Source organism: Prevotellamassilia timonensis (assembly GCF_900106785.1).
Lineage (GTDB): Bacteria > Bacteroidota > Bacteroidia > Bacteroidales > Bacteroidaceae > Alloprevotella > Alloprevotella timonensis.
The window spans coordinates 749,157-806,827 of the sequence record NZ_LT629845.1 but is presented as its reverse complement, the minus strand read 5'-3'; the positions used below and the strand labels follow the sequence as shown (position 1 = coordinate 806,827).

The following is a 57,671-nucleotide window of genomic DNA, read 5'->3' as shown; positions in this document are numbered from 1 at the left end:
AATTTGAGCAGTGTCTACACGCAAGTCATCAACCAATACATGCGCTATTGCATGCACGTTATGCGCAATTTGGGCGGTGTATATTACGATTACAAAACAGTGGACGAGGCAGGTAGCATGTACACCGACGAGCCACGTGCCAAGCAAGAACGTGCATTCAAATTCCTGTGCGACAATGTGATTGCAGCCCCGCAATGGCTTATCGACCAACCATACATCAGCCGCATTTTACCCAGTCCTCAGGACTACCTCAACCGTATAGGCACACGTATAGTTAGCAACATGTCGTCGGCAGGCACACTGCGCAGACTTACATCTACGTATCCTGTTTCAGATTATCTGCCCGCACTTGTCAATCAATTATTTGCCACAGCCGAGCCTTCGGCCTATTTGCGTGCATTACAGAATGAGACGGTAGAAAATTTGATTGCATATTTACGCACATACCCAACTGGCGATGTCACATCAACTGTTTATCAGCAGCTTACCAAACTCCAGCGTAAACTTGATGCAAATAAAGCCAACGCGCATTACCAGTCTTTAGCACACAAAATAGCGTGTGCTTTGGTAGTGAAATAACTCAAGTTCCGGATTTGGACGAGTACGGCCTGAAAGGTAGGGTGTTCAAAATCGGCATCAAAAGCGCGACTGTTTTTGAGGCATTTTAAGTTGCCCGAAACGCGCTGTAAAAAAACGCAAGCACTAATGGGGGCGACGCGTCTCGCGTCGGGATAATTAAAAGGAAAGACTCACTAAATAATAGCTGAATCTTTTCCCGACGCGGGACGCGTCGCCCCCATTAGTGCTTGCGTTTGGTGCTTGAGTCCGTTCGCATGTTTACTTTTCACCGAACAGTTCCTTTTGCCAGAATGGCAAACAAGTTGAGATAATAACAAAGATGATATTTGAACTTTGTTATATAGAAGCCATGACAACGAATAGAATTTCCTAAAACGGTCTCGCTTTTGATGCCTATTTTGAACACCCTACCTGAAAGGGCAAAAGCTTGAAATAAATTCGGGAATGCTTTTGCCCTTTTAGGGCGACAGCCTCAACAGCACTTAGCCCAGGGCATTGCCCTGGGCTAAGTGCTGTTGGCCTTTCAGGCCGTGCGAACCTAAATCCGAAACTTCAGTGAAATAACGAATACGTACGTATTCTTCGAACTCAACTTTCGTATATAGCAAGTGCGGGGCGAATAATGGCGGCGATCGTCCGTTGTCAAACGAAAAGATGATGCACTTGTGGGAGTGATGAGAGTACAAACCCAAGCCCAGGTCATGCCACATCGAACGTAGTAAGCGTTTACTTCGAACGAAGTAAACACGTTGAACGTACGAAGTAAGCACGTTGAACGAACGTAGTAAGACAACTCAAGCCCATGGCAAACGAAGCGACACCCTGGGTCTCCCCGTGTTAGAGCAGACCGTGCGAATCTAAATCCGAAACTTCAGTAAAGTGCATGACGTACAACTCAAATCACAAAGAATTCAGGCATTTTATTACAAGCTTTATTGAAATTCACGGGAGTTTTAATAAAAAAGAGTATCTTTACACCGTATTATCCATCAATTCATTAAATTACATTTGCCATACGTGAACATCACACAAGTCATTGTGAGCGAAGATGGTTACGATGTTTGCCCCGGCAATGAGCTTATGGGCAGTTCTAATAAATAGAAATACAATACATATTATGATTACAGGTGAAATTAAGAACCAGATAGACCAGATATGGGACACCTTCTTTGTGGCAGGTGTCACCAACCCTATCACCGTTCTTGAACAGATGACCTATATCTTCTTCATGAAGATGCTGGACGACAAGCAACTTCAAGAGGAAGACAATGCCCGCGATTTCGACTCCGAAGTAAAGAATCCGACATTCCCCGCCGGACAGATGTGGCTGAATCCTGATACCAATCAAGAAGTGCCTTACGAAAGCATGCGTTGGTCGGTGTTTCGCAATACAGGTTCTGAGAACATGTATAACATGATTCGTCAGAACGTATTCGAGTTCATCAAGCATATCGGTACAGGCGAAGAGAGTGCTTACAGTCGATACATGAAAACAGCCATCTTTTTGGTGCCAAACGCTCGCACGCTAACCAAGATTGTGGACGGTGTGGACGCGTTGGACATGAACAATCGCGACACCATGGGCGATGTGTATGAGTACATTCTTGGCAAGATGGCAGCTTCTGGCACCAACGGCCAGTTTCGCACACCCCGCCATATCATACGTATGATAGTTGAAATGATGGAGCCAACCCCACAAGATTACATCTGCGACCCAGCCATGGGAAGCGCTGGTTTCCTTGTCGAGGCTGTGAAATACATCAAAAAGCACTACGAAACGGCATTCTATGCAGCCGAGGAAGTTCACCATATCAAAACATCTATGATCAATGGCTATGACACCGACCAAACGATGCTCCGCATTGGTGCCATGAACCTGATGCTTCATGATGTGACGGCACCTGAGCTGGCCTGGAAAGATTCTCTTTCTGAGCAGAATGAGGATCAAGGTTGTTACAGTCTGATTATGGCCAATCCACCCTTTGCTGGCAGTCTCGACAAGGGCAATGTTAACAAGAAGATTTTGGCTTATGCCAATACCACCAAAACCGAACTGCTCTTCTTGGCTCAGTTCGTTCGCTCGCTCGAGTTAGGGGGCCGTTGTGCCAGCATTGTGCCCGATGGCGTGTTGTTTGGCACATCAAAAGCCCACGTTGCCATTCGCAAGGAGATTGTAGAAAAGCAACAACTCCGTGCCGTTATCTCTATGCCGAGTGGCGTATTCAAGCCTTATGCCGGTGTGTCTACCGCAGTCCTCATTTTTACCAAAACAAACTGCGGCGGAACCGACAAGGTGTGGTTCTACGACATGAAAGCCGATGGATTCTCGCTCGACGACAAGCGCTCACCCATTGCCGACAATGATATTCCCGATGTAGTTGCCCGTTTCAAAAATCTTGAGGCAGAGGCCAGCCGCACCCGCAAGGAGCAAAGTTTCTTTGTGCCTGTAGAGGAAATCATTGCCAACGACTACGACCTCTCTATCAATAAATATAAGGAGGTGGAGCGTGAGAAGGTGGAGTACGAACCAGTAAAAGACATTCTCGCACGCTTGCAGCAAACCGAGGGCGAATATGTCAAAGGCTTTGAGGAACTGAAGGGAATGTTGGTGGAATAAATATGGACATTAAGAAGCATAAATCCAGCCATTGGTTTCGTGCTATAGAACGACTAACACAATTATTCATGATGCAACATGAAGTAAATAATAAGGAAGAAAGAGTATGAGAGAAGGGTGGGAATATAAGAAGTTAGGAGAGGTTTGTAATATCCTTAATGGATATGCTTTCAAGAGTTCTAAATATACGAATTCTGGTACAAGAATTATTAGAATTACAAATGTACAGAAAGGATATGTTATAGACAATGATCCTAAATATTATTCAGATGATGACATTAAGAATTTGACGCAATATTCATTGCGTGAAGGAGATTTAGTTATGTCTCTGACAGGAAATGTCGGAAGAGTAGGCATGTTACAAAAGAGCATGCTCCCTGCAGCATTAAATCAACGTGTAGCATGCATAAGAACAAAATCTGATGAGATAAGCCTAAATTACCTTTTTCATCTATTTAATTCTGATGTTTTCGAGAGAGCTGCAATTCGGTCTGCTCGTGGTATTGCACAGCTGAATATGAGTACAGAATGGTTAAAAGAACATACCATCCCCCTCCCTCCCAAGTCCACCCAGCTTGCGATAGTTTCCGAACTTGACAAAATTAAAGAGTTGATTCGTCTGAAGAAAGAGCAACTGAAAGATTTCGATAACCTCGCCCAAAGCATCTTCTATGAGATGTTCGGAGACCCTGTGGAGAATGATAAGGGGTGGGAAGTAATGAAGTTAAAGGAAATTGTATCAGATGATTGCTCTATATCCTATGGTATTGTACAACCTGGTGATGGTTTAGAAAATGGTGTGCCAGTAGTTCGTCCTGTTGACATGACTGAAACTTTTATATCCCGTCAAGGACTAAAAAACACGACCAAAGAGATATCTGATTCGTATAAGCGAACAATATTAAAGGGTGATGAAATATTAATGTGCGTACGAGGAACCACAGGATTAGTTGCTATGGCTTCTCCCGAATTGAAAGGTTGCAATGTTACTCGAGGCATTACACCTATTGAATGCGGTCCGTCTTGCAACAAATGGTTTATATATTATCAAATATCAAATCCATCTATACAACAGCATATTGCAGAATATACAAGGGGAATTACACTAAAACAGATAAACATGAAAGACGTAAGAGAAATACCTCTTTGTCTCCCTCCCCTCCCTCTCCAACACCTCTTTGCCCAGTGCATAGAGCAGATAGAACATCAGAAGGCTGAGGTTCAGAAAGCTATTATAGACCTTGAAACCCTCCTTGCAGCTCGTATGCAGTATTGGTTTGAATAAATACATTCAAGCTCTGATAGACACAAGAGAGAATGAAGATATTCAGATATTTCAAGTGTAGGCATCTGAAATGGGATATCGACCAATTTGTCAAGTAAATGACAGAGGGAAAGGTCGATAAAACTGATTTTGCAGAGGAAATGGTCGATAAAGCAAGCATTAGCTAAGAAATTGGCAGATATTTTAACTTTTGCAGATGAAAGGCAAGAGATCACCACAGAGGCCATCACCAAGCAATTCAACCTAACTCAAACTACCGCCAAACGTTACCTACGCCAACTTACAGAGTTCGGCTATATTGAAGTACAAGGTGGCAACAAAAACCGAACGTACAAAAAGAAATAACGATATATGGCTAAGAATTTCGATTATATCCTGCTTTTGGCAGAGGAAGTGCCAGGCTTCAAACGCTTGCACGAATACTGCGATATGGCTGAATCTTTGCAGACGACATTCCCTGAGGCTTCAGCCAATAGTTCGCGCAAAGCTTTGGAATGGCTTGTGAAGAATATGTTGAGGATAAATGACGTACAGATTGCTGATCGTGAAACCCTCAACGACATGCTTCATAAGCCAGAGACTTATGCCTTTATCAATCGCGACTACAGACTGAGTGACGACATACGCCTGGTTCAAAAAATTGGTAACTCTGCCAGTCATGATGGTGGTGAACCCGTAAAACGTGTAAAAGCATTCCGTTGCCTGCGTGCGCTTTATAATGTTGTGGCAGGATTTATGTACCGTTGGGGAGCCATGAGTAGTATCCCGGCTTTTGATGCAACACTCATTCCTGACAGGATAACAGGGCCTGTGCTGACAACAGCTCCAAGTCCGCAAGTAGAAATGGACGTGGTGAATAGTGCATCAAAGGAGAACATAGAACACCCACAATCTCCCAACATACCAAAGGAAAGCCTTGCAAGCGAAGCCATTACACGCAAATATTTTATCGACTATATGCTCATCGAAGCAGGGTGGGATATACTTGAAGTGAAAGGCGATGTGCAGGGCGGAATGGCTTGCATAGAAGTTGAAGTGGAAGGAATGCCTACCACATCAGGAAAAGGCTATGCCGACTATGTGCTGTTCAGCCGTGGCGGTAAACCTTTGGCTGTTATCGAAGCAAAGGCCACCACTCACGAGGTGGGTGAAGGGCGCCGGCAAGCCATGCTATATGCCGATGCCCTGGAGCGGAAGTATGGCGTAAGACCTGTCATCTATTATACGAATGGGTTTAATACCCAGGTGATTGATGGCCTGGGCTATACGGACAGGCCGGTTTGTTCTTTCCATTCAATGGACGACCTTGAACGTCTGATTCAGAAGAGAAAACGTGCAAAGATTTGTGACCTCCGCATCAATGAGAATATCACCAACCGCCCTTATCAGCAAACAGCTATCAAGAGTATTATAGAATGGTTGAACCAGCAACATCGTCGTGGCCTTCTCGTCCTTGCCACAGGTACAGGAAAGACCCGCGTCAGCATCTCACTCTGCGACATATTGATGTGCAACGACTGGGCGAAAAATGTGCTGTTCCTGGCTGACCGCACGGCTCTTGTCAACCAAGCACACAAAAACTACAAAGCATTGTTGCCCGATGTGCCGATGTCGGTATTGAACGAGGATAAGGAGCCTTACATGCAGGCACGTATCATGTTCTCTACCTATCAGACCATGATAAACTATATAGATAAGGACGAGAAGAAGTTCACCATTGGCAGATTCGACCTTATTATTATAGACGAGGCGCACCGCAGTGTGTTTGGTCGCTATGGTGCGATATTCAACTATTTCGACTCTTTGCTTATAGGGCTTACTGCCACCCCGCGCGACGAGATAGACCGTAGCACTTACGACCTGCTGCAACTGGATAATGGTACGCCAAATTATAGCTATGATTATGAGGAGGCCGTAGCCGACGGGTATCTCGTACCTTACAAAACGCTACAGTTTCATTCCAAAATTATGGAGACCGGCATCAAATGGGACGACCTGTCTAAAGACCAGCAAGACAAACTTGAAGAAGTTTGGGATTACGAGAAGGCTTTGGCCGGCATGGGCGATGGTGAAGACTATCATCGTGACATAGAGTCAAAGGAAATCTTCAACTATCTTTTTAACAATAATACCATCGACAAGGTGCTTCAAGAGCTGATGGAAAAGGGACTGAAAGTGCAGAGTGGGGAAGAAGTGGGCAAGACCATTATCTTTGCCATGAACCATATGCACGCTGAGCAGATAGTGAAGAGATTTCGCGAGCTTTATCCTGAAAAGGGAGTACAATACTGCCAGCTGATTGACAACTATGTGAAATATGCCGGGGACTTGATTCTTGATTTCGAAGAGCCTGAGAAAATGCCACAGATTGTTGTCAGCGTGGATATGCTCGACACGGGTGTGGACGTGCCGTCTGTCCTCAATCTCGTATTCTTTAAGCGCGTAAAATCCAAGATTAAGTTCATGCAGATGATAGGTCGTGGCACCCGACTCTGCCCTGGACTCTTTGGCAACAAGGATAAGGAAGAGTTCTACATCTTCGATTGGTGTAATAACTTTGAGTATTTCTCGGTACACACAGAAGGGGCAGATCCGGTAACGGTCAAATCCTTAACCGAAAGACTCTTTTCTCTGCGGCTTGACATAGCCTTTGCATTGCAGTCGGCAGAACACCAGGAAAAAGAAGCAGACAAGAGATTACACGATGAATTGAAGGAGATGCTTCATAAACAAGTAGATAGTCTCAGTGTGGCAAGAATAGATGTGAGGGAAAAGATTGCCCAAGTTGAGCCATATCGCAGCATGGACGCCTGGGTATGTCTGAGCGATGTTGATGTGGCCAAACTTAAGGGCATTGCCTCACTATTGCCTCGTCCTAACGAAAACGAGGCTGCTAAGAAGTTCGATATACTGATGCTTCACTTGCAGCTGGAAAAGGTTGATAGTACCGTCAATGCAGATAAGTGCAGAACGGGCGTAATTGCCATAGCTCGAATGTTGGAGGCTAAAGCTTCGATACCTGTTGTAAAGGAGCGTATCGACACCATTCGTGAAGTACAGACAGTTCGATTTTGGGAAACAAGTACGATTGACCGATTAGAACGTGTACGCAAGGAATTGCGCGAGTTGGTCCATATCCTTGAAGAGGGGCGTGGCGACCGCAAATTCATTATCGACATTGAAGACACCACAACGGCTGATGATGAAGCTGCAAGAGTTGCATTAAAGGCGACCTACAAACAACGTGTGATAGAATATCTGGCATGCCATAATGATAATGAAGCCTTGAACAAGATTCAGAACTTCGAACAATTGTCACCTGCTGACATAGAAGAACTTCAACGCATCTTTTGGGAGGAACTTGGCACACGTGAGGAATATAACAGAATCACAGTAGGGAAACGCTACAATAACAATGTAGCTGCTTTTATCCGTGTTATTAAAGGTATCGACCGCAAGAAGGCTTTAGAGAAGTATGCTCAATTCATTAAGGGGGCAAATCTGACTTCGGAGCAAGAGCAATACTTGAAGAATATTCTCGACTATATTAGCGTGAATGGTGACATTCTGCTAAGTGACTTCACAGAATATCCATTGAAGCGTTATCCTTGGCGCAATGTTTTTGGCAACCAGTTTGTTTGCCTTAAAGATTTCATAAAGGAGATACATAATGTGATTTCGATTACAGCATAAGCTAAGAGTAAATTACTGTCCGGTAAAACGTAACCACGCGAAAGAATTCAAGCATCAAACGCTATCACCAAACGCTACCACTAATGGGGGCGACGCGTCCCGCGTTCGGGCAATTAAGGCAAAGGCTCATACACTAAATAAAGGCTCACAGACAGCACTAATTACACGCCTGTCTGTGAGCCTTTGCCTTAATGCCCGACGCGAGTCGAGGCTGCTGAAAAAACCGAAGCGGGACGCGTCGCCCCCATTAGTGCTTGCGCTTTTTGCAGCGTGTTTCTGACAACTTATTTACCGGAGAGTTATTAAAAAAAATATTGCTGTCCTGTGAAACCACTCTGATATTATACTCACGGATCGCACCGATTGCACGGATTCTTTCGCTCATGCAACGTGCTTTAGCACCACGGAGATGACGGATTTTACGGATTTTGTGAGCATTGCATGCTCACTTCGCTATTGGCCCGTAACGTACCCGTGGCGAAATATGTTAGCACAGATCATGTAGTAAGGGACCTGGTCGTAGCAACGAGCTAATGGCGAAGTGAGCATGCAATGCTCACAAAATCCGTCAAATCCGTCATCTCCGTGGTGCTAAAGCACGTCGCGTGAGCGAAAGAATCCGTGCAATCGGTGCAATCCGTGAGTGCTATAGTAATATATTGCTTTCTGGTAAAACTCCAAAGCATAAACAGCCTGTCACGGACAACGTGGTCGCTGTCATATTTCGTGATTCGCTTTTATGCTAATAAAAGCTCTGCGGCTATGTACAGTTAACTATAGGGGCTTACTTTTTGAATAAAGAGCATGAAGTCCTATTTATAAAGGGTTTAAGACGAAAAAAGTTGCGTTTCGGCGTTTTTATCTGACAGTTCCCTTTGCCAGAATGGCAAACAAGTTGAGATAATAACAAAGATGATATTTGAACTTTGTTATATAGAAGCAATAAAAAAGAAAAGTCTTAATACACAAATAGCTAAATAAGAACCATGCAAAAGTCTGTGCAGTTTCCTCTCACAGCACTTTTTACGTAAAATGTCTACACTCTGCACCTTTGTATGAAATATTGTTGATAGTCAAAGAGTTACGTAGTGTAGACAACCCCAATTTTTATATGCACTACCATCTACACTATCTACACTATCTACACTACCATCTACACTCTGTCTGCACTATCTACACACTTACTGCACTTACTGCACTGTATCGTATGCACAGGTGTGGAACGTGTTACGCCAACAGGTTTTGACGGCATAGGGAGAGCGTAAAAATTGTCGGAGTAATTGAATTTCCGCCCTCCCTATACTCTGAAAACGCTAAACCTATGCTGTAAGTGCACTTTGCCGCCAGTGACAGCGTGCAGACGGTTGTGCATACAGAAAACGGCGTTGTCTACACGCTTTTATCCGTTGACTATCAGGACTTTACAGTAGAAAAGTGTAGAGTGCAGACAAAACACGTTTGGCAATGTGTAGATAGTGTGCAGATGTTGCAGGGAAGGTCGGAATACAGCTAATAATTAGAAGTAATTGGCAGGGGCATATCAAAATTTTGCGGTTGATAGTCGGTTAAGTCTTAAATGTCAAAGCAAAAATTTTTGTGAAATACTTTTTTATATGTAATTTTGCGCAAAATCTATTTATTCGTTTAATGAAAACTTTGTACAAAATTAAGAAAGGCTTAGACCTTAAATTAAAAGGTGAAGCCACAGCCAAGCTTTCAGCAGCTGCTCTAAGTAGCGAGTATGCGGTAATGCCTGCAGATTTTCCAGGCATTGTACCACGTACTGTTGTAAAAGAGGGCGACAATGTGCTGGCAGGGCAGGCCCTGTTTGTAGACAAAGCTACAGAACGTGTCCAGTTCGTATCACCTGTTAGTGGTACAGTGGTGGGCGTTGAGCGTGGCGAGCGTCGCAAATTGCTGCGTTTCCGTATTAAAGCCAATGAAACACAAGAGTTTAAGGACTTTGGAGTAAAGGATTTATCTAAGCTTACAGGCGATGAAGTAAAAGAACTGATGCTTGAAAGTGGTCTGTTCGCATTTATGCGCCAGCGTCCTTATGATGTGGTTGCCAATCCGAATGAAGCTCCGAAAGCCATTTTCGTTTCTGCATTCAACAAAATGCCCTTGGCAGCAGACTTTGGCGTTGTAGTGAAAGGTTTCGAACAGGATTTCAAACTTGGTATTCGCGCCTTGGCTAAGATAGCCAAAGTACATCTGGGCATCTGTCCTGAGCAGATAAATTCGGAGATTTTGCCTATTGAGGAGGCAGAAGTAAGCGTTTTTGATGGTCCCAACCCTTCGGGCAATGTGGGCGTGCAGATAAACCACGTGTCGCCAGTCAATAAGGGTGAGGTTGTTTGGACACTTGGAGCCGAGATGGCACTCGTGTTGGGTCGTTTGATCCGTACCGGCAAGTTGTCTCTTACAAGACGTATTGCGGTGGCAGGCTCATGTGTAAAGGAACCTCATTATGTAGAAACCATAATTGGCGCTCCATTGGCTGATATACTGAAGGGTCAAATTGATAATGTGGAGCATACACGCATTATCAACGGAAATCCGTTTGTCGGCTATAAATCTGCAATTACTGATTCCCTTGGAGCATTCAGCACAGAGGTGTGTGTAATACCCGAGGGCGATGATGTAAACGAAGCATTCGGCTGGATTGCACCCCGTCTTAATGATTTCTCAACAAGTCATAGCTATTTCTCGTGGCTCTTTGGCAAAAAGAAATCATACGACCTGGATTGCCGTGTCAAGGGTGGTGAACGCCACATGATTATGAGTGCAGAGTATGAACGTGTGTTCCCTATGGACATTTATCCAAGCTATTTGATTAAGGCTATTCTCACAGGTGATATAGACCGCCAGGAAGCTTTGGGTATCTATGAGGTGGCTCCAGAGGATTTCGCTGTGGCGGAATTTATTGATTCATCAAAGCTCGAACTGCAGCGAATTGTACGTGAAGGCTTGGATATACTGAGAAAAGAAAACGCATAAAAGACAATGATAAAGCAAATATTTGATAAATTACGCCCGACCTTTGAGGAGGGTGGCAAACTGAAGGCTTTCCGTTCAGTTTTTGAAGGAATGGAGACTTTCATGCTCGTGCCAAATACGACGTCAAAGGTGGGTGTCAGCGTACACGATGCCATTGACTCAAAGCGAATAATGTCTTTCGTCGTTATAGCGCTTTTGCCGGCACTGTTGTTCGGTATGTACAATATTGGATACCAAAATGCGCTTGCTGCCGGCAAACTGGCTGAAACTTCGGCTATATCGATGTTTCTGTATGGTTTACTGCTGGTATTGCCCAAAATTGTCGTATCTTATGTTGTAGGACTTGGCATTGAGTTTGCGGTAGCGCAGTGGAAGCATGAGGAAATACAAGAAGGTTACCTCGTGACAGGTATTTTGATACCACTTATTGTGCCCGTAAATTGCCCATTGTGGATGTTGGCTTTGGCTGTTGCCTTCTCGGTTATTTTCTGCAAGGAAATATTTGGTGGCACTGGCATGAATATCTTTAACCCTGCTTTAGTAGCACGCGCATTCTTGTTCTTCTCATACCCAACGAGCATGAGTGGTGACAAGGTTTGGGTAGCGAACGAACAAGTATGTGGCTTGGGATATGTGCTCCCCGATGGAACAACGATGGCAACGCCTCTTGGAGAGGTGGCTTCGGGTAGTATGCCTACGGCAAGTTTGAGTGACACTATACTTGGTTTAATACCTGGTTCAATTGGTGAAACATCAGTGATTGCCATAGCAATAGGTGCGATTATCTTACTTTTTACTCAAATCGCTTCGTGGCGCACAATGGTCAGTGTATTTGTAGGTGGCGCCTTAGTGGCCGTGCTTTTCAATATGCTTGGCTTGTCGGCTAATGCAGCAGCGAATATGCCTTGGTTTGAACATCTGACAACAGGTGGTTTCTGCTTTGGTGCTGTATTTATGGCAACAGACCCCGTTACGAGTGCACGCACCGAAAAGGGTAAATATATTTATGGTTTCCTGATTGGTGCCTTGGCCATATTGATTAGAGTACTCAATCCGGGTTATCCCGAAGGCATGATGCTGGCCATATTGTTTATGAATATGTTTGCACCGCTGATTGACTATTGTTTTGTGCAAAGCAATATCAACAAACGTATTAAACGAGCTGGTAAGTAGTTGAATTAGGTAATAAGCAAGGAATGATGCGTTGAAGCACGTCCATTCTTGCCGATAACCATTAAATGACACAAAATGAATACAAATAAAAATTCATATACTATCGTCTATGCAACGGTAATGGTTGTTATTGTTGCATTCTTGCTCGCGTTTGTTTCGTCTGCCTTAAAGCCAACGCAGGACAAGAACGTGGCCTTGGACAAAAAAAAGCAAATACTTGCTGCTTTGAATGTGCGAGGATTGAATGATGCGCAGGACATTGAAAGCAAGTACAATGAATGCGTGATGTCTGACATGATTGTAAAGGCTGACGGCTCTGTTGTGGCAGAAGGCAAAAGCAAGGAAAACGATGGTTTCAAAGTTGAGAACAAGAACATAAGCGCTAATTGCTTGCCCGTCTATATCTGCAAGGTTAATGGCGAAACAAAGTATGTGGTTCCTATGACAGGCCGCGGTCTTTGGGGTGGCCTTTGGGGCTATATGGCCATTAACGCAGATCTGCAAACCGTATATGGTGCTTATTTCTCTCATGAGAGTGAAACTGCCGGACTTGGTGCCTTGATTGCGGAAGAAAAATTCCAAGATCAGTTCAAAGGTAAGCAACTCTTTGCAAATTCTAACGACAGCGAAATAGCTTTGACTGTAGTGAAAAATGGCAAGGTTGAACCTGAGAAGAAGAATTATCAAGTAGATGGTATCACAGGTGCTACACTGACATCGAATGGTGTGGCAAACATGATACACGATGGCTTGCAGCAGTATATAGGCTACTTCTCAAAAACTAAGAAATAAGTAAAAGCAGTTGAGTTACTGCGATATGGTATTGAACTATCGAAAATATGTAATCGCAGTTGTTTGGCTTTAATAATAAACCTCTAAACTCTTTTTCTAATATGAGTTTATTTTCAAAAGAAAACAGAGATGCCTTGACAGGGCCTCTTAACTTGAACAACCCTGTGGCTGTACAAGTATTGGGTATCTGTTCGGCTTTGGCTGTAACCTCTCAGTTAGAACCCGCTATTGTGATGGGTCTTTCGGTGACAGTAATTACGGCTTTTTCGAATGTTATAATTTCGCTTTTGCGTAAGACCATACCCAATCGTATACGTATCATTGTACAATTGGTGGTGGTGGCTGCCCTTGTGACGCTCGTGTCGCAGGTGTTGAAGGCGTATGCCTACGATGTAAGTGTACAGCTTTCTGTATATGTAGGTCTTATCATTACAAACTGTATTTTGATGGGACGCCTCGAAGCCTTTGCCATGATGAATGGTCCGTGGGAATCTTTCCTGGACGGTATAGGCAATGGATTGGGTTATGCCTGGGTGCTTGTGGCAGTGGGATTTGTACGCGAACTTCTTGGCAATGGAACCTTGCTCGGTTTGCGTGTGATACCCGAATGTATCTATGCGTCTAATGGCGGTTTCTATGTGAACAATGGTATGATGACAATGCCCGCCATGGCACTCATATTGTTGGGTTGCTTGATTTGGGCCTTGCGAGCAATCAATAAGGAGGCTTGATACATACCCTGATAGGGATATACGGCTCGTGATATAATTCGGTTTATGTGAGTGACCCGTATGTCCGTGTTCTAACATCATATAATATAATTCTAATAATGGAACATCTATTAAGTCTGTTTGTCCGCTCCATTTTCGTGGACAATATGATATTTGCATTCTTTTTGGGTATGTGCTCTTATTTGGCAGTATCTAAGAATGTCAAGACAGCCTTGGGACTTGGCGTGGCCGTAACGTTTGTGCTTTTAATCACCGTGCCTGTTGATTACTTGTTGCAAACAAAGGTGCTCGGCCCTGATTGTCTTATTCAAGGCGTTGACTTGTCTTTCCTTTCTTTTATTTTGTTCATTGCAGTGATTGCTGGTATCGTGCAGTTGGTTGAAATGGTTGTAGAACGCTTTTCGCCATCACTCTACGCTGCGCTTGGTATATTCTTGCCACTCATTGCTGTAAACTGCGCCATCATGGGTGCCAGCCTTTTCATGCAGCAACGCATAGGCATGGAACCTGGTAGCACTCAATATATAGGTAATGTGGTAGATGCTTTAGTCTATGCATTGGGTTCTGGTATTGGTTGGCTGTTGGCTATTGTGGCATTGGCTGCAATTCGTGAGAAGATGGCTTATACCAATGTGCCGAAGCCTTTGCAGGGACTTGGCATCACGTTTATCACCGTTGGTTTGATGGCCATGGCGTTTATGTGTTTCTCAGGTTTGAACATTTAATCACAACAAGAATTGACAATGGATTTGAATTTAATTTTATCAAGTATTGGGGTATTCTTGGTGATTATACTCCTTTTGGTGGTCATTTTGCTCGTCGCTAAGAAATACCTTTCGCCCAGTGGCAAAGTGACTGTTACCATCAATGGCAAAGATAAGGTAGAGGTAGAACAAGGTAGCAGCCTTCTCACTACGCTCTCTGAAAACGGCATCTACTTGCCCTCGGCATGTGGTGGCAAAGGCAGTTGCGGACAGTGCAAGTGCCAAGTAGTTGAAGGCGGTGGCGAAATATTGGATTCTGAAAAAGGACACTTTACTCGCAAACAAGTGAAGGAGCATTGGCGCCTCGGTTGCCAGTGCAAAGTGAAAGGTGATCTCGAAATCAAGGTGCCCGACAGCGTGCTTGGCGTAAAAGAGTATGAGTGTACTGTTATCTCAAACAAGAACGTTGCAACCTTTATCAAGGAGTTCAAAGTTCAGTTGCCACAAGGTGCACACATGGACTTCTTACCAGGTTCTTATGCTCAGATAAAAATCCCTGCATTCAGCATGGACTATGATAAGGATATAGATAAGAGCCTTATTGGCGAGGAATACCTTCCCGCATGGAAGAAGTTCGGATTGTTCCCCTTGAAATGTGTCAATACTGAACCGACAGTGCGTGCATATTCGATGGCAAACTATCCTGCAGAGGGAGATGTGTTTATGCTCACCGTGCGTATTGCAACACCGCCCTTTAAGGCTGATAGAAGTGGGTTTATGGATGTAAATCCTGGTATCGCTTCTTCTTATATTTTCACGCTCAAGCCTGGCGATAAAGTTATTATGAGTGGTCCTTATGGTGACTTCCACCCACATTTCGACTCAAAAAAGGAAATGATATGGGTAGGCGGTGGCGCAGGTATGGCTCCGCTTCGTGCACAGATAATGCACATGACTCGTACGCTTCATTGCACAGACCGTGAAATGCATTATTTCTATGGTGCTCGTGCTTTGAACGAGGTGTTCTACTTGCAGGATTTCTTGCAATTGGAAAAGGATTTCCCAAATTTCCATTTCCATCTTGCGCTCGACAGACCAGACCCCGCAGCCGATGCTGCAGGCGTAAAGTACACGGCTGGATTTGTACACCAGGTGATGTATAATACCTATCTGAAGGATCATGACGCTCCCGAGGATATTGAATATTACATGTGCGGCCCCGGACCGATGTCGAAAGCTGTAGTAGGAATGCTTGATAGCTTAGGCGTAGAGCCCGAAAGCATCATGTATGATAATTTTGGCGGATAAAATTGGTTCAGACCAAGGTCATATTTTGATTGTGACCTTGGTCTGAATTGTTTTGGGGGAGATGCTGGCAGATTTGTGGGGGAATGTAAACATGATTATATAAACTGTTTTTTGAATACCTACTTAATAGCCGAAATGCGGCAGTTAATCGTGGGTATTTCTTTGCTATCAGCAAAAAAAAATGTACTTTTGCCCGAAAATATAAATTTATAGCACAAAGCAATGAATATATCATACAAGTGGCTTAAAGAATACGTCGATTTCGACCTTAATCCGCAAGAGGTAGCTGATGCGCTAACAAGTGAAGGACTTGAAGTTGATGGTGTAGAAGAAATTCAAGCTATTAAAGGAGGCTTGGAAGGTCTTGTCGTAGCACACGTTTTGACATGTGAGCCGCACCCAAATAGTGACCACATGCATGTGTGCCAGGTGGATCTGGGCACAGGTGAACCTGTACAAATTGTGTGCGGTGCTCCGAATGTGGCTGCTGGACAGAAGGTTATCGCAGCAACGCTCGGTACAAAATTATACGATGGCGATCAATGCTTTACTATAAAGAAGTCGAAGTTGAGAGGTGTTGAGAGCTATGGCATGTTGTGTGCAGAGGACGAAATCGGGGTAGGTGAGAGCCATGATGGCATCATCGTATTGCCCGAGGATGCTGTGACTGGCATGAAAGCTGCTCAGTATTACAACTTGGAGAGTGATTGGGTAATTGAGGTTGACATAACCCCCAATCGCGCTGATGCTTGCTCACACTATGGTGTAGCCCGCGATTTGTATGCGTGGCTTATTCGTAACGGTTATAAGACGTCTCTACATCGCATGGACGTGTCGGGCTTTAAGGTAGACAACAATGACTTGAATATCGATATTGATGTCCAAAATACTGAAGCATGTCCGCGCTATTGTGCAGTTACTATCAAGGGCTGCGAGGTGAAGGAAAGTCCTGAATGGCTTAAAGAAAAATTAAACACAATAGGATTGCGTCCCATCAACAATATTGTTGACATTACGAATTACGTAATGATGGCTTATGGACAGCCGTTGCATTGCTTTGATGCAGACATGATAGACGGAAATAAAATTGTGGTTAAGGCAATGCCTGATGGTACAAAATTCCAAACGCTTGATGGCGTGGAGCACACATTGACAGACCGTGATTTGGCTATTTGTAATGCAAAAGAACCGATGTGTATCGCTGGTGTGATGGGCGGACGTGGTTCTGGCACCTATGATACAACAAAGGACGTGCTGTTAGAAAGTGCATATTTCCACCCAACATGGATAAGAAAAAGCGCTCGCCGTCACGGCTTAAGTACAGATGCCTCTTTCCGTTTTGAACGTGGCGTGGACCCCGACGGCCAGATATATGCACTTAAAGTTGCAGCTATGCTGGTTAAGGAATTGGCCGGCGGTACTATAAGCATGGATATCAAAGATGTGGAAGCCGAAGGCTTGGTGAAGAAATTTGAAGTAAAGCTTGACTACAAGTATGTTCACGATTTGATTGGCAAGACGATTCCTGTTGAGGTGATAAAGGAAATTGTTACTTCGCTTGATATGAAGATCGTTGGCGAAACTGAGGACAGCATATCACTTGAGATTCCAGCCTATCGTGTTGATGTACAACGCCCTTGCGATGTGGTGGAGGATATCTTGCGTATTTATGGTTACAACAATGTTGAAATTCCTACCTCTGTAAAGTCGAGCCTGACAATTAAGGGGGATGTGGATCGTTCAAATAAATTAGAGAATATAATAGCTGAGCAACTTGTTGGACAAGGCTTCCGCGAAATACTGAATAATTCTCTTACAAAGGAAAGCTATTATGACGGACTTGAAACATATGCACCTGCCGAATTGGTACGGGTGTTAAATCCGTTGAGTAGCGACTTGAACGTGATGCGTCAGACTTTGTTGTTTGGTGGCTTGGAGAGCATCGCACACAACGTTAATCGTAAGAGCAAAAATCTGCGTTTCTTTGAAACTGGTAACTGCTATTACTATAATTCAAAAAAACACACTGCAGACCATTCGCTTAATGCATATAGCCAGGCTCATTTCATCGGTCTATGGCTCACCGGGAATCATATAGAAGGTTCGTGGGCTCATGCAAACGAAGCTACTTCTGTTTACCAGTTGAAGGCCTATGTGATGAACATCTTGGTACGACTGGGTTATGAACTTGGTGGTATGCGCATTGGACAGGGTTCTAATGATATCTTTGCTAAGAGCTTGTCTGTTTCTGATAGGAATGGCAAGGTCCTGGTAGAGTTGGGACTTGTGGCAAAAGCTATTACATCACGCTTTGATATAGACCAAGAGGTTTATTACGCTGAAATAAATTGGTCTATGTTGACGAATAAACTGCAGAAGAATACCGTGTCTTTCAAGGAAATCAGCAAATATCCGGCTGTAAGCCGAGATTTGGCCCTTTTGATTGATAAAAATGTGGAGTTTGCACAGATTGAGCAAATAGCTCGCAACTCTGAAAAGAAATTATTGAAGAAGGTTGAGCTCTTTGATGTTTACGAAGGCGATAACTTGCCTGAAGGTAAAAAAAGCTATGCGGTGAACTTCGTATTGCAGGACGAAACGAAGACAATGAATGACAAACAGACGGATGCCATTATGAAAAAAATTGTCGCTAACCTTGAGAAGCAGCTGGGCGCTGTACTTCGTTAGTAGTTTTTCCTGACGAGCACATTATTCATTGATTTTCAAACCAAACTAAATATAATAACACATGGGAAGAGCTTTTGAATACAGAAAAGCTACGAAATTGAAGCGTTGGGGCCACATGGCACGTACATTTACGAAATTGGGAAAACAGATAGCTGTTGCTGTAAAGGCAGGCGGTCCTGAACCCGAAAATAATCCGACACTTCGTGCAATCATCGCAACATGCAAGCGTGAAAATATGCCCAAAGATAATATTGAGCGTGCAATAAAGAATGCTTGCGGTAAGGATCAAAGCGATTACAAGACTATGACTTATGAGGGCTACGGCCCCCATGGAGTAGCCATTTTTGTTGATACTCTGACCGATAATGCTACTCGCACCGTTGGCGACGTTCGCTCGGTATTTAACAAGTTTAACGGCAACCTTGGTACAATGGGTTCGCTTGCTTATCTCTTTGACCATAAGGCTGTATTCACCATTCGTAAGAAGGAAGGCGTTGATATGGACGAACTCATTCTCGACCTTATAGATTATGGTGTGGAGGACGAATTTGACGAGGACAGTGAAGAAAATAGCGTTACCATATATGGTGATCCTAAATGTTTCGCTCAGATTCAAAAGCATCTCGAGGAAAATGGTTTCGAAGTGCTTGCTGCAGAGTTTACATATATTCCAAACGATGTGAAGGACGTTACTCCCGAAGAACGTGAAAGCATTGATAAAATGGTTGAGCGTCTTGAAGACTTTGACGACGTACAAACTGTTTACACTAATATGAAGCCTGCTGAGGATTGATACGGTGTATCTTCCCTTGGATAGAATAACGCACAAAATACGGGTAAAAAGTTTGTAGCGAGACAAACAACTGGAGAATTTTCCTTCGTTTGCTACAAACTGTTTACCCGTATTTTTAATTTGATTCAAATGAAACAAATGGATTTTCAACCTCAGGGTACTTGCTCCAAGTTGATACATATAGAACTTACTGATGACGATCGTGTTTCTGATGTGTCATTTGTAGGAGGGTGCCCGGGAAATTTGAAGGGCATTAGTGCTTTGATTAAGGGTATGCACAAAGATGATGTTATTTCACGTCTTTGCGGCATAAAATGTGGCAACAAGTCTACATCATGCCCGGATCAGTTAGCCTGTGCTCTTAAACAAATGAATTAAGTTTTTTGTGTAGGCACGCTGTTAAGTAATAAAACATTTTGAATGCGATCAGGCCTCGGAGGACTTAGTAGATATGACGATAAGATGCTGTTCTTTATTGTCTATTTACTTCGTATTCGGCTGGTCCGATTTCAGTATGATATACAGTGTGTCCGTCTGTTTTAGATATATAGATAAAGCCAAAGGTGACCTTTGCCGCCTTTATGTCTTTGTAATCAGCGCTGCTTTTCAGACGCTGCAAAAGCATTTGATGGAGTAGGGGAGCATTGCTGCTGTAAAACGGCTCATTCGTTCCGTTAAGTGAAATAATATGACGTATATATCCTTCGATTTGAATCGTACGTTAAACTGTCAAGAGTTGTTCCACTTTCTACCTCAATGGGACATCTGTTAGTAGTAAATTCTTTTGCTTTTCTCTCTAATTCCTTATCAAAACCATCTTTACATGATATTAGTATTGTTGGCAAGAGAAGCAGCAAATATCGTACAAAATAATTAGTCATTTATAATATGCTTGTTATTTACACAAAGTTCAAACCTTTGTGCAAAGGTAACAAGATATATCGTTTAACTGCAAGATAAAATGGTAAAAGTTCATATTACGCCAGAAGAGGCTGATTTGCGTGTTGATCGCGCAGTACAGCTTTTCAAAGAAGGATATAATTGTTCACAAAGCGTAGTTGGAGCATTTGCTGATCTCTACGGATTTACGCAGGAACAGGCTTTGCTCATGTCGGCATCATTTGGAGGTGGCATTGGTCGTATGCGACAAACTTGTGGTGCAGCTTGTGGTATGTTTGTTTTGGCAGGTTTACAAAGTGGTACAACCATCGGCTCTGACCGTGAAGGTAAAAGCCGCAATTACGCAATGGTACAAAAACTTGCTGAATCTTTTAAGCAAATAAACGGTAGTATCATTTGCGCGGAACTTCTCGGACTTAAACCAAATGCTGAAATCACAGCACAAGCCTCTGAACGCACAGATTCTTATTACAAAAAGAGACCATGCTCTGAAATGGTCAGAACCGCGGCCCGGCTCTTTGCCAATGCTATATCGCAGGATTGACATCACTCTCTCGTTTTGAAAAGAATGTATGTTATGTTTAATAGCGAATTACCGATCAACGTATAACACCCCCTATTCTGTAATTTATGATTGACAGGGCTACTATTCAGCGAGTAATGGACGCCACAGATATTGTAGATGTGGTGAAGGAATTTGTGACCTTACGCAAATCTGGTGCAAATTACAAAGGTTTATGTCCATTTCACAACGAACGTACACCTTCCTTTAGCGTATCACCAGCTAAGCAACTGTGCAAATGCTTCTCATGTGGAAAAGGCGGCAATGCTGTTCACTTCTTGATGGAACTGGAGCAGATGACCTATCCAGAGGCAATAAAATGGTTAGGACGCAAATATGGTATCGAAGTCAAAGAGAAAGAGTTGACCGATACAGAGCGAATTGAACAGAGCGAACGTGAAAGTATGTTCGCTCTAAATGAGTGGGCCAACAATTATTTTCAAAATATATTGCATGATAACGTTGATGGCGTTGCAATCGGCATGGCATACTTCCGTTCGCGTGGTTTTCGAGATGATATAATTAGAAAATTCAATCTTGGATATTCGTTAGAACAACGTGACGCTTTTGCTAACGCTGCCATGGCACATGGTTTTAGTAAAGAATACTTGCTTAAAACGGGATTGTGTTATCAAACAGAAGATGGACACTTGTTCGATCGATATCATGGTCGCGTCATTTTTCCTGTGCACACTGTTTCCGGGCGTGTTGTGGCTTTTGGCGGCAGAGTCCTGAATACTGAAAAGCACAAGAACGTTGGTAAATATGTCAATTCTCCAGAGAGCGAGATATATAGCAAAAGCCATGAGCTATATGGACTTTACCAAGCAAAACAAGCTATCGTGAAACATGGTAGATGTTTCTTGGTAGAAGGATACACGGACGTTATATCCATGCATCAATCTGGAGTGGAAAATGTTGTCGCTTCGTCTGGTACATCGTTAACAGAGGGACAAATACGTCTGTTACATCGTTTTACTGAAAACATAACGGTACTTTACGATGGTGACGCTGCAGGTATTAAGGCAAGTTTGCGTGGTATAGATATGTTACTTGCCGAGGGCCTGAATATCAAGGTTCTTTTGTTGCCAGATGGCGATGACCCGGACAGTTTTGCACGCAAACACCGGGCTGAGGATTTTCAAAACTACATTGATCAGCACCAAGTAGATTTCATTAAATTCAAAACAAACCTTCTCTTGAAAGGTGCGGAAGGAGACCCTATCAAACGTGCCGAATTGATAACAGATGTGGTTCATAGTATCTCTGTTATTCCCAATGAGGTCGTGCGTCAGATGTATATCAAGGAAAGTGCTGTTTCCCTGTCAGTTAATGAAGAACTGATTGTTAATGAAATAAACAAGCAGCACCGCAAACAGGTATCATCAGACTATTCGGGTGATGAAAACAAACAACAGCCTGATGGTTCTGACGAACATGGTACTCCGTCTCATGCGAATAACACAGTTAAAGGTAATGCTGAAGAGGAGATGTTGGCGTCTTTGGTCGTGAAATTCGGGAATATGTATATTGATGCGCTTAGAACTGAAAGCAGTGCAAACTCTGAAGGTCAAGTTACTGTTGCTGCGTTTATTGAAGACAGCCTCAAGTCAGACGGGCTAACTCTTACTACTCCTCTACTCAACCAAATATTGACCGAGGCATTGAGGTTGTCAGCCAACAAGGAGTGGGAATCCCTACCCTATTTCCTTAATCACCCCGATCCACGAATTAGTAAATTTGCTGCAATGGTGGGCCAAGATGATTTTATTTTGAGTAGCCGGCAACGTGAGCAATATGTCGAAGATAAGTATAAACTCGATGATATTGTACCACGCATACTACACGACTACAAGCATGCAGTGATAAAAGGTCAATTGCAACAAATACTAATACAACTGCGCAATCCCCAGTTACAGACTGACACCTTAAAGGCCGAATCCTTAATGAAGGAGTATATGCAATTAAGCCAGATTGAGCGTAAATTGGCAAAAGTATTAGGCGATCGTGTAGTACTGAAATAAATAAGTAACTCAATGGTAACTATCAGCGAAATCTTCATTGCAAGCTTGACAAAACATAGATTATTAGCTAACCATTTATGAGCAATAGCACAGAAAATACAATAACGTGCATTTTTTTAACTAAGCACTTAGCCATTTATAAAAAAATGCTTACCTTTGCTCATATAATAACGAACAAAGAATGGCGCTGATTGACCCTCAATGCGCTATAACAAGAAAATAAAAAATGGGCATATTACAAGACAGATTAGCAAAATACACCTTGCCACAACAATACAAAGCAAAGGGTGTATATCCTTATTTCCGTGCAATTGAAGGTAAACAAGGTACCGAGGTTGAGATGGGTGGACATCACGTGTTGATGTTTGGCTCAAATGCGTATACCGGACTGCCCGGTGACGAACGCATTATTGAGGCAGGTATTAAGGCCATGGAAAAATATGGTTCAGGTTGTGCTGGTTCGCGTTTCCTTAATGGTACGTTGTACCTGCATTTGCAACTCGAAAAAGAACTGGCCGAATTTGTAGGTAAGGACGATGCTTTATGCTTCTCTACGGGATTTACTGTAAATTCTGGTGTTATTCCCGCTCTTACAGGACGTGAGGATTACATCATCTGCGACGATCGCGATCATGCCTCTATTGTGGACGGCTGTCGTTTATCGTTCTCAAAGCGTCTGAAATATAAGCACAATGATATGGCTGATTTGGAGCGTCAATTACAAAAATGTGCTCCCGAGTCTGTCAAACTGATTGTAGTAGATGGTGTGTTCTCTATGGAAGGAGATTTGGCCAATCTGCCTGAAATCGTAAAACTTAAGCATAAGTACAATGCCACTATCATGGTAGATGAAGCACATGGTATTGGAGTATTCGGTCATCAGGGACGTGGTGTGTGCGACTATTTTGGCTTGACCGACGAGGTAGACTTGATCATGGGCACATTTAGTAAGTCTCTTGCTTCAATCGGTGGATTTATTGCTGCAGACGAAAGTATCATAAATTGGTTACGCCATAATGCGCGTACATACATTTTCTCTGCTTCAAATACGCCTGCTGCTACAGCTTGTGCGCTTGAAGCTTTGCATATCATTCAGAATGAACCTGAACGTATTGAAGCTCTGTGGGATGTAACCCGTTACGCATTGAAACGATTTAAGGAAGAGGGCTTCGAAATAGGCGACACAGAATCACCTATCATTCCGCTGTATGTGCGTGATACAGAAAAGACTTTTGTTGCAACAGCGCGTGCCTTTGATGAAGGTGTGTTCATTAATCCAGTGATTCCACCAGCATGCGCCCCTCAAGACACGCTCGTGCGTGTAGCTTTAATGGCCACTCATACAAAAGAACAAGTAGATCGTGCTGTAGCCGCCTTGCGCAAGGTGTTCTGCGAGTTAGGCATAATTAAATAACGCATTTCTATAACAATACAATAAAGGATTTGACAATATTATAAGCTGCATTGTAAGATTCGAAGAGAATCTTTCAATGCAGCTTATGTCTTATTTGGAGTTCACAGAATAGCATCAAAGGTAAGCATCCCATGCAAGTCGTATTGAAAAGGCTCCTATAAAGTCTGAATTTTACAGACAAAAAGTACTTATGTTTTGTCTGAACGAAAATAACATCTACCATCTCTATACTCAAGGCATAGATATGCGAAAGAGCGTAGAAGGATTTTGCGGCACTATTCGTACGTATCAGTATAGTCCTACTAATGAAGTCTATGTTCTTGCGAATATGGTCTGGGTATTATACCAAGGAGTACAATAAGTAGGACGGTCCATCAAGCTATAGACAAGCTCTACCCAATTTATTATGCCCAAATAAGAAAAATAGGAGATAAGTACTTGATAGCACTTATCTCCTACTCGATTGCTCAAAAGAACGAATAAATTAAGCTTCAGCAGGTGCTTCTGTAGCTTCCTCTGCGGGAGCGTTTTCAGCTTCTGCAGCAGCCTTTGCGGCAGCTTCGGCTTCTGCTTTAGCAGCAGCTTCAGCAGCCTTCTTTTCAGCTACCTTCTCTGCTATCTTTTCGTTAACCTTCTTTTCAGCTTCGAGACGAGCTTCAGCAGCAGCTTTCTTGTCAGCAGCCTTCTTGTCAGCAGCGGCAGTTGCCTTTGCGTCCTTAGCTTGCTTCCAAGCATCAAATTTAGCCTTTGCTGCAGCTTCATCAAATGCGCCCTTGCGTACACCACCATTAAGGTGTTTCATGAGCATCACACCTTCATTAGAAAGGATGTTGCGTACGGTGTCAGTAGGCTGTGCACCATTTTCTACCCAATACAAGGCGCGTTCAAAATTCAAATCTACTGTTGCAGGATTGGTGTTGGGATTGTATGTACCAATCTTTTCAGTAAACTTACCATCACGTGGTGCTCTTACGTCAGCGATTACAATGCTGTAAAAAGCGTAGCTCTTACGGCCATGACGCTGCAAACGGATTCTTGTTGCCATTTGTTTTTTATTTTTATAGGTTTGAATTATGCCATTATCTCGTAACGGCGCTGCAAAGTTACTATTTTCCTTTTGATTTACAAAGCATTCTCATACAAGTTGTAATTTTAATTGAAGTGGCTTTGTTTATAAATTCGTGTAAGAAATGCAATTCTATTGCAGTAGAATGTGCTGAGAATCGCAGAAGTTCGGAGTGGCAAGGAAAATTTCTCCTATTTCGTTCATATTCCATTTGTTTATGACAAACTTAATTCTCTGCTAAAATAAATAGCCCTTCCTTAATGCGACTTACCAATCCTTTACTATACAGAGGCGTTTCAAATCATACATAGAACCATTGTATATATTCAAATCTACATTTCCTTTTATTCCGTCAATGTGTCCGCAATCTGTGTGTTGCCAAAAACGCCATTTGCCGCTATATGTTAATGAGTGTACGTAATAGTGTGCAATCCAGTATGGATATCTGTCAAACTCTTTTGTATTTAGGTAGTCTTTCTTGAATTTGTAATTTGTGTAGATTATAGGGGGAACGCCATATTCCTTTTCCACCACCCTTAACCAAGTGAGTGAAGCTTTTCGTAATTTTTCTACAGAAAGATTGCCTTTCTCCTCGATATCAAGCACAGGGGGAAGGTCACCCTCTTCAAGATGAACCTGTTTAAGAAAGTATTTAGCTTGTACAGTGGCTGACACATTAGGTTTGAAATAATGATATGCACCGCGTAAGAAACCATTGTCTCTTGCTTGATAGAAATTGTCGTTGAAATTTTTATCAAGATGATTTTCACCTTCTGTCGCTTTGATAAATATAAAGCTTATAGTTTCTCCGTTTACAGTCGCATTTTTAACCTTATGCCAATCTATGTCACCTTGATGATGACTTATATCTATACCATGAATAGAGAAACCCTCTGGATACATTTCATTGCCATTCAGAGCTTGCCATTTTAGGCTGTATGGTACTACAAAATAGATGTACACAAAATAGCAGAAAATGCCAACTAAGCAGATAATAGAAAGTCTGATGAAAAGAATTCGCGCCTTTTGGTTGATATTGCGAAATGCTGATATCGCCTTCTCCTTCAAAGAGGTATGTCTCTTGCTGCGAGAATATGTGCGACGGCTTCGTGTTGGTTTGTATGCACCTCCCCTACTCTTCTTGCAATTTACTCTCACTGTTTTTCTATTTGAAGGATTCTTTAGGACCATATTAAAAAGTAAAAAGAGGATAAACGATATACAATGTATTAAAGAATATACTTCACCACGATTGCTATCGTTTATCCTCGCTCTATATCAACTCTTCATTATTTGAAGAGCATGTTATTATTTACCCTGTTCTAATTTCAGAGTAGCAGTGCATTGGTCACAAACTTCAGATGGACCCCAGTACTGAATAGGACCAGGATAAACGAAGCAAGTTTTTTCAGCCCATTCTGCACGATGCTCAGCAAACTTCTTGAAAGGAGCACCATCCAAACGAACCAAAGCCTTTTTGATAACGGGCTTCATCTTGCCGTTACGGCGTTCCATATTCATCATCATAGTAATAGGCACACCGCCGGCTACCCATTGTTCTGCAGGTGCAGTAGTGTTCTTTACAATAGCCATATAGCCAGTCTTGCCATTAGCAACGAGCTGTGCTGCGCTTGTACCGAGTGCATAGCAATAGTCTGCATCGTAGTTTGAAGGTGCTGCGCAACGACCCTCGTAACCAAAGAAGTGGTGCTGTGCAGAGAATTTGCCTACAAACTTACCTTCCTTCTTCCATGCAGCAAGTTTGTTGCCAACCATTTCAGAGAGGAGCTTCTCGGTTTCAATGAGCGAGACTTGTACGTTTCCGTGAGGGTCACGTTCCATTGTAAGCTGCTTGGCAACGCCTTCGGGAAGGCTATCGTAGATAGCAGCATTCTCCTTTGACAATTTGCCAAGAATCCAGGCGCGTTGTTCAGCTGCTGCTACAGTTGCAGCTTCCGGTGTAGCCAAAAGGTCATTCAATTCAGCAATAAGCTTTTTCATTGCAGGAATGAATTCAATCAAACCTTCCGGAATCAATACAGTACCAAAGTTGTTACCATTAGCTGCACGTTTTGCAACAATCTCAGCAATATATGTTACGATGTCATCAAGAGTTTGGTTCTTTGCTTCAACCTCTTCGCTGATGATACATACATTAGGCTGGCACTGAAGGGCGCATTCCAATGCGATATGGCTGGCTGAGCGACCCATCAACTTGATAAAGTGCCAATATTTACGTGCTGAATTGGCATCACGCTGAATGTTACCTATAACCTCTGCGTAAGTCTTGCATGCAGTATCAAAACCGAATGAAGTTTCGATCTGGTCATTTTTCAAGTCGCCATCAATAGTCTTAGGGCAACCGATAACTTGTACGCCGCAGTTATGAGCAGCATAGTACTCAGCCAACACGCATGCGTTAGTATTCGAATCATCACCACCGATAATCACGACAGCTTTGATGCCTAACTCGCGAATAATTTTCAAGCCACTTTCAAACTGATCTTCTTCCTCAAGTTTAGTACGGCCAGAACCAATCATGTCGAAACCACCAGTATTGCGGTAATCGTCTATGATGGCATCAGTAAGTTCGATGTACTTGTGGTCAACCAAACCGCCAGGTCCCATCAAAAAGCCGTAAAGCTTGTTTGCGGGGTTCTGCTTCTTGAGTTCATCATACAGACCGCAAATCACATTGTGACCGCCAGGAGCCTGACCACCCGAAAGGATGATGCCAATATTCATTGGAGCATACTCTTTCTTTTCGTTTGTGGGAACAAACTCTACCAAAGGCATACCATATGTGTTAGGGAACAATTTCTTGATTTCCTCTTGATCACCTACACTTTGAGTGGGTTCACCTTCTTTGATACTTACATTGCCACGCAAGCCTGCGGGCAGCTTGGGCTGGTAAGCAGCACGTGCAATTTGTAATGCGCTTTTTTCCATGAAAATTGAAGTTAATATTCGTCTTTTAAGTTGGTTCGTATTATTAAGTGATATTCCGTGTATTGTCAGCACAGGCCAACTACATGAAAAATCCCGAAATATTTCCTTTGCAAAGTTAGTTATTTTTTGTGTTACGCTACATTTTCAGATTGTTTATTTTGCGTTACAGCTAAACTTTGCATGCCATGATGGTGTTCAAAATGTCAGATATTATTATAATGGACAATCACCCATTAACAAATACCTCAACAATTTGTGAACCGCCATCGGGTACTATAAAATGTTCTAAGGCAGGACGCAGGTCGTCAAAATTTTGAACGCCAGTATAACCTATATGGAATGTTTGTGCAATTCCTGCAGCCGTATAAGTCTGTTGTCCAGCAGCTATAAATTTGTCGCGTGCCGGTGACTTCTCTAATCCCTTCAACTGGTCAAAGATACCGCCATGATTATTATTGAGCAACAATATTCGCAGATTTGACGGTAGTGACACGTTCCATAAGGCATTCGCATCATAGAAGAAACTTAAATCGCCTATTATGACAATGCTAAGTCCCCACATCTTCATCGCATATCCAACAGCCGCAGACAATGAGCCCTCAATGCCGTTAACGCCACGGTTGCAAAGGATTGGTTGCACACCCGACTTGAAATAATTGCCAGCTATTCTTACTGATGAGCTGTTGGCCAAATGCAATGTATAATCACAAGCGAGTGTTTGCATTTTCATATACAAATGCCTAATGACACAATTCATTGTCAAATGCTCCTCATCTGCCAATAATCCCTCTTCTAATATCTTTGCGGTATCGGCAAGCCTGCGTTCAGCTTTGGCAACACCCTCATGCTTTCGGGGAAGTTTCATTGATAGTTGTGCCAAGGCTGGCTGAACAGCTGATTGAATTTTGTATTGCAAATGGCAGAAAGTGTCTATCAAACCTTGTCCCTCGTCTATTCGTATTACACGACATGAGGTATTGCGTAACAGACTTTTGAATGATTTGTGGATAAAGTTTCCTCCAATTTGCACCACCAAATCAGGTTCTAATGCATCAGCTTGCGTCGAAAGATAGTCAAAAGCATTCATCAAATAATTGCCTGGCACATCTGATATAATTTCAGGCAATACAAGCATCTGCTCGTTTACAACGATATCAGCAACTTCCTTACGAATGTCGCCCTTTTCATATTGGCCAATTAAGAGCACTGGCAATTTAGCATTCGCTATAATGTCAACAATGTTTTGTGGTATTGGAGTGCTACTTGTAGGGCAAGTTACGCTAATTACGCGTTCATTGGGCAACTGCACCGTATTAAAGCTAAACATAGGCTCTTCTATTGCCACGTTAATATGTGCAGGTCCGCCCTCACCATGATATAGGCTATTAAGGGCCTCATTGATATGCAAATTATTAACCCAGCAGTCACCTTCGCTTCGTGGCGGATTGATTTGTGCCGTTCTACAATAAGGTTCCAAAGCACCAGTTTGCTGCAGAGTCTGACCGTCATATTGGCCAATCCACTGTAGTGGTCTATCTGCCGAAATAACAAGTAACGGCAAGTGTCGGTAGTACGCCTCGGCAACAGCCGGCACACAATTAAGCAATGCTGTGCCTGATGTGACACACACTATTGTTGGTTCTTGAGTAGCCAAAGACATTCCCAGGGCAACAAATGCTGCACTGCGTTCGTCTGTAACAGGGTGTATGCTTACTTTGCCTTGTCGATGTATTTCATACAAATTATGAACAATCGTCGCATTACGCGACCCAGGACACACCACGGCATTGCGTATATTGTAAGCTACGAGTAGTGCTGTTAATTGGTTTACTTGTGTTGTGTCGCAATACATTTTTATTTTAATTTCGTTTTATCAGCTGCCTCATGGTCGCCATTTTCCTAACAGTTTCTTCCCATTCTTCGTTTTCCTTACTTTCAGGCATGATGCCACCGCCAGCATAAAGGGTCGCCATGTTTGCATTTAATTGCATGCAGCGCAATGATACATACAGCATGGTCTGCTCTTCCAGCAAATATGGTCCGCTAAATCCCGCATAATAAAACCGGGAAGTGGGTTCTATTTCTAATATGGCCGACTTTGATTTTTCGCGTGGCAGTCCACACACCGCAGGAGTTGGGTGTAAAGTCTGTAGCACCTGGCACAGATTAACATTGTCCTTCAATGTAAAAGTAATGTCATTACACAAATGCTGTATATTACCACTGCGTAACGAATATGTAGGCGAAATATCCATATCCTCTGTTACTGGCTTGAGTGTAGTTGCAATAAAATCCTTAACAAGCACTTGTTCCTCTTTGTTCTTGTTGTCCCATAAAGCGTCTTTGTTGTCGTTCCATGGCAGTGTTCCAGCCAAAGCTACAGTATGCCATACAGAATTTGTACGCTCAAGTAATGGCTCTGGCGTTGCTACAAGCCATGTACCTGAAACTGGGGTGTGCCAAAGCGCAACAAAATTGTTAGGTCGAAGAGTACAAGCTCTCAAAAATAATTTTTCAGCATCAAGGTTTGACGACAACTTACAGTTTAATCTGCGCGATAGTACAAGCTTCTTAATAGCCTTATTATCAAACATCTCAGATACAGATTTGAAAGCTTTACTGTATGCCCTTCTTTCTTCTAATGCGTCATCTACAAAGCCAATATCGCTAACATCTGCAGTTGGCTCTATCTCACTTACACTCGTTGCATCAGGTTCTATAAACAATATAGGACATTCTTCTGAACAAACGAAAGGTGCAATTAAATAGCCTCCTGTCGTTGGTATATCTTCAAGTGTTTGAAAAGTCCTTGGCTTGCTGAATTGTTCAATACGCGTAAATACGTTTTCGTGAGGACATTTGAATAGTGCAAAAGCCTGGGGCGTCATGTTATTTATTGCCATCACGTTCATGCAACTTTGCTTCATTCCAGATGGCGTCCATTTCCTCTAAGCTCATATCTGTAAGATTACGTCCTTGTTTCATAGTGTGAGCTTCAAGATAATTAAAGCGTCTAATAAATTTCTGATTGGTGCGCTCCAGTGCATTGTCCGGATTTATCTTGTACAATCTTGCAGCATTGATAAGGCTGAACATCACATCACCAAATTCGGCTTCAGCCTTGTCTTTATCCATGTGTTCTACTTCCGTCTCAAATTCTCCTATTTCCTCTTTCACCTTATCCCAAACTTGAGACTTCTCTTCCCAATCAAAACCCACATTGCGCGCTTTATCTTGTATTCGATACGCTTTTATTAGCGAAGGCAATGCTTCTGGCACACCAGCCAATACGCTTTTGTTGCCATCTTTTTCCTTCTGTTTCAGCATTTCCCATTGCTCGCTTACTTGCTGTGCTGTATCTATGTGATTGTTGTCCTGTCCTTTTGGTGGAAACACATGGGGGTGACGGAATATAAGTTTGTCGCATAATTCACGACAAACGTCGGCTATGTCAAAATCACGTGTTTCCGAACCAATCTTTGCATAAAAGCATACATGCAAAAGCACGTCTCCCAATTCCTTACAAATATTCTTCGTGTCGTGCTTCATCAGCGCATCGCACAATTCGTATGTCTCTTCTATGGTGTTTGGCCGTAAACTCTCGTTTGTTTGTTTGCGGTCCCACGGGCATTTCACACGTAGTTCGTCAAGTACATCAAGCAAACGGCCGAAAGCCTGCATTTGTTCCTCTCGCGTATGTGAGCCTCTATTATTATTTTTATTAGCTGTTTCCATAAACTAAATTTTTGTATGAGTAAGTGCACATCTTCAGTTGAGATGTCAAACCATATTGGCTAAACTAAGATTTATATAAACAAATTTTGAAAACCTGCGTAATAGGTAAAAGACATGGCAATTTAGGGTCGCCCACTTTTTTTGACCACAAAATTACACTTTTATTGCCGATTTGCGTAATTTTGCGATATGGAAAAGTTCGACGTACACATATTAGGTTGCGGCAGTGCCATGCCCACATTGAAGCATTGGCCGTCGGCTCAGGTGGTAAACATACGCGAAAAGCTATTTTTAATTGATTGCGGTGAGGGTGCACAAGTGCAATTTAGGCAAGCGCGTCAAAAGTTTTCGCGTTTGTCACACATCTTTATATCCCATTTGCACGGCGATCACATCTTTGGTCTGATAGGATTGCTGTCAACCTTGTCTTTGGCTGGTCGAACGTTACCCATGCACATATATGCCCATGCCGAGTTAGAAGAACTCATGCGTCCTCAGCTCAATTCCTTTTGCAAGGGCATAGCCTTTGATGTCATTTTCCATCCACTGCCAACAGTCGACCAATCGATCTTGATTTATGAGGATCGCTCTGTAATGGTCTACACCATTCCCTTGCGGCATCGAGTGCCGTGTTGTGGCTTTTTGTTCAAGGAGCGCCCTCCCTTGCCTCACATTCGTCGCGACATGATCGATTATTTGGATATTCCGTATTACGCCATAAATTCCATAAAACAAGGAGCAGATTGGACTATGCCAGATGGACACGTTGTACCTAACGAGCAGTTAGTCTTTCCCGCAGACAAGGGACGGACGTATGCATATTGCTCCGATACATGCTATCGTCCGCAAAATGTGCCTATTCTTCGCGGAGTTGACGTCCTTTATCATGAAGCAACTTTCGGACAAGACAATTTGGCGAGAGCTATTGAAACTTTACATTCAACTGCATTACAAGCTGCGCAAATAGCAAAGGCTGCAAGTGTCGGCAAATTAGTTATTGGACATTTTTCCTCACGTTATGATGATGAGAACGTATTGCTAAACGAGGCGAAGTCCGTCTTTCAAGAAACATATTTGGCCAAGGAAGGTTTGACAATAACATTGTAATTCTGCAATTATTTAACCCGTTAGCACAAAAACGGCGCACCCGACAAACCCTGTGGAGGGCTGTGCAGATGCTAACCCAAAAACTGAGTTGCCAAACGATACATGATTGCCCAAAAGTAGTACCTTTGCACTATGAATCAGAATGGCAATAAAAATATGTATGAGGGCCTCGCCTCATATTTCCTCCCCGAAGGAGTTCTTAAATATTTCGAGGTGACAGACTTTGCAACACAGCGTACTCTGGACAAGGATGTTCTTTACACAACAGAGCTTCACATCTATCTGGATGAGCGCGACAATCGCACACCAGACATGAAGGATTCCGTGAGCAATGGTTTTGGGGAAGAATCATGTTTACTTGACTATCCAGCCCGAGACAAGAAGGCGGTACTTCACATACGAAGAAGGCGTTGGACAATGCCGGATGGCACAACAAGAAGTGTTGACCTTGACAAGGAGTTTGAACTGAAGCATAAGGGCACTCGATACGCGAAGGACTTCGCGCTTTTTTTAAAGAGGGCGAATGGACTCTGAGACGATAACCGCTCGTCAGATTGGTTATACGTACATGATTAACAGCTCCACGTTTGCCAAAAGATACAAGGACGCCCTGAGTAACTTCGAGACGTGGGAGCAGAAGGATCACGCATCCAAGTGGATTCTTATTCCGCAAAACGTAGGTAAGGAGCAAGGCATAGACGAGACCTCCCTCCAGGGCGAACTGTACACTATCGTTCACAACAAGGATGCCCATGGTCGCAAGGGTGCAATCATAGCAGTAGTCAAGGGAACGAATCCTGCTGACGTACTGAAGGTTCTCATGCAACTACCTGCAGATAAGCGTGAAATGGTTGAGAATATCACGATGGATCTCTCAGATTGCATGCGTGTCATAGCCCGAGAGGCATTCCCTAAAGCCACAGTCATACGTGACTGCTTCCATGTCGTAAAACGCGGTGGAGAGGGCTGCGAAGAGATACGCCTGCGCCTGAAACGAAAAGCCGTAAAGGAGGCGAACAGACAGAAGGCAGAGTTTCGCAAATACCTCGAAAATCTGGCAGCGCAGAGAAAGGCTTACCGCGAGCGAATGAGGAAAAGGCATGGGAAGAACTGGAAGAAGAGCAAGCGCGGAAGAAAGCCTATGAGGCTGAACACTCGCTTTGAACCCAAAAGGCTTGAAAATGGCGAGACTCTTGTAGAGGCACAGACACGATGTCGCAAGCAATTGTCCATGAGCCGAGAGAAGTGGAGCGCAACGCAGAAAAAGCGTGCGAAGATACTTTTCGCACTCTACCCAAAACTTGAAGAAGCATACAATCTGATCAACTCCCTTAGAGCCATATTCAGAAACAAGAAACTCACAAAGGAGACTGCCAAACAGAATTTCAAGGGGTGGTATGAGAAAGTGGCTTCCTGCACTCTGCGTGAAATCAAGTCCGTACGCGATACCATCAGATTCTATGAGGATGAAATCCTGAACTACTTTGACGGACGTAAGACTAACGCTTCAGCTGAATCGTTGAACTCAAAGATCAAATGCTTTCGTGCACAAGTAAAAGGAGTCATAGACATACCATTCTTCATGTATCGTTTAGCAACAGTTTTGGGTTAGCATCTGCACGGCCTACTCCACAGGGTTTGTCGGGTGCGCCANNNCGGCGCACCCGACAAACCCTGTGGAGGGCTGTGCAGATGCTAACCCAAAAACTGAGTTGCCAAACGATACATGATTGCCCAAAAGTAGTACCTTTGCACTATGAATCAGAATGGCAATAAAAATATGTATGAGGGCCTCGCCTCATATTTCCTCCCCGAAGGAGTTCTTAAATATTTCGAGGTGACAGACTTTGCAACACAGCGTACTCTGGACAAGGATGTTCTTTACACAACAGAGCTTCACATCTATCTGGATGAGCGCGACAATCGCACACCAGACATGAAGGATTCCGTGAGCAATGGTTTTGGGGAAGAATCATGTTTACTTGACTATCCAGCCCGAGACAAGAAGGCGGTACTTCACATACGAAGAAGGCGTTGGACAATGCCGGATGGCACAACAAGAAGTGTTGACCTTGACAAGGAGTTTGAACTGAAGCATAAGGGCACTCGATACGCGAAGGACTTCGCGCTTTTTTTAAAGAGGGCGAATGGACTCTGAGACGATAACCGCTCGTCAGATTGGTTATACGTACATGATTAACAGCTCCACGTTTGCCAAAAGATACAAGGACGCCCTGAGTAACTTCGAGACGTGGGAGCAGAAGGATCACGCATCCAAGTGGATTCTTATTCCGCAAAACGTAGGTAAGGAGCAAGGCATAGACGAGACCTCCCTCCAGGGCGAACTGTACACTATCGTTCACAACAAGGATGCCCATGGTCGCAAGGGTGCAATCATAGCAGTAGTCAAGGGAACGAATCCTGCTGACGTACTGAAGGTTCTCATGCAACTACCTGCAGATAAGCGTGAAATGGTTGAGAATATCACGATGGATCTCTCAGATTGCATGCGTGTCATAGCCCGAGAGGCATTCCCTAAAGCCACAGTCATACGTGACTGCTTCCATGTCGTAAAACGCGGTGGAGAGGGCTGCGAAGAGATACGCCTGCGCCTGAAACGAAAAGCCGTAAAGGAGGCGAACAGACAGAAGGCAGAGTTTCGCAAATACCTCGAAAATCTGGCAGCGCAGAGAAAGGCTTACCGCGAGCGAATGAGGAAAAGGCATGGGAAGAACTGGAAGAAGAGCAAGCGCGGAAGAAAGCCTATGAGGCTGAACACTCGCTTTGAACCCAAAAGGCTTGAAAATGGCGAGACTCTTGTAGAGGCACAGACACGATGTCGCAAGCAATTGTCCATGAGCCGAGAGAAGTGGAGCGCAACGCAGAAAAAGCGTGCGAAGATACTTTTCGCACTCTACCCAAAACTTGAAGAAGCATACAATCTGATCAACTCCCTTAGAGCCATATTCAGAAACAAGAAACTCACAAAGGAGACTGCCAAACAGAATTTCAAGGGGTGGTATGAGAAAGTGGCTTCCTGCACTCTGCGTGAAATCAAGTCCGTACGCGATACCATCAGATTCTATGAGGATGAAATCCTGAACTACTTTGACGGACGTAAGACTAACGCTTCAGCTGAATCGTTGAACTCAAAGATCAAATGCTTTCGTGCACAAGTAAAAGGAGTCATAGACATACCATTCTTCATGTATCGTTTAGCAACAGTTTTGGGTTAGCATCTGCACGGCCTACTCCACAGGGTTTGTCGGGTGCGCCACAAAAATGCGTGCTAACGGGTTTTACTTTCAATTATACTGCAAGTAAACATGCGTAATGAGTCATAAGCAAACTTCAGAAAACGGTTGAATATGCTCAAACGCAGACCTTTCAGAATAGACTAAAAACAATCACACTCCTGTTGCAATGCCTCAATTTGCGGTGTGATATGTGACGCGTAAACAGTCACTTCTATGTTTGAGGCGCAAGCGTATTGTTTCAAGCATCTGACTCCGTATTTTATAGCTTCGTGCAAATGTTGATGGTCGCCGTCATAAGCATTGATAAGCACCAACAAGTTAGTAGTGTCAAGAGATACCATTGTGCGTGTAGAATCACTCGTTGGTGTGGCAAACGCACCTTCTGTATCGCGATAGACTGGTAATTTCTCGATATTGAGTAAACCTCTGCCTATAGCCTGATATGGTTCATTTGCTCGTCCAATGCCAAGCTCCACATTATTACCTGCTATGCACGCTCTGTCCAAAGCGGCAGTGGAGTAACCTGTGTACAATGACAGGAGGTTGACCACATCAACAACCGTATTGATGTGGTACAACTCCTTACCTTGCAATATTCTGCGTGCAAGTTGCTCACAGGCTGGACGGTAACGGCTCGGATCCTTACCAAATGCCTTGTAAGCCAAGCGGGTTGCGTAAATTCCTGCACGTTCTTTAATTGTGTCAATAGTGTACTTCCCTGAGAGTTCGTTACCATAAGCACTAATCTCTTCCCACAGGGCATCAGATAAAGCACTGTTTTTTACGGTAGCATGAATCCCCGCGCCACAGAAATCGGGGCAGATGTTCTTGAATGATTCAGATACAGCTATACTTACCATCTATTTCTAATTTGTTCTTTTGCAACAATCACGAATTTCTGCCACACATGTCACAGAAGTCGCAATATTTGCAGGTATCTTTGTTGTTAGTACATTCAAATGGATTTTTGGGGTCAATTATCTCTGAAAGCAACCCTATGAGCTTTGACTTAAACTCCTCGGCATATGCTCTGAAGTCCGTGCATGACTTGCCTTCAAAGGATATGTATGGATTAGACCCTTTTTTCCGAAAATGATGTACATAATAAAGCGCGGGCACCAAAGGTAAACTCTTGTATTGTGAAAACTCTGGACTTTCGTGTACAATCAAGCAATAAGCAAATGTCTGGAACGGGTGTTTAGGATCTTTCTCTTGTTGATGATTAAACATATGTTCCATGTCCTTCACTTCTACACTACTGCCTCCCGTTTTATAATCCACCACGCGCAGACATTGGCCAACGCCTTCGAGCTCAGCTAAATCGAGCCTGTCTATTTGGCCATATAACCTAATGTTAACCAATTTGCCTTCTTTTCCAAAAGGTACTTTCAGAAAGATCCCGGCATCGCGTTCGGCTGCTACAAATTCGAGGCTATTCAGAGTCAAAGCCTTGTTGGAGTTAAATTCTCCTGAGTCGTATTTGATTGTATCATGCAGAAATTTGTTGACAATTGTTTCGGCCATCGCAGTGCGTTCTATTTTCGTATCAAGGAATGCTCCTCTGACAATATCCTGCAATTGCACATTGTTTTTGACTTCCAAATAATTGCGCAATGATTTCGGCTCAATACATTGCCTTCCAATTACTTCATCGTAAAAGGACTGAGCTGCATAATGAAAGACTGTACCCAAATCTCGTGGGTCAATTATGCCATCAGTGTCGTCTGGTTTACGGAGATGCTTAATGTATTGATAATAGAACATACGATTGCACGACAAATATGTATTGAGTGCCGATGGCGAGAATTTGTTACGAAATGGCTGTTCCATATTCTCTGCGTTTGTGCAGATCTTCAGTTCCGGCAAAGACAACGGTCGTGGCACACTTTTCAGATGATAGCGTTTGATGTCTTTCCCTAATTGCGGGTCATAATGCATACTACGCATAAAGCGCGACATCTCGCCTCTATGTGTGCCTGACGTCGAATTGTTGTAAACTAAAGTCACATCTTGGGCGCGCTGCATCAATCGGTAGAAATAATAGGCATAAACGGCCGTTTTGCGCAGGTATGTGGTTAGTCCATACCGTTTGCGAATTAAGAAAGGAATAAATGATGCATCAGTTGCTTTTTGGGGCAGTATACCCTCTCCTACCGATAGCATCAATACATGCTTAAAGTCCAGGCATCGTGTTTCGAGCACACCCATAATCTGTAGTCCAACGGCTGGTTCTCCATGAAACGGTATTGTTTGGCTGCGCATGACCTGTTTGAGCAGTTTGAACAGTGTGTCCAGACCAATATACAAATTATTAGTTCCTTCTGTAGACAATGTGCCAGTCTCAATTAGTTTAACAAAACGTGATATAATGGTGTATATTTGGAAGTATGACTCCGTGTACAATATGTTTTTCCAATCATCAGTTTTGTACTTCTTGCGCACATCGACCGCATCATTCTTCACTAATTGTTGAATTACTAACAACTTGTCCATCGCCTCGCTTTGTTGCAGTGGCATAGGTTTGGTTCCCTCAGGCAGTTTGCAACGTCGTACATTTTGATCATACAACATCTCATTCATAAACCTTATCACAGAGGCATAAGCTGGTGTGTGTGTCAGGGGGAAACCCTTTGTGATGTTCACATCATACCCCTTGCTTTTGGGTAAGGCGTGTAGTACGGGCAAAAGCTGTCCCTCGTCGCATAGCACAATAGCAGTTTGTCGTGCCTCATTGCTGTCTAATTTTCCATCACATCGTGTCGACAACCATTGGTCGACATATTGTGCTTGTATGGCATCTGTGTCGGCAGCAACAAAGGTTATTCCAAGTTTTGTTCCACTCCTGCCTGTCAGATTGTTGTACAGACCAGTATCGTTGGCCAATTCATTAGGGAAAGTCTTAAGATTTTCCTGCAAGAACACACCGGCCTCTGTTGGGGAAAGAGGGTCATTATTATTGACATAATGAACATCATAATCCCAATAGAACAGGGCCTTCCCCTCAGCTTGCAACAACTTGAACAGTTCTTTTTCAACAGAATCAAGCACATTAAAGCCAACAAAAGCATAGTAATCAAATTGTGCCGGCAATACCAATTCTTGACGTTTAAGCCGTTCGAGCACATCGCGGTATAGCTGTCCCTCATAGGCCATTCCGTCTTTGGCCAAATCCTCTTTCAGTCCTTTATACAGGGGTAGCATTGCCTCCCACAACTGCATGAAGCGCTCACGTATTTTACTGCGGTCCTTAACAGAAAAGTCACCTGCGAATTTACGTAATTGCGCAATTTGATCCTCATCTAATATTTCATCATAAGCCCCTATCTCTTGATATTCCCGTAAGTCGCAGAATATTTTGTCCGCATCACCCAGATTCTTGTCAAGGTCATCAAAATCAGCTAACAATCTCTCTCCCCAACCATAAAAATAGTCGAGAGATTCGTTACTATTTGTTGCCTTTGCATAATGCTTGTACAACCGGCACACAACATCAACTGGATCAGCTATTTGCAAATGCGACAACGATGTAAACAGCTCGCTGATAGTCATATAGGTTGGCGCCCACATAACCTCGTTGCCTGTTACCAGATATTCGTTCAAAAAAAGGTTCGCACGTTTGTTCGGAAATACTACAGCCACGCGACTTAGATTGTCGCCAAATTTATTTTTTAGCGACGATGCTACATGCTGCAAGAAACTATCTATACATCTATCCATAACTACCCTTTTACTATTTAATATTCAATTCGATATCGCATACTTTTTCAACACCTTTTTCCAATTTGACATACCATAAGTAACCTTTTACAGGCTTGTTCAGAAGTTTGGCAAGGTTGTTCGCGTACATTTCCACTTGATCCTTATATTCTTCCTTCTCGCTGCCAAATTTATAGTCCACCACTACAGCATGATCAGCTGCTACCATCACACGGTCGGGACGGAACATTTTAGCGTGTCCGTCACTACGTATTAAAATGTTGTGTTCGTTGTACAACTTGTAAGTACCATCAAACCACCTTGCTGCTTCTTTTTCCTGCTGCAGTGCTGTTGTCACAAAAGTTAGAATCTCGTCAGCCTGCTTCTTTGTGGCCAACAACCCTTCGGCTCTCATTTTTTCTATGACACCTGGCACGTCCTCCTTACGCTCTATCTGCGAAAATACTTGATGATACAATGTACCCTTGTTCATGAAGTAACGCGTTTTGCGTTGATGCTGCAATTCCGGCGTGTCACCTTCAATTTCTCTTTCGCTATCAGCCAAAAAGTCGAGCGCTTTTGAAGATTGGAAGAATTTAACCCCCGACAAGTCGTTGTGACTAATACTTACAGGAATATCGTTGGGGGCTTGTTTGTCTTTCGCATCTTTAGCCCCTACGACATTGCCATAACATACAACACCTGGAGTCGTTTTTGTCTTCGTGTCGCTGGGTTGGAGGTTATTGACAAATGCGTCAATCAAGTTAAACGCACTACGGCCTCCTATTTTCGGTCGTTTACTCCATATAAACAGATTGCATTTTGCACGCGTAAATGCCACATATAGTGTGTTCAGACTGTCAACTCTTTGTTGCATGTGTTCGTTTTCATAAGATGTAGAATAAGCACTCTCATTCATCTTTTTCACATCTTTAACCGGCACTAAAGGTAATTTGCCTACCAAATCATTCACGTTTGTGTCATGTGTCATATTCTGTTGAGGAGTACACCATATAATGTTATCTTTTCGGCTGCTCTCAAGTGAAAAATCGGCAAATGGTATAAACACTGTGTGACCTTCAAGTCCCTTGGCTTTATGTATGGTCATCACACGGACAGCATCTTCCACATTTACGGCAATAGAACGTTCTGAGAGTACATCATCCCAGAAAGAGATAAAGTCCTTAATGTCTGACGAATGATCGTTAATATAGCTTACCAAAGCATCTAAGAAATTGAAAATATAGGCAGACTGTTTCAGTTCGCCAAGCTTTTCTGCTTCCTCATAGTGCATCATCATCATCAAGTGCAGACAAAGTTCATACAGAGGCATTTGCTGCATTGTAGCACGTTGAGCATCATCAGCCAATGTGGTACATATTCCATCTATCATATCTAAATAGAAGTCCCTAAGTTCTTTATCTTCTATTTTGCCATAAATGGCATATAATCCCTCGCGTAATAATGCCATTGCCAAGGTGTCTTTTTCGTTTAACAAAAACCTCAGCGCGTTAATTAAGGTCGTTACCATCAACGACGACTTTAACATGAAAGCCTCGGCAGATGTTATCGGGAACGCCGGGTCTTTTTCAGTAATATAGTCAATAATAGTTTGGGCCTCAGAATTCCTTCTTACCAGAATTAACATTTCGCCATACGGCACACCATGCTCTACATGCAGATTTACGGCCTGTACATAAAGGTCCTCTATTGTTTCCTCTGCAGCAGTATCCTTGTCATTCATAACAATGCGTACGTAGCCAGTCCCCTCTTCGCCACAACGTGGTGTCTGCTCAACGTCCTTATATATCTGTTGTATGATGTTGCTGTTATCCACCTCTTTCGGCAAATCAGGCATCAAATTGGTTTCATGACAGATCCAATCACCAGGTACCTCCCAATGTCTTTTATCAATATAAGTAGATGCTTTGACAAAAAAGGCATTATTGAAGCGTACAATTACGGGCAGACTACGGAAATTTTCGACCTTAGGCAATACTGTTACTGTTGTTTGGTTAAATTCTTTCTTGATATCGAATAAAATATTCCAATCGCCGCCACGCCAGCGGTATATGCTCTGCTTGATGTCGCCCACAAGCATACTTTCATCGCCTTGTGCCATATTCTCGAGCAACAATGTCTTGAAGTTGCTCCACTGCATACGCGAAGTATCTTGAAATTCATCAATCATTATGTGTTTGAATGTCGTGCCATACTTTTCAAACACAAATGAAGCATCGTTTCCCTTAACCATGCGGTTGAACAACTCGGGCGTGCGAGCCAACAGAAAGGTCTCATGCTCTGTCGTGTAACGCGTTATTTCACGCGAGATAGCTCCCAACAAACTCAGTTCGTCCAAATTTTCAAGTGTAAGAACACAGTTATATACATAACTTGCATACGTCTCACGCAGGTATTCCATCTCTTTTAGTATGTCCGAAATGCGCTGTGCATGCCCACGCAATGCTTCCTTTTCCTTACAGTCTTTATTAAACACGGCATCCCAATTACCAGCCATGGTCACAATGATCTTTGCCGGTTCGCTGAAATCATGCTTGCGCAGGTTTTTCTCGTATGTTCGAATATTTGTGGCCTTACTCTTTACCCCAGCCACTGCTTCCACCTCAGGTTCTATACGCGCAATGCAATCTTCAAGTTTCTCATCAAAATCTCTTATGTACGAGCGCAATGCATGATGCAAACGCCCCATATATTTAGAGTCTGAAGTAACTTCCTCTATTTCTTCATCATGAGCCATATATTCGCCGCGGAACAAATTGGACTGAGCAAACCGTTTCAGTTCCTTCGCAATATTCCACCCCTTATCATCGTCAATATGGCGTTCAAGGACACTGATGATCATACTCGTCAAATCGGCATTTGCCTCATTACCGACACCTAACAGCATACGGTCCACTGATTGTGATACCACAGCTTTGTCGTCGAGGTCGACCTTAAAGCCTCGGGGCAACTTCAACTCATGTGCCAGATTAGTCAATAACGTTTGAAAAAAGGAGTCTATCGTTTCAACTCTAAAATGATCATAATCATGCATAATTGCAGCAAGCACACCTTTCGCACGTCGCACAAGTACGTCCTTGCTTATTTGGGTCTCTTTGATAAGATTTTCCAAGAAATCCTTATCAGTACCGCCACGAGCAAGATTGTCGAGTTGTTTCAATATGCGGTCTTTCATTTCGGCAGTAGCCATGTTGGTAAAGGTTACGGCCAAGATATTTGTAAAATCGCTCGCACGATCCGTAGCTACTGCCATGGCAATATATTTTAGCGCAAGCGTATACGTTTTTCCCGATCCAGCGGAAGCACTATAGACTAATAAACCCATATATTTTATTTTAACTTGTTGAATGATTGCCAACTCGGGGCAAAGATGGTGCAAGGTGAGAGCAAAGATGCAAGTTTACTTGCAATCTTTGCCGAACCGCAGCCTATCTTATACAAAGATAGTGCAAGGTGAGCGCAAAGATGCAAGTTTACTCGCGATCTTTGCCGAACCGCAGCCCATCTTATGCAAAGATAGCGCAAACCAAGTGAATTAGGGCAAAATCGTTTGGACATTTTGCTTGAATTATAACAAGAAAAAGTCTGTTAGTCATATTTGTTAAGACAAGTCAGACAATATCGAAGTGCTATAAAAGATACGCGAATGAATGCCGTTTTTGAAAACTCGAGAACGCATTTCCGTTATAAAATGCATATATATGTCTGATTTTCAAGGTAATTGTTTCCGTATTCTCAAAATTATAGTAACTTTGCCATCAAGTTATGGATAGTTAACAACTATCCGCTTACACCGATGTCTAACTAACAGATATTAAAGTATGTTTGAAGAAAAGGCCGGCGAATTGGCCGGAAAAATTTGGGAAGCCCTTAATGAGGGCGGTGAACTCACAGGCAAGCAACTGAAAAAGAACATCAAAACTCGTTCTGACAAGGACCTGTATTTGGCTCTTGGTTGGTTACTTCGTGAGGGCAAGCTCAATGTAACAGAAGAAGAGAAGGACGTTCTTGTCTCATTAAAATGACAATCAATTGCACGATTTTCTTCGTGCAATAAATGATTAGAGTTAAGGAACTTGGTTATCTGTATGCCAGATTGGCTACAGGTAGCCAAGTTCCTTTTCTATTACGACATCAGTTTTTTACCTATATCTGCGAGCACGGCTTGCTATAGCGTTCCGTCAATTGTTTCCCGTGCTAAGCGGCCAATACACTAAGCAACCAACAAGCAACGCTACGGCGTCAGCCCTTATGTCTCTTGAGGCCACCCGGACGTTAGTCCGTGGCCGTCCGCCGCGCAGCGGCCTTATGTGTTTCTTATGTTCTTATGTTCCCGCGGTAAGCGGCTAACACACGCAAGCCTTCTGTTCTTATGTCCTTATGTCCTTCTGTTTTCCGCGTTAGCGGCCAACACGTTAAGCAACTAACAAGCCACGCTACGGCGTCATCCCATTAGCACATTAACTCTCTCGTACTTTCACCCAATACATCACCCCGCGGCTGCACCTCTTTCGCGGCACACCGAGCTGCATCAGTTCACGTCCCAAAGTATTGGGCGTGGCATTGCGCACCATGCCGCGCAAGTCACGCTTGAGCGTGCGGAATATGGCCGTGGCCGTCTGCCACTCGCCGCCATCAACCAGTTTGCCCTCATCAGCCACCTCGAAACGGCGCACAAAACACTCACGCAGGGGCGACGACTGGTAAAACAATCGGTTGTGATGCTGAATGGCAGCCTCCTCGGTATGCGTGAAATAAGTCAGCTCACCCAACTGCACCTCGTGCAACAGTTGCGCATAAAGCTGCGCATAGTCAAGCGGTGTGTCGCAGTCTATCACCCCGTGCACCTCCTGACAAAAGAAGCGGCGGCTGCCCGTGGGGTCGTTCAACAAGTCGTAGCGGTTGCTTGTACCAATAAACGAGGCCACGCGCGGCATCTCGGCAAAACCGCTCGCATACGGACGACGCGACTGCATGGTGCCGAGCTGCACCAAATTCTTGAGTTTGGCCGCATGGTGCTGGCTGTAACGGTCAAACTCATCGAGGTTGACAAGTGCAAAGCGCGACAGAGCCAGTTCAAGCCGCTCCGTGCCCGAGAGTTCAAACTTTTCAGAGTAATAGTTGCGCAGTTCGGGCGGCAGCAACATGCGGCAGAAGGTGCTCTTGCGCAGCCCCTGCTCCTCGCTCACCAACAAGGGTATCATGGCATTGCCACCCGTCTGCGAGGCGGCGCCGCCCTCAGCACCATGCCACCCGGCCACCATGGCGCGCAGCCAGCGGTGGAACACGGTGGTCCACAGCGGATCGCGGCTCACACGGGCGGCGAGGGGCGTCACACGGTCGGTGCCGTCCCATGCGGGCAATGATTTCAAATAACTTGTAAAGGGGTGGTATTGCGGCATATAGTCCGACTCCAAAATGCGGTCCACATCGTTGTTCCACACCATGCACCCGCGTTTGTGCAAGTCGATAACAATGGTGTTGCGCACCAGTTTGGTCACTGGCACAAACTGGGCAGAGTCCTCATTGTGTCGGCGTATTTCGGCCACGCGGTCAAGCACGTTATAGCGCGTGTCGTACATCTCGTCAACCATTTGCATGGCTTGTTCAGTAAGGGAGGGCGTGTCGGGTTGCTCGCAGTTTGCTTTTTCTGGTTGCGGCTCGATAGGTTGTGACTCGGTTGGTTGCGGCTCAGTAAGTTGTGGCTCGGTAACATTATTCGGTTGTGGCTTAACAACGTCTTTCGGTTGTGGTAGTACATCGGCATTCTCCGCCGCCGTTTGTGGCATAGACATTCGGGCTTCGTCAAGTTTTTCAATCACGCGGTTGGCGATGCGGTCAATCAGTGCATCGATGCCCTCGTGCATAATTTGCTGCACAAATTGCAGCAAGGCTTGTTTGGTATTCATGATAATATACAATTTAGCTAGTAGTGGGTGCAAAGATAGTGCAAGCCGAATGCAGAACACCAAACTTGTTTGAGTGTTATGCTGAGGCGCAGCCTATCTTATGCAAAGATAATGCAAGGTCAGGCTTGCAAACAAAAAAAGTGTACAACTTGTACACAAATAATGATTCCTGGCTAACAAGCAGCACTACGGCGTAGCATATTAGCACATTGCCACATTAACATATTAGCCCGCATGCACAAACTTGCTACACTCTACACTTTTACAATGTAAGCAGTTGATAATCAGTAAATAAAAGCGTGTAGACAACCTTGTTGTTTATCTGCACTGCCGTCTGCACGCACCAGTTTTGCCACAGCGCAACAACAGTTATGGGGGCAAGACTTTTCTGTCGGAGCAACAGAAAAGTCTTGTCCCCATAACATGAATAACCGAAGCACGAAACGGATTGACCTGCTGCCCCAAATAGTGCAGACATCGTGCAGAAGTGGTGCAGACGCGGTGCAGATACTGTGCAGACGTGTCTACACGCCTAAAACGATTGATTATCAAGTGCTTTGTATGGAAAAGTGCAGAGTGCAGACATTTCTTGACTTAGTTAATGCGTCGCCCAAATCAAAGGACGCAATTCATGGTTCATGAGTTATGAGATTTCCCGCGTTAGCGGCAAATAGTCAGGCAGCGCCTCAGCAGTGTAAAGCGAAAAACATGGCATTTTTCCCGATAACGCGGGACGCGTCGCCCCTTAGAAGTAGCGTTAGCTTGTTTACGCCATACCGGACATCAATATCTTGAAATATTATGCCCGAAACCCTATTTGGCGGGTTCCGGGCGTAATATTTGTTATTGGATCTTTATCAAATACTTTATTGACTTTATCGGTCAGAAAAGCGCCTTAAATGTGGCGCAACTTTGCAAACTTAACGAGCAGATTTTTTGTACCAGCTGTATCGAATTCGACTTTTACTTTTGCATTCTCGTTATTACCCTCTGTACCGACTATTGTACCATTTCCGAAACGATCGTGATGTACGCGCATACCTATCTGATATGCACCATTTGATGTGGTGGCAGCATTGGGAGTGGAGGCTGTTTTTGCGCGCGTAATGCCTGTGCGAATAAAGCCATGCGGTACAACAGGAGCAACTTGCTTGGGGGTGTTGTCGCGTTTTGTACGATAGCTGCGATTTCCCGTAGTGTAGGCTTCCTGACGCTGATGGCCATAATATGACGAATTTCCACTCATGGCCTTTCGGAAGTCATCTTCGGAGGGGTTACCGAAGAAATCATCGAAATTATTGCCTCTACTCTGACGTTGTTCGTATGACCTGTTGTCATGATAACTGGAACGTGAAGACGTTGAGTGATCTTTGTGTATGTAGGCTTTGTCTATTTCGTCGAGGAAAGGACTTGGTTCACAAAACTGTAGTGAACCATAGCGGTAACGTGTTTTGGCGTAGCTCAAGAAGCAATAGCGTTTAGCGCGTGTGACTGCTACATAGAATAAGCGGCGTTCTTCCTCCATCTCGCGTGGATTGTAGCGAGCATTGGCATTTGGAAAGAGTTCGTCCTCCATGCCTGTAACAAAAACGGCTCCAAACTCCAGCCCCTTGGCTGCGTGAATGGTCATTAGTGTTATGCGGGGTTGTCCGTCATCTTTCGCATCGGTGTCGGTAAGCAATGACACGGTAGAAAGGAATTCGGACAGATTTAGCATGTTCCGTCCTTCCTCCTCAAAGGCCTCTTTTTCGAGGGCTTGTACAGAACCGACCAATTCGTCCACATTTTCCTGTTTTGCCTTGTTCTCAGCCGAACGCTCCATCGTCAGGTCGACTGCTATGCCGCTTTTGCGAATGATGCTTTTCAACACTGTAGAGGCGCTATTCTCGTCAGCCTCTTTCCTTAAAGTATTTATCAGTTCACAAAAGGCGGCAAGTTTGTTAGCGGCTCCCTTACTAATGGCAGCACCATACGCCTCTGGCGTTTCGGCCACCTGCCACATGCTTACACCATTGGCTGCTGCAGTGAGCTGGATTTTTTGCAAGGTGGTTGCTCCTATACCACGGGCGGGATAATTGACTATGCGCTTGAATGCCTCTTCGTCGTGCGGATTAGCCACCAAACGGCAGTATGCCAGGACGTCTTTTATTTCTTTGCGCTGATAGAACGATAAACCACCATATATGCGGTATGGCATGGCCGCACCTTGTAAAGCCTCCTCTAACACACGACTCTGTGCATTGGTACGATATAAAATGGCTATCTCGTTATATGGTAAGTCTGCTTGTCTGCGTAGTTTGACAATGTGCGACAACACCTTGCGGGCTTCTTCCTTGTCGGTCTCGGCAGAAAATAATTCGATAGGATCACCTTCTTCGCCAGCAGAATATACGGTTTTAGGTATTTGGCTCTGGTTGTTGCTAATGATGCAGTTCGCGGCCTCTACAATGTTGCGAGTTGAACGATAGTTGCACTCTAACTTGATAAGTTTGGCAGATGGGTACTGTTCCTTAAACGTGAGAATGTTAGTTATGTCTGCACCACGAAATCCATATATACTTTGCGCATCATCTCCCACAACACATATTTTAGACTGCGGTGTGGTGAGCAACGTCAGTATTTTGTGCTGTGCCATATTTGTGTCTTGATACTCATCAACAAGAATATAGCGGAAACGATTTATATAACGCTCGCGAACATCGGGGTGATCACGCAATAGCAAGAACATATTTAACAGCAAATCGTCAAAATCCATGGCCCCAGCGGCAAGTAATCTTTGCTGGTAGATAGCATAAATTTTATGTATCTGCCCCACTCCTTCCGAAGTGTCGCGGCGTAGCAGGCTGCTTTCTGCACTATAAGCTGAGGGTAGCAGTAAATGGTTCTTTGCCTCTGATATGTGGCCAGCTACGATGTTGGGCTTATAGACTTTGTCGTCGAGTTGGAGCTCCTTTACAATAGCTTTTATCAGAGACTTTGAATCGGACGAATCATATATGGTGAAGTCCTGCGGATAGCCAACGACCTCATGTTCCATACGCAGTATGCGGGCAAAGGTGCTGTGGAATGTACCACTCCACAAACCGCGCAAGTCTGCGCCGTCACAGATTTTGAATATTCGCTCATTCATCTCGCGTGCCGCCTTGTTGGTGAAGGTTAGGGCCAATATGCTCCACGGCTCATAACCATGTTGCAACAAATAGGCTATTTTGTATGTCAAAACGCGGGTTTTGCCAGAGCCGGCACCAGCAATGACCAATGAAGGCCCATCGCAATAGGTTACAGCTTCCAACTGTGACTGATTCAACTGTGACTGAAACAATGTTGTGTTCATGAATAAGTAGGTGTTCAAAATTATTTTATACAGTCAGTAGGTGTCATTTTCACATTGAAAGCACATATTATCGAGGCGCATCTGTTCCCTTCAGCCTCGGTCACATAGCCCGCTATGTTCCCTCACCCGAAGGAAACATCTGCGTCCCGATAATGCACTTTCAATGTAAAAATAATTCTGAACACCTACTTATAGCACTGAAACGTTCTTAATTACTTGTTGGTGGAGCGACTGTCGTATTGCAACTTTCGTTCATAAAACTGCACTTTGCGGCAGGCCTCGTCAAAGTCGTCCGATGTTGAGATGCTATGCTGTTTCTGCATCAAACTATCTGCTTTGCTGAGTTCAAGCTTGGCTTGTTGGATATCGATAGAGTCCATGAGTAAAATGCCTTCTTTGCGCGCTGACAAGGCTAAATAGCAGTCCTTTCGCATTTTAATGACAATGGCTTTGGCTTCGGCACATTGCATCTGTGCTAATTTTGTACGGGCCATGGACAACCTTGCCTGTGCTTCGGTTTCCATTTTGTTGCGTGCCTCACTCCTATCCTCGGTATTGACGTTGTTTTTTGTTCCACCACCTGCTGAGCAGGCTATAATTGTCAACATTAACATTAGCATTGCTGTCATGTTGGCCAGTTGGGCGTTGATTATGCGTGTTATCATTGTAATTGTGCAAGGAATTTGTTGTTACAGATTTTTCGCTCGTCGTCGAAGAACCACCCCCACTTGTTGAAGAATTTGATCAGTGACATGATGAAAATAGAGAACAGTTTAGGACTTTTGCTGGCTCCATTACCATAATCATGATAAACAGCGACAAGGGGATAGTAGATAGTCCGGTATTTTTTGTGTATACGTCGTGATATGTCCGTATCTTCAAAATACAAGAAAAATCTGCTATCGAAAGTGCCGCAATCGTCTAATGCTTTCATACGGAAAGCTGCAAAACTACCAGAAACATGGCCTATGTCGTAAACTTTATCATCGGACATTTGCCGCATTTCGAAGCGCTTCATCCACCGACTGCGTACAGCGGGGAAAAATTGCGACAATTTGCGTTGTGCCAACATTAGCGGCGACGGCATAAGTTTGGGCAAGAACTGTGTTCTGCCATTAGGGTATAGTATTTTGGGCATCATTTCGCCAACCTCCTGATTATGCTCCATAAATTCGACCATCGGCAAAACGGCATCTTTACTATAGAATATGTCAGGATTGACCACAAAATGGTATTTGCTGCCTTTTTTCTTTGCCTCGCTGATAGCCCAGTTATGAGCCTGTCCGAAGCCTATGTTTTTGGGGAAATGCTTGAGAACTATACACTTGCTGAGGTGGCACAAGTTTTGTACCACCATGCAAGGCGAATTGTCAATTATGTATATTACCTTTTCGTTGGTATACAAAAGCAGCGACCTGACCACCCGCTCAATTTCATCAACGGGCTGCTTGTACACAACAACTGAAAAAGTAACCAGATATAAACTTTTGTCTGATGACATAATTTGCTTTTGATTAAATTGTAACCCCACCTTCACTACAAGTGGCGGCGCAAATGGTGTTGCTGGAATTGAGAGAGACCATTTTATTGGCAGCTCTCAGTACACGACTTGACAATATTGTCGTACACAGCTAACACGCTTTTGATATCGAACTTGTTTACAGCCCGCTTCCGGCTATTGTCAGAGAATTGTTTTTTGCAATCATCAGACAATTCTAAATAGCGTTGCATGGCATCGGCCAAAGCCTTGCTGTCGCGAGCTGGAACAATATAACCATTGACACTCTCCTCCACAGCTTCGCGACAGCCTGGTACATCTGTCGTTATAATGGGTTTGCCCGAAGCGCAAGCCTCCATCAAAGCTCGATTCATGCCTTCGCAATAAGATGGCAAGATTACGACTATGCCTTTTCGCTTATATACGCTCTTCATATCGCGTGTAAAGCCTAAATATTTAACTAATCCTTCTGCCTCATCTTTCTTTACACGTTCAACGGGCACGCTCTTTGGATAGGATGGGTCCAAAGCTCCAATCAATTCGATATTGACGTCTATATTCCTTGATTTGAGTAATCGGGCTGCTGTTGACAATTCTTCGTATCCCTTGTCCCAGGATATACGACCAATATATAAAAAAGTAGTTGTTGGCGAAGCATTGTCACATTGGGGGTAGTCTGTTACATTTATACCTTCACCGCCCTTCAACAATATCATTTTTTGGGGGGCACACAGATGCTTCGTTTCGACCAACGTTTTGGAGTACTCATTGAGCAGCAACAGATGTGTAGTGAAATGCAAGCCAAAACGATACAGCAATCTGGCAACCTTTGTCACAAAATTGTCATTGATGAATACATATCCTAAACCAGCCATCATTGCCACAGAACGTGCACCACTAATTTTTGCTGCAATCGATCCATATATGTTGGGCTTTATGGTATAATTGAATACAATATCGGGCTTCTCGCTCTTGAATATTTTCAGTAATCTGACGAAATACCGCAAATCGTTCAATGGACTTTTTGAGGTGCGCCCCATACTAATAGGTATAAAGCGCATGCCTTCGGGTATATGGGTCTGCATTTGTGCATCTTCCTTTTCGGGCGCCACCAAAATGACTTCACAACCTTTTTGGACGAAATGCTTCAGCACTTCGCCTCTAAAGTTTACCAGTCCCCAAAGGGTATTATCGCAAAATATAAGTTTCATAAAATTGTGTGGTTATTTGCCAGATAGTAATTCGCGATAGAATTCCAGATACTTTCCAACCATCTTCTCGATACTGAAACGTTGTGCGTTTTCGTAGCACATACGTCCCCAATGTGCTCTCTGGTCCTCATTATTGAGCAACCATTCTATTTTATGTGCCAGGTCTTTGTCATCGTCTGGCGGAAAAAGTAGTTCATGATAACGCACCACATCTGCGAGTCCGCTGACCTCTGAGGCCAACACGGGTTTGCTATGTGCCATGCCTTCAACAGCAGCAAGGCCGAACCCCTCCCAATGTGATGACATGACACCTATATCTGCAATACGCCACAAATCGTCTATGTCGCTACGTTCACCCAAGAAGTGCGTTCTGTCCGCCACACCCATGCGCTGTGCCAAATCTTTACACAATGTTTCGCGTACACCATACCCTACAAATACGGCATGTACATTGTGTGGCAGTTTGCTTAATGCGCGTATGACACAATCTTGATTTTTTTGCTCTGAGAAACGCGCAACCTGCATAATAACAAAGTCATCTGCACGCAAACCAGGTATGAACTTGTCACGCTGCTCAGCTGGAACTGACGTTGAAGCACTTGGCAGTCGCACTCCGTTCTCTATCACTCGTATTGCCACATTTTGGGGAACTCTTTGTTTTACGAAATCCGCTGTACCTTTCGAGATGCAGATGATGCCATCATACAGGGCATATATATGTTTGTCCAACCATGAAGTTATGGCATATTTCCCTCGCGAATTAAAGGTACTGTGCTCTGTGGTGAAAAGCTTTATTCTCTTACGCCACAACTTTACAGCTAATGCTCCCCAATACTGCGAAGGAAACAGATGGGTATGTACGATGTCTGAGTTCTTTATGTATTTTGCAAGTTTGAAAGCATTCAACGGATTGTATCGGCCAGCACAAATGTTAACTGCTTCAACACGAATGCCAAGCTGCTTGAGTTTCAGCTCAAAGACATCGTTTGTAGATTTCAACAGGACGATATTCACTTCATGACCCGCTGCCTGCATCAATGGCAACATTTCTGTCAGCAAACGTTCTGCGCCACCTGTTTCGAGGGCATTGATTATGTGTGTTATTTTCATGATAGTAATATTCAATATGATAACACGTTGGCGGGATTAGTAAACACGTTAACGAGTTAAAGGGTAGACAGGTAAGTAAGTTTGTTAAGTTCTTATGTTCCTGATCGTTGTGTCTTTAACACAATAAATAGCGCAGAACATACTTACGTTTTAGCCTGTCAACTTGTTAAGTTGTAAACAATAATATCCGCCTACGGACTATGATACGAATGCAACACTTTGTACTTCATGTCGCAATAGTTTGCGCCTTACAACATTTTACGTACCAATATTTTGAAAGTCAGAATGCTCCGACTGCCAAATAACCGGTACCCACCAATGAATGCGTGTAGCAAGTTTCGGATCTTTCCTTCATTAAGAAAACGGAAGAAGTCTGTAAATATTGCCTTCTTTTCATTTGGCATATCTTGCTTGAAGCATTCAAAGAAACTTTCAATAGCCCGCACATGGTTCTTTTCCAACACAGTCTTGTCTGAATTGAAGAAGTGTGTAATGCGTTCCATAAAGTTTTTGTACGTTGCACCCGTAACTGCCAGATCGTGCCTGCGATATAGCATCAGCCTTTGATCGACGTAGGTAATTTTGCCGAAAGTAAGTGCTGCCAATGTTACAAAATGGTCGTGCATTGTAACATAGTCTGGCACTTTATGACATACATCACGTAGTGCAGAATTTATCATGATAGAACAACCCTGTACGCCTGCATTAGCAAAAAGAGCTTCGTGTAAATCAGTAGGTTGCCACAGTACTGCATGCCCGCTGATGTCGTTCTGCATGGTGTCGTAGACGTAAGCATTGCAGTACACCATCTGGGGCATGCCATTATCAACCTGGAGCATGGCGTCATGCAATTTCTGTAGTTTGTCTTCAAGCCATATATCGTCTTGATCACAAAATATCATATAGGGTGCAGTGGACGATTTCATCAGGTGGACGAAATTACCCGCAGGCCCGTGAAATGATTTCCCGTCATCAAGGACTTCGATTCTGTTGTCAATTTTGCAAAAATCATTTACGATTTTCATTGTGTCATCTGTTGACCCATCATCATGTACAATCAAATGCCAGTCCGAGAACGTTTGATTTTGCAACGAGCGTATCTGCGCTGCAATGTATTCACCACCATTATAGGTGGCCATTAGTATATCTATTTGAGGCATAACTTTCATATTTAAGATCCAATTCCAAATTTTTCATTTTGTCTGTCTGTAATAAGGAATGGAAGTACTGCAAAGAATAAATATTGCAGGAACATAGACAGATTGGTGAATATGAATTCTCCTATAAACTCCATCAACACAAATGTCAACAATATGGCGTAAAGTATCAGTTCGAATTTTCCACCAGTGCGTGCTTTTTTATATAAAGCACCATATATGGCACCATATATCATAGAGAATACAAACACACCCACTAATCCGAAATCTTCATAAAATGGATAGAGATTTGTATACGTATTTGTTGCATTGGGAACATTTACAAATTCGAGGATGACTCCAGTTGGCTCATGGCACAAGCCTAAACTGTGACCAATGGCATATAGTAATCTGAATGTATGTTCGCCAAATTGGACAGCCGAATCTGGAGCCGCAAAATAGTCAAAAGCCACAATACTGCTCGATAAATAGGTTGCCAGAAAATTATTTGTTTCCATATCTTCACCTACAGCACGCGCGTTTTGGACAACGAAACTCAAAACGACAAACGCTATCAAGCCCAAGAACATGTGTTTAATCCTAATATATTTGCAATAATAGCATATATACAATGATGAGAACATCACGCTTAGGAATACGGTCTTGGACATTGTAACCGTAGCGAAGAGTAGATTCATGAATAAGACTATGCCAATGAGCCATTTCTTCTTGAAATAAAGGTATGAGAAGAATAACATCACAAATGCCAACGATGTGAAATATATCAAGATGCCGAGATCTGGCATCTCAATTTCTTCATCTATTCCCGTATTCAAAATTCGCATATAGCGAAATATGTTTTCAGGTTCAGTAGTAAACGCTTGCCAAATAATTTTACCGCATACCACGGGAATGGCTGTAATAGTTATGATAAAATAGGCTCGAAGCACAAATTTGTTAGGCTGACGCTTGACGGACGCGGGCGATGCTGGGGCAACATACTTATCACAGACTACCGACAATACAAAATATCCTACCAACCACAATGACAGAGCAAGTGGAAAATCATGAGTGACTGGATAAAAGTTGTTAGGCAAAAGATAATATATAAGTAGAGCAATAAGCCACACACCTGGTCCAGCCACATAAGGGGCAAATATATCTCTTGAGATATACAGCCCCAACAATGTAAGCATCAATGTTAATAATAAAACTATGATAAGCATAGACCGATATTCTTTTTGAAATTATATGCCATCAGTACTGCGACAAGCAATTCTGTTGCGCTCACTGTGATACAGGCACCTATAGCACCCAACCATGGTGTCAGGACAAACATCATTATTATGGCAGCTAATGCTGCGATAAAATAAACGTCACGAAATTTATTGCTTGTATATTTGTTGCCCAAAGCAACGAGTCCCATCTGCCCGAACACACCGCCAAAACCTATAGCCAGAGGCGCAATAGCCAGTATTTTAAGATATACATCTATACCTGCATAATCATGCCCCAACAGGTTTGGCAAATAGACGCCCCCGAAAAATAGGAATGCCGACACACAGCACATGACAAGAATAACCATAAGCATTACCTGCTTAAATAGCCTCGCCGCCAAATCTTTTCCTTTTACAGCCAAAGCACTGATTTTGGGAAAGAAAACTTGATTGAGCGGTACATATAATAAGAAACACAGAGCACGCATGATACGGTCGGCCGAAGCATATTTTCCAACCTCCGACGTAGTACAGTAAAAGCCAAGTACTATTACAATCAGCTGAGTGTATACGCTGGTTGAAGCTGTAGAGAGAAACAGAGGGAAACTTTCGGCAAGTTCTTCCTTTATGCCTTTCCACGATGGGGTATGCCACTGCACCAATCTTTTACGATATATGTAAATGTTTGAGATGATAGCAGTGCCAACAAACACCACTGCCTGTAAGAAGGCAGCAAGGGAACAATCGTCCGGTGTCTTTACAAACACGAATATGAGCGGTAACAGTGCCAATTTTGACAATGTGTTCATCACAGAAAAGAAACGTATATATCCCTTTCCCTGAAAGAACCACATAAACGTGAAAGTCGAACCCAAGAGCATAGGCCATGTGGCCCAAATGGCTTGACTATACAACTGGAATGTTGGTACAGTCAGCATCAGCACAAGCAATATGACCGATGAAACTACCAAGAGTAACGACTTTGCCGCAAGAACATTCCAAAAGACCTCATTGCATTTATCTACATCGTCGTTAGCCTGTGCTATACGTTTTGTAGCAGAAAGATTGAATCCAAAGTCAACAATCAGAACCAAATACTGAATGACCGAAAGTGAGAAGCCTACAAAACCATAGCCTTCCGCTCCCAATTTTATCATTAGGAACGGCATTACAAACAATGGAAGCAACTGATTGGCACCTTGTAGTATTATAAGATATATAGTATCGGTTAGTTCCCGTCCGTTGCTCTTTACAGCATTCAAACTCAGTCTCATGCAGATGGCTATAAATAGGTATGTTTTAGTTTGCTTGCTTCTTTTTCAACATGTCACGCATTAAAATCCAACAGACACTTCCGAAGAAAGAGAGCATTGTGAAAGCTAATATCGTAAAAACTCTTTTTGGACCACAAGGCTTTTGAGGGACTGTGGCCGGCTGGATAGTGGTGTAGACTGGCGTACGCTCTTGCAATTTCATCTTAGCAAGTTGCAACTGCTGTGCACACTGCGAGTAGGTGTTAAAAGCAAGCTGCATTTCGTTTTCCAATCTGTCTTGCACCTGTTGGTACGAAGTCAGTGTCACATCTTCATGCGTATCACAAAAGGCTGCATAATCTGTTTGTGATTTGATGTATTTGTCGTAAGCGTTCTTTGCGATGGCTTCGCTATATGTTACGTCCTTTCGCGCTTTGTTTGTTCTGTAACGTGTGATATACGTTTGCAAGCGCTTGCACACCAAATCTGCTATCTGTTGTGCCACATCAGCATCTTGCACTTCAACACGTACGGTTATCATATCCGTCTTTTTGTCGACCATACACATAATAGCGCCACTAAGATCGTCCACGACCTTTTGCTGTTTCTTAGATATGTGCGTTGGATTTATATTGAAATTATCAACGTCGCTACTATCCTTTTTCTCCTCGCCCTTTGGCATCATTTTCGCCCACCAAGCTTTCTGCTGTTTGTCACGAAAGTAAACATAAACATTTGTTTTACTCTTAGTGCGCTTACAGGTAACTTGATCTTTAAGCAATTCAGCTAAGAATACAGTTGACGATACAACTTTAGGATAGAATTCAGGATATATGGCATCTTGATTGCCCATGTCGCCCATTTTAATACCTGCCATTGAGGCAAGAGATCCCAAGTTGCCCGATATAC

The 57,671-nt window shown here is 43.5% G+C and carries 42 protein-coding genes (2 of these 42 cut by a window edge); 23 read left to right on the top strand and 19 right to left on the bottom strand.

What is annotated here, in order from left to right:
* The 17 genes from BQ5453_RS11770 to spt form a co-directional block, all read left to right on the top strand.
* Positions 1 to 579: the 3' portion of a zinc-dependent metalloprotease gene (locus BQ5453_RS11770; protein WP_235860083.1), read on the top strand. Its footprint begins 1,758 nt before the window's first position; 579 of the gene's 2,337 nt are visible here — the last part of the coding sequence; its start codon lies off the left edge, out of view; it ends in the stop codon at positions 577 to 579.
* A 1,117-nt stretch (positions 580 to 1,696) separates the two neighbouring features.
* Positions 1,697 to 3,196 carry a class I SAM-dependent DNA methyltransferase gene (locus BQ5453_RS11765; RefSeq protein WP_071123343.1) on the top strand — a complete coding sequence of 500 codons (1,500 nt, stop codon included), beginning with the start codon at positions 1,697 to 1,699 and terminating at the stop codon, positions 3,194 to 3,196.
* A 106-nt stretch (positions 3,197 to 3,302) separates the two neighbouring features.
* A complete protein-coding gene (locus BQ5453_RS11760; RefSeq protein WP_071123342.1) occupies positions 3,303 to 4,481 on the top strand; it encodes a restriction endonuclease subunit S in 1,179 nt (392 codons plus the stop codon).
* A gap of 171 nt (positions 4,482 to 4,652) precedes the next feature.
* Entirely contained in the window at positions 4,653 to 4,826 is a 174-nt protein-coding gene (locus tag BQ5453_RS11755; protein ID WP_161942428.1) for a helix-turn-helix domain-containing protein, read from the top strand.
* A 6-nt stretch (positions 4,827 to 4,832) separates the two neighbouring features.
* On the top strand, positions 4,833 to 8,174 hold the full coding sequence (locus BQ5453_RS11750) for a type I restriction endonuclease subunit R (RefSeq protein WP_071123340.1): 3,342 nt from the start codon (positions 4,833 to 4,835) through the stop codon (positions 8,172 to 8,174).
* A gap of 1,647 nt (positions 8,175 to 9,821) precedes the next feature.
* Positions 9,822 to 11,174 carry a Na(+)-translocating NADH-quinone reductase subunit A gene (locus tag BQ5453_RS11745; RefSeq protein WP_071123339.1) on the top strand — a complete coding sequence of 451 codons (1,353 nt, stop codon included), beginning with the start codon at positions 9,822 to 9,824 and terminating at the stop codon, positions 11,172 to 11,174.
* 6 nt (positions 11,175 to 11,180) lie between these two features.
* Positions 11,181 to 12,347 (top strand): NADH:ubiquinone reductase (Na(+)-transporting) subunit B, encoded by a 1,167-nt coding sequence (locus BQ5453_RS11740; RefSeq protein WP_071123338.1) that lies wholly within the window; start codon positions 11,181 to 11,183, stop codon positions 12,345 to 12,347.
* Between the two features lie 75 nt (positions 12,348 to 12,422).
* Positions 12,423 to 13,139 carry an NADH:ubiquinone reductase (Na(+)-transporting) subunit C gene (gene nqrC, locus BQ5453_RS11735; protein ID WP_071123337.1) on the top strand — a complete coding sequence of 239 codons (717 nt, stop codon included), beginning with the start codon at positions 12,423 to 12,425 and terminating at the stop codon, positions 13,137 to 13,139.
* Positions 13,140 to 13,240: 101 nt separating this feature from the next.
* Positions 13,241 to 13,870, top strand: coding sequence for an NADH:ubiquinone reductase (Na(+)-transporting) subunit D (locus tag BQ5453_RS11730; RefSeq protein WP_022102952.1), 630 nt, complete (start codon positions 13,241 to 13,243; stop codon positions 13,868 to 13,870).
* A gap of 98 nt (positions 13,871 to 13,968) precedes the next feature.
* Positions 13,969 to 14,595: an NADH:ubiquinone reductase (Na(+)-transporting) subunit E gene (gene nqrE, locus BQ5453_RS11725; protein WP_022102953.1), complete on the top strand. Its 627-nt coding sequence runs from the start codon at positions 13,969 to 13,971 to the stop codon at positions 14,593 to 14,595.
* A gap of 18 nt (positions 14,596 to 14,613) precedes the next feature.
* On the top strand, positions 14,614 to 15,882 hold the full coding sequence (gene nqrF / locus BQ5453_RS11720; protein WP_071123336.1) for an NADH:ubiquinone reductase (Na(+)-transporting) subunit F: 1,269 nt from the start codon (positions 14,614 to 14,616) through the stop codon (positions 15,880 to 15,882).
* A 222-nt stretch (positions 15,883 to 16,104) separates the two neighbouring features.
* Entirely contained in the window at positions 16,105 to 18,570 is a 2,466-nt protein-coding gene (gene pheT, locus BQ5453_RS11715; RefSeq protein ID WP_071123335.1) for a phenylalanine--tRNA ligase subunit beta, read from the top strand.
* Positions 18,571 to 18,631: 61 nt separating this feature from the next.
* Entirely contained in the window at positions 18,632 to 19,363 is a 732-nt protein-coding gene (locus BQ5453_RS11710) for a YebC/PmpR family DNA-binding transcriptional regulator (protein WP_022102956.1), read from the top strand.
* A gap of 129 nt (positions 19,364 to 19,492) precedes the next feature.
* The gene (locus tag BQ5453_RS11705) at positions 19,493 to 19,741 is read left to right on the top strand and encodes a TIGR03905 family TSCPD domain-containing protein (RefSeq protein ID WP_202614968.1); all 249 of its coding nucleotides are present in this window, start codon (positions 19,493 to 19,495) and stop codon (positions 19,739 to 19,741) included.
* A 598-nt stretch (positions 19,742 to 20,339) separates the two neighbouring features.
* Positions 20,340 to 20,807: a C-GCAxxG-C-C family protein gene (locus BQ5453_RS11700; protein ID WP_143033431.1), complete on the top strand. Its 468-nt coding sequence runs from the start codon at positions 20,340 to 20,342 to the stop codon at positions 20,805 to 20,807.
* Positions 20,808 to 20,893: 86 nt separating this feature from the next.
* Positions 20,894 to 22,849, top strand: coding sequence for a DNA primase (dnaG, locus tag BQ5453_RS11695; protein WP_071123333.1), 1,956 nt, complete (start codon positions 20,894 to 20,896; stop codon positions 22,847 to 22,849).
* 226 nt (positions 22,850 to 23,075) lie between these two features.
* Positions 23,076 to 24,263: a serine palmitoyltransferase gene (gene spt, locus BQ5453_RS11690; RefSeq protein WP_071123332.1), complete on the top strand. Its 1,188-nt coding sequence runs from the start codon at positions 23,076 to 23,078 to the stop codon at positions 24,261 to 24,263.
* Between the two features lie 484 nt (positions 24,264 to 24,747).
* On the opposite strand, the gene BQ5453_RS11685 is transcribed toward spt, so the two are convergent.
* The 6 genes from BQ5453_RS11685 to mazG all read right to left on the bottom strand — a co-directional run bounded on the left by BQ5453_RS11685 (position 24,748) and on the right by mazG (position 32,013).
* Positions 24,748 to 25,308: a 30S ribosomal protein S16 gene (locus BQ5453_RS11685; RefSeq protein WP_022102963.1), complete on the bottom strand. Its 561-nt coding sequence runs from the start codon at positions 25,306 to 25,308 to the stop codon at positions 24,748 to 24,750.
* A gap of 288 nt (positions 25,309 to 25,596) precedes the next feature.
* A complete protein-coding gene (locus tag BQ5453_RS11680; protein ID WP_071123644.1) occupies positions 25,597 to 26,397 on the bottom strand; it encodes a glycoside hydrolase family 25 protein in 801 nt (266 codons plus the stop codon).
* Between the two features lie 240 nt (positions 26,398 to 26,637).
* Entirely contained in the window at positions 26,638 to 28,278 is a 1,641-nt protein-coding gene (locus BQ5453_RS11675) for a diphosphate--fructose-6-phosphate 1-phosphotransferase (RefSeq protein ID WP_071123331.1), read from the bottom strand.
* 226 nt (positions 28,279 to 28,504) lie between these two features.
* On the bottom strand, positions 28,505 to 30,130 hold the full coding sequence (menD, locus tag BQ5453_RS11670) for a 2-succinyl-5-enolpyruvyl-6-hydroxy-3-cyclohexene-1-carboxylic-acid synthase (protein WP_071123330.1): 1,626 nt from the start codon (positions 30,128 to 30,130) through the stop codon (positions 28,505 to 28,507).
* Positions 30,131 to 30,137: 7 nt separating this feature from the next.
* Complete coding sequence (locus BQ5453_RS11665; protein WP_161942427.1) at positions 30,138 to 31,190, bottom strand: isochorismate synthase; 1,053 nt, start codon at positions 31,188 to 31,190, stop codon at positions 30,138 to 30,140.
* Complete coding sequence (gene mazG, locus BQ5453_RS11660) at positions 31,168 to 32,013, bottom strand: nucleoside triphosphate pyrophosphohydrolase (RefSeq protein ID WP_071123328.1); 846 nt, start codon at positions 32,011 to 32,013, stop codon at positions 31,168 to 31,170. Before mazG ends, BQ5453_RS11665 begins: the two co-directional genes overlap by 23 nt.
* Before the next feature lie 189 nt (positions 32,014 to 32,202).
* On the opposite strand from mazG, the gene BQ5453_RS11655 reads away from it, so the two are divergent.
* The 5 genes from BQ5453_RS11655 to BQ5453_RS11635 all read left to right on the top strand — a co-directional run bounded on the left by BQ5453_RS11655 (position 32,203) and on the right by BQ5453_RS11635 (position 36,356).
* Positions 32,203 to 33,120 (top strand): ribonuclease Z, encoded by a 918-nt coding sequence (locus BQ5453_RS11655; RefSeq protein WP_071123327.1) that lies wholly within the window; start codon positions 32,203 to 32,205, stop codon positions 33,118 to 33,120.
* 156 nt (positions 33,121 to 33,276) lie between these two features.
* Positions 33,277 to 33,654, top strand: a complete 378-nt coding sequence (locus BQ5453_RS11650) for an ISAon1 family transposase N-terminal region protein (protein WP_143033257.1) — start codon at positions 33,277 to 33,279, stop codon at positions 33,652 to 33,654.
* Between the two features lie 34 nt (positions 33,655 to 33,688).
* Entirely contained in the window at positions 33,689 to 34,732 is a 1,044-nt protein-coding gene (locus tag BQ5453_RS11645) for a transposase (protein ID WP_074027632.1), read from the top strand.
* A gap of 168 nt (positions 34,733 to 34,900) precedes the next feature.
* The gene (locus BQ5453_RS11640; protein ID WP_143033257.1) at positions 34,901 to 35,278 is read left to right on the top strand and encodes an ISAon1 family transposase N-terminal region protein; all 378 of its coding nucleotides are present in this window, start codon (positions 34,901 to 34,903) and stop codon (positions 35,276 to 35,278) included.
* Positions 35,279 to 35,312: 34 nt separating this feature from the next.
* A complete protein-coding gene (locus BQ5453_RS11635; protein WP_074027632.1) occupies positions 35,313 to 36,356 on the top strand; it encodes a transposase in 1,044 nt (347 codons plus the stop codon).
* Positions 36,357 to 36,517: 161 nt separating this feature from the next.
* Here BQ5453_RS11635 and BQ5453_RS11630 read toward each other — a convergent pair whose 3' ends face one another.
* Genes BQ5453_RS11630 through BQ5453_RS11620 form a run of 3 tightly spaced genes read right to left on the bottom strand, consistent with a single transcriptional unit; the run spans position 36,518 to position 43,419 of the window.
* Positions 36,518 to 37,237, bottom strand: a complete 720-nt coding sequence (locus BQ5453_RS11630; RefSeq protein WP_071123326.1) for a B3/B4 domain-containing protein — start codon at positions 37,235 to 37,237, stop codon at positions 36,518 to 36,520.
* Between the two features lie 28 nt (positions 37,238 to 37,265).
* A complete protein-coding gene (locus BQ5453_RS11625; RefSeq protein WP_083361224.1) occupies positions 37,266 to 40,094 on the bottom strand; it encodes a PD-(D/E)XK nuclease family protein in 2,829 nt (942 codons plus the stop codon).
* Positions 40,095 to 40,107: 13 nt separating this feature from the next.
* Positions 40,108 to 43,419, bottom strand: coding sequence for a UvrD-helicase domain-containing protein (locus tag BQ5453_RS11620; RefSeq protein WP_074027666.1), 3,312 nt, complete (start codon positions 43,417 to 43,419; stop codon positions 40,108 to 40,110).
* Positions 43,420 to 43,915: 496 nt separating this feature from the next.
* Here BQ5453_RS11620 and BQ5453_RS11615 point away from each other — a divergent pair, with 496 nt between their 5' ends.
* On the top strand, positions 43,916 to 44,119 hold the full coding sequence (locus tag BQ5453_RS11615; RefSeq protein WP_022102974.1) for a winged helix-turn-helix domain-containing protein: 204 nt from the start codon (positions 43,916 to 43,918) through the stop codon (positions 44,117 to 44,119).
* Between the two features lie 435 nt (positions 44,120 to 44,554).
* Here the strand turns inward: BQ5453_RS11615 and BQ5453_RS11610 are convergent, their stop codons facing one another.
* The 10 genes from BQ5453_RS11610 to BQ5453_RS11565 all read right to left on the bottom strand — a co-directional run.
* Positions 44,555 to 46,003 (bottom strand): VapE domain-containing protein, encoded by a 1,449-nt coding sequence (locus tag BQ5453_RS11610; RefSeq protein ID WP_071123323.1) that lies wholly within the window; start codon positions 46,001 to 46,003, stop codon positions 44,555 to 44,557.
* Between the two features lie 895 nt (positions 46,004 to 46,898).
* Complete coding sequence (locus BQ5453_RS11605) at positions 46,899 to 49,337, bottom strand: ATP-dependent helicase (RefSeq protein ID WP_071123322.1); 2,439 nt, start codon at positions 49,335 to 49,337, stop codon at positions 46,899 to 46,901.
* Between the two features lie 212 nt (positions 49,338 to 49,549).
* Positions 49,550 to 50,002: a hypothetical protein gene (locus BQ5453_RS11600; RefSeq protein ID WP_071123321.1), complete on the bottom strand. Its 453-nt coding sequence runs from the start codon at positions 50,000 to 50,002 to the stop codon at positions 49,550 to 49,552.
* Positions 49,999 to 50,838, bottom strand: a complete 840-nt coding sequence (locus BQ5453_RS11595) for a glycosyltransferase (RefSeq protein ID WP_071123643.1) — start codon at positions 50,836 to 50,838, stop codon at positions 49,999 to 50,001. Before BQ5453_RS11595 ends, BQ5453_RS11600 begins: the two co-directional genes overlap by 4 nt.
* Before the next feature lie 83 nt (positions 50,839 to 50,921).
* Positions 50,922 to 52,046: a glycosyltransferase family 4 protein gene (locus BQ5453_RS11590; RefSeq protein WP_071123320.1), complete on the bottom strand. Its 1,125-nt coding sequence runs from the start codon at positions 52,044 to 52,046 to the stop codon at positions 50,922 to 50,924.
* Positions 52,047 to 52,058: 12 nt separating this feature from the next.
* Entirely contained in the window at positions 52,059 to 53,156 is a 1,098-nt protein-coding gene (locus BQ5453_RS11585; RefSeq protein ID WP_071123319.1) for a glycosyltransferase, read from the bottom strand.
* 248 nt (positions 53,157 to 53,404) lie between these two features.
* The gene (locus BQ5453_RS11580; protein ID WP_083361222.1) at positions 53,405 to 54,325 is read right to left on the bottom strand and encodes a glycosyltransferase family 2 protein; all 921 of its coding nucleotides are present in this window, start codon (positions 54,323 to 54,325) and stop codon (positions 53,405 to 53,407) included.
* A gap of 2 nt (positions 54,326 to 54,327) precedes the next feature.
* Positions 54,328 to 55,518, bottom strand: a complete 1,191-nt coding sequence (locus BQ5453_RS11575; protein ID WP_083361221.1) for an O-antigen polymerase — start codon at positions 55,516 to 55,518, stop codon at positions 54,328 to 54,330.
* Positions 55,506 to 56,783, bottom strand: a complete 1,278-nt coding sequence (locus tag BQ5453_RS11570) for a flippase (RefSeq protein ID WP_071123317.1) — start codon at positions 56,781 to 56,783, stop codon at positions 55,506 to 55,508. Before BQ5453_RS11570 ends, BQ5453_RS11575 begins: the two co-directional genes overlap by 13 nt.
* A 25-nt stretch (positions 56,784 to 56,808) precedes the next feature.
* Positions 56,809 to 57,671, bottom strand: partial view of a Wzz/FepE/Etk N-terminal domain-containing protein gene (locus tag BQ5453_RS11565; RefSeq protein WP_071123316.1) — the 3' portion only. 205 nt of this gene lie beyond the right edge of the window; 863 of the gene's 1,068 nt are visible here — the last part of the coding sequence; the start codon falls outside the window, past its right edge — the gene reads right to left on this strand; it ends in the stop codon at positions 56,809 to 56,811.

What these genes read in the sequence shown, in the direction of transcription:
- BQ5453_RS11765 (WP_071123343.1), top strand. Translation starts at nt 1,697, where the DNA reads ATGATTACAGGTGAAATTAAGAACCAGATAGACCAGATATGGGACACC.
- BQ5453_RS11760 (WP_071123342.1), top strand. Translation starts at nt 3,303, where the DNA reads ATGAGAGAAGGGTGGGAATATAAGAAGTTAGGAGAGGTTTGTAATATC.
- BQ5453_RS11750 (WP_071123340.1), top strand. Translation starts at nt 4,833, where the DNA reads ATGGCTAAGAATTTCGATTATATCCTGCTTTTGGCAGAGGAAGTGCCA.
- BQ5453_RS11745 (WP_071123339.1), top strand. Translation starts at nt 9,822, where the DNA reads ATGAAAACTTTGTACAAAATTAAGAAAGGCTTAGACCTTAAATTAAAA.
- BQ5453_RS11740 (WP_071123338.1), top strand. Translation starts at nt 11,181, where the DNA reads ATGATAAAGCAAATATTTGATAAATTACGCCCGACCTTTGAGGAGGGT.
- nqrC (WP_071123337.1), top strand. Translation starts at nt 12,423, where the DNA reads ATGAATACAAATAAAAATTCATATACTATCGTCTATGCAACGGTAATG.
- BQ5453_RS11730 (WP_022102952.1), top strand. Translation starts at nt 13,241, where the DNA reads ATGAGTTTATTTTCAAAAGAAAACAGAGATGCCTTGACAGGGCCTCTT.
- nqrE (WP_022102953.1), top strand. Translation starts at nt 13,969, where the DNA reads ATGGAACATCTATTAAGTCTGTTTGTCCGCTCCATTTTCGTGGACAAT.
- nqrF (WP_071123336.1), top strand. Translation starts at nt 14,614, where the DNA reads ATGGATTTGAATTTAATTTTATCAAGTATTGGGGTATTCTTGGTGATT.
- pheT (WP_071123335.1), top strand. Translation starts at nt 16,105, where the DNA reads ATGAATATATCATACAAGTGGCTTAAAGAATACGTCGATTTCGACCTT.
- BQ5453_RS11710 (WP_022102956.1), top strand. Translation starts at nt 18,632, where the DNA reads ATGGGAAGAGCTTTTGAATACAGAAAAGCTACGAAATTGAAGCGTTGG.
- BQ5453_RS11705 (WP_202614968.1), top strand. Translation starts at nt 19,493, where the DNA reads ATGAAACAAATGGATTTTCAACCTCAGGGTACTTGCTCCAAGTTGATA.
- dnaG (WP_071123333.1), top strand. Translation starts at nt 20,894, where the DNA reads ATGATTGACAGGGCTACTATTCAGCGAGTAATGGACGCCACAGATATT.
- spt (WP_071123332.1), top strand. Translation starts at nt 23,076, where the DNA reads ATGGGCATATTACAAGACAGATTAGCAAAATACACCTTGCCACAACAA.
- BQ5453_RS11685 (WP_022102963.1), bottom strand. Translation starts at nt 25,308, where the DNA reads ATGGCAACAAGAATCCGTTTGCAGCGTCATGGCCGTAAGAGCTACGCT.
- BQ5453_RS11675 (WP_071123331.1), bottom strand. Translation starts at nt 28,278, where the DNA reads ATGGAAAAAAGCGCATTACAAATTGCACGTGCTGCTTACCAGCCCAAG.
- menD (WP_071123330.1), bottom strand. Translation starts at nt 30,130, where the DNA reads ATGTATTGCGACACAACACAAGTAAACCAATTAACAGCACTACTCGTA.
- BQ5453_RS11665 (WP_161942427.1), bottom strand. Translation starts at nt 31,190, where the DNA reads ATGAACGTGATGGCAATAAATAACATGACGCCCCAGGCTTTTGCACTA.
- mazG (WP_071123328.1), bottom strand. Translation starts at nt 32,013, where the DNA reads ATGGAAACAGCTAATAAAAATAATAATAGAGGCTCACATACGCGAGAG.
- BQ5453_RS11655 (WP_071123327.1), top strand. Translation starts at nt 32,203, where the DNA reads ATGGAAAAGTTCGACGTACACATATTAGGTTGCGGCAGTGCCATGCCC.
- BQ5453_RS11650 (WP_143033257.1), top strand. Translation starts at nt 33,277, where the DNA reads ATGTATGAGGGCCTCGCCTCATATTTCCTCCCCGAAGGAGTTCTTAAA.
- BQ5453_RS11645 (WP_074027632.1), top strand. Translation starts at nt 33,689, where the DNA reads ATGATTAACAGCTCCACGTTTGCCAAAAGATACAAGGACGCCCTGAGT.
- BQ5453_RS11640 (WP_143033257.1), top strand. Translation starts at nt 34,901, where the DNA reads ATGTATGAGGGCCTCGCCTCATATTTCCTCCCCGAAGGAGTTCTTAAA.
- BQ5453_RS11635 (WP_074027632.1), top strand. Translation starts at nt 35,313, where the DNA reads ATGATTAACAGCTCCACGTTTGCCAAAAGATACAAGGACGCCCTGAGT.
- BQ5453_RS11630 (WP_071123326.1), bottom strand. Translation starts at nt 37,237, where the DNA reads ATGGTAAGTATAGCTGTATCTGAATCATTCAAGAACATCTGCCCCGAT.
- BQ5453_RS11625 (WP_083361224.1), bottom strand. Translation starts at nt 40,094, where the DNA reads ATGGATAGATGTATAGATAGTTTCTTGCAGCATGTAGCATCGTCGCTA.
- BQ5453_RS11620 (WP_074027666.1), bottom strand. Translation starts at nt 43,419, where the DNA reads ATGGGTTTATTAGTCTATAGTGCTTCCGCTGGATCGGGAAAAACGTAT.
- BQ5453_RS11615 (WP_022102974.1), top strand. Translation starts at nt 43,916, where the DNA reads ATGTTTGAAGAAAAGGCCGGCGAATTGGCCGGAAAAATTTGGGAAGCC.
- BQ5453_RS11610 (WP_071123323.1), bottom strand. Translation starts at nt 46,003, where the DNA reads ATGAATACCAAACAAGCCTTGCTGCAATTTGTGCAGCAAATTATGCAC.
- BQ5453_RS11605 (WP_071123322.1), bottom strand. Translation starts at nt 49,337, where the DNA reads ATGAACACAACATTGTTTCAGTCACAGTTGAATCAGTCACAGTTGGAA.
- BQ5453_RS11600 (WP_071123321.1), bottom strand. Translation starts at nt 50,002, where the DNA reads ATGATAACACGCATAATCAACGCCCAACTGGCCAACATGACAGCAATG.
- BQ5453_RS11595 (WP_071123643.1), bottom strand. Translation starts at nt 50,838, where the DNA reads ATGTCATCAGACAAAAGTTTATATCTGGTTACTTTTTCAGTTGTTGTG.
- BQ5453_RS11590 (WP_071123320.1), bottom strand. Translation starts at nt 52,046, where the DNA reads ATGAAACTTATATTTTGCGATAATACCCTTTGGGGACTGGTAAACTTT.
- BQ5453_RS11585 (WP_071123319.1), bottom strand. Translation starts at nt 53,156, where the DNA reads ATGAAAATAACACACATAATCAATGCCCTCGAAACAGGTGGCGCAGAA.
- BQ5453_RS11580 (WP_083361222.1), bottom strand. Translation starts at nt 54,325, where the DNA reads ATGAAAGTTATGCCTCAAATAGATATACTAATGGCCACCTATAATGGT.
- BQ5453_RS11575 (WP_083361221.1), bottom strand. Translation starts at nt 55,518, where the DNA reads ATGCTTATCATAGTTTTATTATTAACATTGATGCTTACATTGTTGGGG.
- BQ5453_RS11570 (WP_071123317.1), bottom strand. Translation starts at nt 56,783, where the DNA reads ATGAGACTGAGTTTGAATGCTGTAAAGAGCAACGGACGGGAACTAACC.